39 protein-coding genes and 1 rRNA gene are annotated in these 55,656 nt (G+C 72.2%); 21 read left to right on the forward strand and 19 right to left on the reverse strand.

Annotated features, from left to right (window positions below):
• Positions 1-52 precede the first annotated feature (52 nt).
• Together ftsX and ftsE are read right to left on the reverse strand one after the other, a co-directional pair.
• On the reverse strand, positions 53-970 hold the full coding sequence (ftsX, locus tag ACZ4MU_RS14370; protein WP_358833508.1) for a permease-like cell division protein FtsX: 918 nt from the start codon (positions 968-970) through the stop codon (positions 53-55).
• A gap of 57 nt (positions 971-1,027) precedes the next feature.
• On the reverse strand, positions 1,028-1,717 hold the full coding sequence (ftsE, locus tag ACZ4MU_RS14375) for a cell division ATP-binding protein FtsE (protein ID WP_101388537.1): 690 nt from the start codon (positions 1,715-1,717) through the stop codon (positions 1,028-1,030).
• Between the two features lie 269 nt (positions 1,718-1,986).
• Here ftsE and ACZ4MU_RS14380 point away from each other — a divergent pair, with 269 nt between their 5' ends.
• Positions 1,987-2,178, forward strand: a complete 192-nt coding sequence (locus tag ACZ4MU_RS14380; RefSeq protein ID WP_467875408.1) for a hypothetical protein — start codon at positions 1,987-1,989, stop codon at positions 2,176-2,178.
• 152 nt (positions 2,179-2,330) lie between these two features.
• On the opposite strand, the gene ACZ4MU_RS14385 is transcribed toward ACZ4MU_RS14380, so the two are convergent.
• The 4 genes from ACZ4MU_RS14385 to ACZ4MU_RS14400 form a co-directional block, all read right to left on the reverse strand.
• A complete protein-coding gene (locus ACZ4MU_RS14385) occupies positions 2,331-3,383 on the reverse strand; it encodes a hypothetical protein (protein ID WP_467875411.1) in 1,053 nt (350 codons plus the stop codon).
• 284 nt (positions 3,384-3,667) lie between these two features.
• Complete coding sequence (gene prfB / locus ACZ4MU_RS14390; protein ID WP_467875414.1) at positions 3,668-4,771, reverse strand: peptide chain release factor 2; 1,104 nt, start codon at positions 4,769-4,771, stop codon at positions 3,668-3,670.
• Between the two features lie 69 nt (positions 4,772-4,840).
• Positions 4,841-6,067 carry a serine/threonine-protein kinase gene (locus tag ACZ4MU_RS14395; RefSeq protein WP_358833504.1) on the reverse strand — a complete coding sequence of 409 codons (1,227 nt, stop codon included), beginning with the start codon at positions 6,065-6,067 and terminating at the stop codon, positions 4,841-4,843.
• Positions 6,068-6,349: 282 nt separating this feature from the next.
• Positions 6,350-8,056 carry a serine/threonine-protein kinase gene (locus ACZ4MU_RS14400; RefSeq protein ID WP_467875417.1) on the reverse strand — a complete coding sequence of 569 codons (1,707 nt, stop codon included), beginning with the start codon at positions 8,054-8,056 and terminating at the stop codon, positions 6,350-6,352.
• Between the two features lie 407 nt (positions 8,057-8,463).
• On the opposite strand from ACZ4MU_RS14400, the gene ACZ4MU_RS14405 reads away from it, so the two are divergent.
• The 6 genes from ACZ4MU_RS14405 (at position 8,464) to ACZ4MU_RS14430 (ending at position 20,291) form a co-directional block, all read left to right on the forward strand.
• Positions 8,464-12,030, forward strand: coding sequence for an FHA domain-containing protein (locus tag ACZ4MU_RS14405; protein ID WP_467875419.1), 3,567 nt, complete (start codon positions 8,464-8,466; stop codon positions 12,028-12,030).
• A 453-nt stretch (positions 12,031-12,483) separates the two neighbouring features.
• Entirely contained in the window at positions 12,484-13,836 is a 1,353-nt protein-coding gene (locus ACZ4MU_RS14410) for an ABC transporter substrate-binding protein (RefSeq protein ID WP_467875421.1), read from the forward strand.
• A 7-nt stretch (positions 13,837-13,843) separates the two neighbouring features.
• The gene (locus ACZ4MU_RS14415; protein ID WP_467875424.1) at positions 13,844-15,214 is read left to right on the forward strand and encodes a carbohydrate ABC transporter permease; all 1,371 of its coding nucleotides are present in this window, start codon (positions 13,844-13,846) and stop codon (positions 15,212-15,214) included.
• A gap of 97 nt (positions 15,215-15,311) precedes the next feature.
• Positions 15,312-16,190, forward strand: a complete 879-nt coding sequence (locus ACZ4MU_RS14420; protein WP_467875427.1) for a carbohydrate ABC transporter permease — start codon at positions 15,312-15,314, stop codon at positions 16,188-16,190.
• A 122-nt stretch (positions 16,191-16,312) separates the two neighbouring features.
• Positions 16,313-18,661: a bifunctional glycosyltransferase/CDP-glycerol:glycerophosphate glycerophosphotransferase gene (locus ACZ4MU_RS14425; protein ID WP_467875430.1), complete on the forward strand. Its 2,349-nt coding sequence runs from the start codon at positions 16,313-16,315 to the stop codon at positions 18,659-18,661.
• A gap of 58 nt (positions 18,662-18,719) precedes the next feature.
• The gene (locus tag ACZ4MU_RS14430; RefSeq protein WP_467875433.1) at positions 18,720-20,291 is read left to right on the forward strand and encodes a hypothetical protein; all 1,572 of its coding nucleotides are present in this window, start codon (positions 18,720-18,722) and stop codon (positions 20,289-20,291) included.
• Between the two features lie 96 nt (positions 20,292-20,387).
• Here ACZ4MU_RS14430 and ACZ4MU_RS14435 read toward each other — a convergent pair whose 3' ends face one another.
• Positions 20,388-21,014, reverse strand: a complete 627-nt coding sequence (locus ACZ4MU_RS14435; RefSeq protein WP_467875436.1) for a TetR/AcrR family transcriptional regulator — start codon at positions 21,012-21,014, stop codon at positions 20,388-20,390.
• Positions 21,015-21,232: 218 nt separating this feature from the next.
• Here ACZ4MU_RS14435 and ACZ4MU_RS14440 point away from each other — a divergent pair, with 218 nt between their 5' ends.
• From ACZ4MU_RS14440 to ACZ4MU_RS14460, 5 genes are all read left to right on the forward strand, one after another.
• Positions 21,233-22,174, forward strand: coding sequence for an ABC transporter permease (locus tag ACZ4MU_RS14440; RefSeq protein ID WP_467875438.1), 942 nt, complete (start codon positions 21,233-21,235; stop codon positions 22,172-22,174).
• Positions 22,167-22,955, forward strand: coding sequence for an ABC transporter ATP-binding protein (locus tag ACZ4MU_RS14445; RefSeq protein WP_467875441.1), 789 nt, complete (start codon positions 22,167-22,169; stop codon positions 22,953-22,955). Before ACZ4MU_RS14440 ends, ACZ4MU_RS14445 begins: the two co-directional genes overlap by 8 nt.
• A 70-nt stretch (positions 22,956-23,025) precedes the next feature.
• Positions 23,026-24,282 (forward strand): glycosyltransferase 87 family protein, encoded by a 1,257-nt coding sequence (locus ACZ4MU_RS14450; RefSeq protein ID WP_467875443.1) that lies wholly within the window; start codon positions 23,026-23,028, stop codon positions 24,280-24,282.
• Positions 24,283-24,350: 68 nt separating this feature from the next.
• The gene (locus tag ACZ4MU_RS14455; RefSeq protein WP_467875445.1) at positions 24,351-25,400 is read left to right on the forward strand and encodes a serine/threonine-protein kinase; all 1,050 of its coding nucleotides are present in this window, start codon (positions 24,351-24,353) and stop codon (positions 25,398-25,400) included.
• A 62-nt stretch (positions 25,401-25,462) separates the two neighbouring features.
• The gene (locus ACZ4MU_RS14460) at positions 25,463-27,349 is read left to right on the forward strand and encodes a serine/threonine-protein kinase (protein ID WP_467875448.1); all 1,887 of its coding nucleotides are present in this window, start codon (positions 25,463-25,465) and stop codon (positions 27,347-27,349) included.
• A 164-nt stretch (positions 27,350-27,513) separates the two neighbouring features.
• Here the strand turns inward: ACZ4MU_RS14460 and ACZ4MU_RS14465 are convergent, their stop codons facing one another.
• A complete protein-coding gene (locus ACZ4MU_RS14465) occupies positions 27,514-32,484 on the reverse strand; it encodes an NAD-glutamate dehydrogenase (protein WP_467875451.1) in 4,971 nt (1,656 codons plus the stop codon).
• Positions 32,485-32,987: 503 nt separating this feature from the next.
• On the opposite strand from ACZ4MU_RS14465, the gene ACZ4MU_RS14470 reads away from it, so the two are divergent.
• Entirely contained in the window at positions 32,988-33,554 is a 567-nt protein-coding gene (locus ACZ4MU_RS14470; protein WP_467875454.1) for a DJ-1/PfpI family protein, read from the forward strand.
• A gap of 231 nt (positions 33,555-33,785) precedes the next feature.
• On the opposite strand, the gene ACZ4MU_RS14475 is transcribed toward ACZ4MU_RS14470, so the two are convergent.
• Both ACZ4MU_RS14475 and ACZ4MU_RS14480 read right to left on the reverse strand, forming a co-directional pair.
• Complete coding sequence (locus tag ACZ4MU_RS14475; protein ID WP_467875457.1) at positions 33,786-34,460, reverse strand: HAD family hydrolase; 675 nt, start codon at positions 34,458-34,460, stop codon at positions 33,786-33,788.
• A 93-nt stretch (positions 34,461-34,553) separates the two neighbouring features.
• The gene (locus ACZ4MU_RS14480) at positions 34,554-35,060 is read right to left on the reverse strand and encodes a DUF6912 family protein (RefSeq protein WP_467875460.1); all 507 of its coding nucleotides are present in this window, start codon (positions 35,058-35,060) and stop codon (positions 34,554-34,556) included.
• Between the two features lie 266 nt (positions 35,061-35,326).
• Here ACZ4MU_RS14480 and ACZ4MU_RS14485 point away from each other — a divergent pair, with 266 nt between their 5' ends.
• A complete protein-coding gene (locus ACZ4MU_RS14485) occupies positions 35,327-35,785 on the forward strand; it encodes an Rv3235 family protein (RefSeq protein WP_467875463.1) in 459 nt (152 codons plus the stop codon).
• 37 nt (positions 35,786-35,822) lie between these two features.
• Here ACZ4MU_RS14485 and secA read toward each other — a convergent pair whose 3' ends face one another.
• Positions 35,823-38,639, reverse strand: a complete 2,817-nt coding sequence (gene secA / locus ACZ4MU_RS14490; protein WP_467875465.1) for a preprotein translocase subunit SecA — start codon at positions 38,637-38,639, stop codon at positions 35,823-35,825.
• 195 nt (positions 38,640-38,834) lie between these two features.
• On the opposite strand from secA, the gene ACZ4MU_RS14495 reads away from it, so the two are divergent.
• Positions 38,835-39,509, forward strand: a complete 675-nt coding sequence (locus tag ACZ4MU_RS14495; RefSeq protein WP_467875468.1) for a GNAT family N-acetyltransferase — start codon at positions 38,835-38,837, stop codon at positions 39,507-39,509.
• A gap of 140 nt (positions 39,510-39,649) precedes the next feature.
• Positions 39,650-40,819 carry a winged helix-turn-helix domain-containing protein gene (locus ACZ4MU_RS14500; protein ID WP_467875471.1) on the forward strand — a complete coding sequence of 390 codons (1,170 nt, stop codon included), beginning with the start codon at positions 39,650-39,652 and terminating at the stop codon, positions 40,817-40,819.
• 62 nt (positions 40,820-40,881) lie between these two features.
• Here the strand turns inward: ACZ4MU_RS14500 and ACZ4MU_RS14505 are convergent, their stop codons facing one another.
• From ACZ4MU_RS14505 to mtnA, 7 genes are all read right to left on the reverse strand, one after another.
• On the reverse strand, positions 40,882-41,634 hold the full coding sequence (locus ACZ4MU_RS14505; protein WP_067159746.1) for a response regulator: 753 nt from the start codon (positions 41,632-41,634) through the stop codon (positions 40,882-40,884).
• Positions 41,635-41,857: 223 nt separating this feature from the next.
• On the reverse strand, positions 41,858-42,544 hold the full coding sequence (gene hpf, locus ACZ4MU_RS14510) for a ribosome hibernation-promoting factor, HPF/YfiA family (protein WP_467875475.1): 687 nt from the start codon (positions 42,542-42,544) through the stop codon (positions 41,858-41,860).
• Between the two features lie 314 nt (positions 42,545-42,858).
• Positions 42,859-43,617, reverse strand: coding sequence for a ComF family protein (locus tag ACZ4MU_RS14515; protein WP_467875477.1), 759 nt, complete (start codon positions 43,615-43,617; stop codon positions 42,859-42,861).
• A 279-nt stretch (positions 43,618-43,896) separates the two neighbouring features.
• A complete protein-coding gene (locus ACZ4MU_RS14520) occupies positions 43,897-45,786 on the reverse strand; it encodes an LpqB family beta-propeller domain-containing protein (RefSeq protein ID WP_467875479.1) in 1,890 nt (629 codons plus the stop codon).
• A complete protein-coding gene (mtrB, locus tag ACZ4MU_RS14525) occupies positions 45,776-47,821 on the reverse strand; it encodes an MtrAB system histidine kinase MtrB (RefSeq protein ID WP_467875482.1) in 2,046 nt (681 codons plus the stop codon). Before mtrB ends, ACZ4MU_RS14520 begins: the two co-directional genes overlap by 11 nt.
• Position 47,822: 1 nt before the next feature.
• Positions 47,823-48,512, reverse strand: coding sequence for a two-component system response regulator MtrA (gene mtrA, locus ACZ4MU_RS14530; protein ID WP_188278465.1), 690 nt, complete (start codon positions 48,510-48,512; stop codon positions 47,823-47,825).
• A gap of 4 nt (positions 48,513-48,516) precedes the next feature.
• Entirely contained in the window at positions 48,517-49,665 is a 1,149-nt protein-coding gene (gene mtnA / locus ACZ4MU_RS14535; protein ID WP_467875485.1) for an S-methyl-5-thioribose-1-phosphate isomerase, read from the reverse strand.
• 155 nt (positions 49,666-49,820) lie between these two features.
• On the opposite strand from mtnA, the gene ACZ4MU_RS14540 reads away from it, so the two are divergent.
• The 5 genes from ACZ4MU_RS14540 to ACZ4MU_RS14560 are packed head-to-tail and all read left to right on the forward strand — an operon-like array spanning position 49,821 to position 55,277.
• On the forward strand, positions 49,821-51,059 hold the full coding sequence (locus ACZ4MU_RS14540) for a DUF7847 domain-containing protein (protein WP_467875488.1): 1,239 nt from the start codon (positions 49,821-49,823) through the stop codon (positions 51,057-51,059).
• A 28-nt stretch (positions 51,060-51,087) separates the two neighbouring features.
• Complete coding sequence (locus tag ACZ4MU_RS14545) at positions 51,088-51,780, forward strand: DUF4129 domain-containing protein (RefSeq protein WP_467875491.1); 693 nt, start codon at positions 51,088-51,090, stop codon at positions 51,778-51,780.
• Positions 51,777-52,976, forward strand: a complete 1,200-nt coding sequence (locus ACZ4MU_RS14550; RefSeq protein WP_467875492.1) for a DUF4350 domain-containing protein — start codon at positions 51,777-51,779, stop codon at positions 52,974-52,976. The genes ACZ4MU_RS14545 and ACZ4MU_RS14550 overlap by 4 nt, the downstream gene beginning before the upstream one ends.
• Entirely contained in the window at positions 52,973-53,956 is a 984-nt protein-coding gene (locus tag ACZ4MU_RS14555) for an AAA family ATPase (protein WP_467875495.1), read from the forward strand. The genes ACZ4MU_RS14550 and ACZ4MU_RS14555 overlap by 4 nt, the downstream gene beginning before the upstream one ends.
• Positions 53,957-53,966: 10 nt before the next feature.
• On the forward strand, positions 53,967-55,277 hold the full coding sequence (locus tag ACZ4MU_RS14560) for a DUF58 domain-containing protein (protein ID WP_467875498.1): 1,311 nt from the start codon (positions 53,967-53,969) through the stop codon (positions 55,275-55,277).
• Positions 55,278-55,398: 121 nt separating this feature from the next.
• Here the strand turns inward: ACZ4MU_RS14560 and rrf are convergent.
• A 5S ribosomal RNA gene (gene rrf, locus ACZ4MU_RS14565) occupies positions 55,399-55,515 on the reverse strand.
• Positions 55,516-55,656 lie beyond the last annotated feature (141 nt).

Consider the following 55,656-nt stretch of genomic DNA (forward strand, 5'->3'; position numbering starts at 1 on the left):
GCTGTTGCTCCCACGGCGCCCGGGGCGCATCTCACACTCGGGCGAACCCGCGTCACACCTTCAGGTACTTGCGCAGCGCGAAGAAGGCGGCGAGTGAGGGCATCAGCACACTCGCGGCCAGCACCAGCGGCAGCTTGGCGAGGACCGCGTCCCAGCCGATGAAGTTGATGAGATTCAGCTTGTGCGACAGGTCGAGGCCGTGGTCGATCATGAAGTAGCGGCCGACGATCAGCATCCCGGAGGCGGCGATGCCGCCGAGCACCCCGGCGAAGGCGGCCTCCATGATGAACGGTGCCTGGATGTAGAAGCTCGAAGCACCCACCAGGCGCATGATGCCCGTCTCGCGCCGCCTGCTGAACGCCGAGACCCGGACCGTGTTGACGATCAGCATCAGCGCCACGACCAGCATCACCGCCATGACCAGGACCGCGGCCACGTTCATCCCGCCGAGCAGGCTGAACAGGTTCTCCAGGATGCCCTTCTGGTCCTGGACGGACTGCACGCCGTCACGCCCGGCGAAGGCGGTGGCGACCACCTTGAACTTCTCCGGGTCCTTGAGCTTGACCCGGAACGACTCCTGCATCTGGTCCGGCGTGATGGAGCCGGCCATCGGTGAGTCGCCGAACTGCTCCTTGTAGTGCTTGAACGCCTGGTCCGCGGACTCGTACGTGACGGTCTCGACGATGTCCAGCTTCTTCAGGTCGGCCTCGATGTCCTTCTTCTGCTGGGCGGTGACGGCGCCCTTGGAGCACTTGGCGACGGACTCGGCGTCGGCCTTGTTGCAGAGGAAGATCGAGACGTTGACCTTGTCGTACCAGTAGCCCTTCATGTTGTTGACCTGATCCCGCATCAGCAGCGAACCGCCGAACAGGGCCAGGGACAGGGCCACGGAGACGATGACGGCGAACGTCATGGTCAGGTTGCGGCGGAGACCGACGCCGATCTCCGAGAGTACGAACTGCGCGCGCATGGCGACTGGTTGGGCCTTTCCGTGCTGGTCGTGCTTCCGAGCTCGATGCTCAGCGCATCAGTGCTGGTAGCCGTAGACGCCGCGCGCCTGGTCACGCACGAGTCGGCCCTTTTCGAGCTCGATAACACGCTTGCGCATCTGGTCGACGATGTTCTGGTCGTGGGTCGCCATGATGACGGTCGTCCCGGTCCGGTTGATCCGGTCCAGGAGCTTCATGATGCCCACGGAGGTCTGCGGGTCCAGGTTGCCGGTCGGCTCGTCCGCGATCAGCAGCATCGGCCGGTTGACGAAGGCCCGCGCGATGGCCACGCGCTGCTGTTCACCGCCGGAGAGCTCGCCGGGGCGCCGGTCCTCCTTGCCGCCGAGACCGACCAGGTCGAGCACCTGCGGCACGGCCTTCCTGATCTCCCCGCGCGGCTTGCCGATGACCTCCTGGGCGAAGGCGACGTTCTCGGCCACGGTCTTGTTGGGGAGGAGGCGGAAGTCCTGGAAGACGGTCCCGAGCTGGCGCCGCATGTGCGGCACCTTCCAGTTGGAGAGCCGGGCCAGGTCCTTGCCGAGGACGTGCACCTGCCCCTGGCTGGCGCGCTCCTCGCGCAGGATGAGTCGCAGGAAGGTCGACTTCCCGGAGCCGGAAGAACCGACGAGGAAGACGAACTCGCCCTTCTCGATGTCGAGGGAGACGTCCCGCAGAGCGGGGTGGCTCTGCTTGGGATAGGTCTTGGAGACGTTGTCGAATCGGATCACGGTGCACCACGGTCGCCGGGAATAGGTGTGCGTGACACTACGCGAACCGGCCTGGACCGTGCAGGCACCGTTCGGGGATGTTCCGGGGATGCGCCTTATGTCCCGTTGGTGGCGGGCCACAGGTCCCCTCAAGGGGGCAGAATCCGGCGGGGCGCGCCGAAACGCGCGCGAGCTGGCACAGTGGTAGGGGGAACGGTCGCGTTTCCCTGAGCGTTGTGCGGAGTAGTAGGTGCCTACAGCGGCTCCGCCGCGCGGGAGGAGGAAAGCGCATGACCTACGACCGCTTGGTGTGCGCGAACTGCGCGGCGCCGGTCAGCGAGGGCCGCTGCCCCGTCTGCCGGGCCAACCGCGAGCGGCTCCAGCAGGAGGGCCCCTGGGGCAGCCTGAGCCCGGCCGCCCTGGTGACGCTGCTCGTGGTGCTGGTGGCCGCGCTGGCGCTGCTGGCCCACCAGACCGCGTGACCTCACTTCGCCGGGTGGCAGGGCTGCACAGCTGCACGGCTTGACGTCATCGCGATTCACGGCTCGACGGCTGTACGCGAGTGGGGCCCGGGGTGCGTTGGCGCACCCCGGGCCCCACAGTCGTACGACCTGCCGACTACCGTGCGTGACGGCTAGGCGACGGTACGGCCGCCGACCAGGCGCGGCATGAAGCGGAAGCCGACGCCGCCGGCGATCATCGTCGCGGCACCGAGCAGCAGGAACGTGGTCTCGCCCGCACCGGTCTCGGCGAGCTCCTCCTTGGGCTTGCCCTGCTCGACCGGCTTGGAGCCACCGCTGTCGGGGGTGGTGTTGTCCGGGCAGCTGGCCCCGTCGAGGGAGACGGTGCAGGTGCTGCCGGTGCTGCCACCGGTGCTGCTGGAACCGCCGGTGGCGGAGGAGCCGCCGGTGGAGCCGCCCGTGGCGGACGAGCCGCCGGTGGAGGAGCCGCCGGTCGCGGAGCTGCCGCCGGTGGACGAACCGCCCGTGGTGGACGAACCGCCGGTGGACGAACCGCCCGTGGTGGACGAGCCGCCGGTGGACGAGCTGCCACCGGTCGAGGACGAGCCGCCCGTGGTGCTGGTGCCGCCCGTGGAGGAGCTGCCGCCGGTGGACGAGGAACCGCCCGTGGTGGACGAGCCGCCCGTGGACGAACCACCGGTGGACGAACCGCCCGTCGAGGACGAACCGCCGGTGGAAGAACCGCCCGTGGACGAACCGCCCGTGGAGGAGCTGCCACCGCTCGTCGTGGTGGAGCCGGACGAGCCGCCGATGTCGGCGCCGCCGATGCCGCCGGTGGAGGAGGTGCCGCCCGTGGAGGACGTACCGCCCGTGGAGCTGGTGCCGCCCGTGGACGAGGTGCCACCCGTGGAGCTGGTGCCGCCCGTGGAGGACGTGCCGCCGGTGGACGAGCCGCCCGTGGCGGACGAACCGCCGGCGGTCGAGGAACCACCCGTGTCGGCGCCGCCGATGCCACCCACCGTGCCGGTGGTGCCCTCGGACTCACCCTGGACGCCGAGGCCGACGTCCACACCGCTCTTGTCGACCTCGGCCTTGGCGCTGATGCCGCCGATGTTGACGTCGACACCGGCGGCCTGGGCCGCCCCCGCGGCGGTCAGGGACGCGCCCGCCGCGATCACCGCGCCCGCGGCTATCCGTGCAAAGCGGACCCGCGTCATTTTCGTCATGTGCCTGCTACCCCCAGTAGCTCAATCGTCATGGTGCAGCGTCCGGGGGCCGCGGGACCGGGGGGATCGTTTCTCCGTCGCCCCCGTCACACGCGCCCCGGAAATACGCATGCCGCGCGTCACCCTTCCGCACTTCCAAGAATGACGTCAAGGCCGTTGCGTACGGAATGCCCCAAATAGCGTGACTTGCCCGTCGTACGGAGTTGCGACTGTGACGTAAAAAGGGAACTGCCGCTCAAAGAACGGCAGTTCCCTTGTCGACAAAGCCCCGAAAGGGCAGTCGATTACTTCTCCTGCTGCTTGCGCCAGCGAATTCCGGCTTCGAGGAAGCCGTCGATCTCACCGTCGAGGACGGCCTGCGGATTGCCGACCTCGAACTCGGTGCGCAGGTCCTTGACCATCTGGTACGGGTGCAGGACGTAGGAGCGCATCTGGTTGCCCCAGGAGCTGCCGCCATCCTTGAGGGCGTCCATCTTGGCCTGCTCCTCCTGGCGGCGGCGCTCGAGGAGCTTGGCCTGGAGGACGTTCATGGCGCTGGCCTTGTTCTGGATCTGCGAGCGCTCGTTCTGGCAGGAGACGACGATGCCGGTCGGCAGGTGCGTGATGCGGACCGCGGAGTCGGTCGTGTTGACGCCCTGGCCGCCGGGGCCGGAGGCGCGGTAGACGTCGATGCGCAGCTCGCCCTCGTCGATCTCGACGTGGTCGCTGGACTCGACGACGGGCAGCACCTCGACGCCCGCGAACGAGGTCTGGCGGCGGCCCTGGTTGTCGAAGGGCGAGATCCGCACCAGGCGGTGGGTGCCCTGCTCGACGGAGAGCGTGCCGTAGGCGTACGGCGCCTTCACCACGAAGGTGGTCGACTTGATGCCGGCCTCCTCCGCGTACGACGTCTCGTAGACCTCGGTCGAGTAGCCGTGGCGCTCGGCCCAGCGCAGGTACATGCGCTGGAGGCGCTCGGCGAAGTCCGAGGCGTCGACGCCACCGGCCTCGGCGCGGATGTTGACCAGGGCCTCGCGCTCGGCGTACTCGCCGGACAGAAGCGTCCTGACCTCCATCTCGTCCAGCGCCTTGCGCACCGAGACCAGCTCGGCCTCCGCCTCCGCGAGGGTGTCGGCGTCGTCCATCTCCTCGGCGAGCTCGAAGAGCACCGCGAGGTCGTCGATCCGGCCGCGCAGCGTCTCGGTCTTGCGGACCTCGGCCTGGAGGTGCGAAAGCTTGCTCGTGATCTTCTGGGCGGCCTCCGGGTCGTCCCACAGGGACGGCGCCGCGGCCTGCTCCTCGAGCACGGCAATGTCTGCCCTCAGCTTGTCGAGGTCCAGGACGGCCTCGATCGACCCCATGGTCGAGGAGAGGGACTTCAGCTCTTCGGATACATCGACGACTGCCACGGGTCCAGCGTAACGGCTGTGCGCAAGGACGTTTCCCCCGCGCCGTGCCGCGGGCGTCCGGACCAGGGACTACGGGGCCGGCGCCGAGTGCTTGGAGTCCTGCGGGGGCTTGTCGTCGTCGCCCGACGTGGCGAGCCAGCCGCCGACGGCCACCGCCGCCGTCAGCACCACCGCCGAGGCGCCCAGGATCAGCCGCCGCCGGCGCAGCTGGTCCGCCCGGTGCCGGGCCGAGCCCGGGCGCGGGGTGCCCGCCGGGCGGGGGGCGCGGGCGGTGCCCAGGGGGCCGCCGGCCAGTTCGTCGGGGCCGGGGACGCGCATGCTGGTGTGGGTGTCGCGGTTGGAGTCCAGGGGAGCGCCCGGAACCAGCGGCACCGCGCCCCTGCGGGGCCTGCCGGAGGGGGCGGCGGGCTCCTCGTACACCGGCTCCTCGGGCTCCTCGGCGTCCGGCTCGTCCACGTCCAGCGGCGGCATCCCGGCCACCAGCGGCAGCAGCTCGCGCAGCCGGGCGGAGAGCTCCGAGGCGCGCAGCCGGGAGGCCGGAGCCTTGGCGAGGCACTGGACCATCAGCTGCCACAGCTCGTCCGGGATGCCGGGCAGCGGCACCACGGTCTCGGTGACGTGGCGGCGCAGGACCGCGCCGGGGTGGCCGCCGCCGAAGGGGGTGAAGCCCGCCAGGAGCTCGTAGAGGACGGTCGCCAGGGCGTAGATGTCGACCGCCGCCCTCGGCGGCAGGCCCTCGACGATCTCGGGGGCGAGGTAGTCGGGCGTGCCGATGATGCGGGTGGCCTTGGTGCGGCGCGGGGTGTCGATCAGCTTCGCCACGCCGAAGTCGGTCAGGAGCGCGGGGTGCGCGCCACCCGGGCCGAGCGGGCCCTGCATGTCCAGGAGGATGTTCTCGGGCTTGACGTCTCGGTGCACGATCCCGGCCGCGTGCGCGGCTGCCAGGCCGTCGGCCACGTCCGCGACGATGGCCACCGCCGCCTCGGGCGCGAGCCGGCGCTCGCGGTCGAGCCGGGTGCGTACGTCCGTGCCCCGCACCAGGTCCATGACCAGGGCGAGGTCGTTGCCGTCGACGACCAGGTCGCGCACGCCCACGACGTTCGGATGGTCGAGGCCGAGCAGCGCGGTGCGCTCCTGGACGAAGCGGCCGACCAGCTCCTGGTCTGCGGCGAGGTCCTCGCGCAGCAGCTTGATGGCGACGGGCCCGTCCGGGCCCTCGCCTAGCCACACCGTGCCGGCGCTGCCCCGCCCCAGGATCTGGTGGGCGGTGTACCGGCTGCCGATATTCCGTGCCAAGACTGCTCCCTCAGCGGCTGGCTGTGCACGCCGAGGCTACGCGGCCCGGACGCCAACCTTCACTTCCGAGCGGGAAATCACCCCTGAGAAGTCGACAAATCTACGAAGTCGGTGGTGCGGGGTGCGGAAAGGGCGGGCCGGTACGGGACTCCGTCCCCGGACCGGCCCGCCCTCACGTTTCCGCCGGAGCGGCACTTCTGTCCCGCTCGGCCGCCTGCTGGCTTGCCGGGCTGCTTGCTTGCCCGGCCGCCTGCCGCCTGCCGCCTGCCGCCTGCGCCGCGGCTACTTGGCTTTCGCGCCCAGGTCGCCGATCCAGCCCGACACCTTGGAGACGGCGTCGCCGATCGCCTGCCAGTAGCTCTTGCCCTCGGCCACCCAGTCCTGGAGCGGGGTGAGCTCCCAGATCAGCCAGCCCGCCACGAACAGCAGGACCAGGGTGAACAGACAGCCCTTGAGGCAGCCGAGCCCCGGAATCCGCATCGGGTTGGCGCTGCGGCGGCGCGGCTCACGGGGCTCGCGCGGCGCGGGTGCCTGCGGCTGCTGGGGCGCCTGCGGCGGCGCGTACTGCTGACGCTGCTGGTGCTGGGGCGGCGGCGCGTACTGCTGGTGCTGCGGAGGCTGCTGCGCGTACGGCTGGGGCTGCTGCGGCTGCCGGTACTGCGGGGGCTGCTGCTGCGGTGCGTACTGCTGGGGGCGCTGCTGCTGAGGACGCTGCGGGGGCTGCTGCGCCTGGCGGTGCGGGCGGCGGCGCAGCGGGTCCTGCTCCGGGTCCAGGTACTGCACCTGCGTCTGCTCGTTGCGGTCGCGGGCCGCCTGGAGCTGGGACTGCCAGGGGTGCGGCTCCTCGGGGCGGTCGGGGCCGCCCTGGGCGCCGAACTGGTTCTGCCCCTGCGGCACCGGCGGCAGCACCGCCGTCGGGTCGGCCGCGCCCCGGCCCGGCAGGACGGCGGTCGGGTCCGCGGCGCCGGGCGTGTGCGGCAGGTACGAGGTCGCGGCGTTCGGGTCGTACGAGCCCGCGTTGGTGGGCAGCACCTGGGTCGGGTCGGCCGCGCCGGGCGTGTCCGGGACGGGCGCGGGCGCCGGGTCGGGCGCGAGCAGCGCGCCGACGCCGTCGGCCGCCTCGACCTGGGCCGGGGTGGAGTGCACCCCGATGCCGTCGGCCACCACGCGCAGGGCGCGCGCGAGGTTCTCCGCGCTCGGCCGCTCGTCCGGGTTCTTGCGCAGACAGCGCTCGATGACCGTCCACAGCGGGGCGGGCACGGTGGTGGGGCGGCGCGGCTCCTCGCTCAGATGCCGGTGCAGCACCTCCAGAGCCGTGCCCCCGGCGAACGGCGGACGCCCGGTGACCAGCTCGTACATCAGGATTCCGGCGCCGTAGACATCGACGGCGGAAGTCTGCGGACGGCCCTCGGCGGACTCCGGCGCCACATACGCGGGCGTGCCCACGAACTCGTGCGTACGGGTCAGGCCCGGGGAGTCGGCGAGGCGCGCGATGCCGAAGTCGGTGAGCATCGGGTGCATGGCGCCGTCGCGCTCGTCGAGCAGGACGTTGGCGGGCTTCAGGTCGCGGTGGACCACGCCGTCGGCGTGGCTGGCGGCGAGCGCGTCCGCGATCTGCGCGGTGAGCAGGGACGCGGCGACCGGGGTGAAGGGCCCGTTGTCGCGCAGATAGCGGTGCAGGTCCGGGCCGTCGACCAGGTCCATGACCAGGGCGAGCAGATCACCCTCGACGACCAGGTCGCGGGTGCGCACGATGTTGGGGTGTGTCAGGCGCAGCAGCACCGACCGCTCGCGCAGGAACCGCATCACGACGTCGGCGTCGTGGGCGAGCTCCTCCTTGAGGACCTTGATCGCGACGGTCTCGCCGGGCTGGCCGGCCACGGCCGCCTCGGCGCCCGCCGCCTCACGCTGGCGGGCGCGCCAGACGGTACCCGTGGCACCGCGTCCGAGCGGCTCCTCGAGCAAGTACTTGCTGCCTACCGGCCGCACGTCATGCGCTCCCTGCTGGTCTGGCTGGATCCGGGTCTCCTCGGGTGTCCCCCGGGCCGCCCACTGTAGTGCCGACGGCTGTCACCACGGCTTCGGCGGCGGCCGTGGCGGCACGGACCACACGCTTCCGCTGTTCGAAGGGAAGACGCCGCCGTCGCACGGAAGGTTGCCGAACGGCCGTGCCGGAGCGGGGTGAACGATTCCGCCGAGGTGCGCAACCGGCCACTTTGCGGCCACATTCGCGTCGAGAGCCGATCATTCAAGATCACTTGGAGGTGGGTGGCGGGCGTGTTGTCAGTGGCAGGTGCGAGGATGCCCTCAGCACGACATGTGTGCCTGGTGGGGGGAATCACAAGGGCCGTTCCCTCCCTGCCCGGCACCCCCGCGCAGAAGGGACCGCCGAGGCGATGCAGATCCGGCTGACCGTCCTCGCGCCGCGCAGCGGCCACGCTGCCGCGCGCGCCTGCGACGTGCTCGTGACCGCGCCCGCCGGGACCGCCCTCGCGGCCGTCGCCTCGGGCCTCGCCACGGCCGCGTCCGGCTCCGAGGTGTCGAGCACGGTCGTGCTCTACGCGGGCCGTGAGCGGCTCGACCTCCAGCGCCGCGTCCTGGGCGAACCGCCCCTGGTGGACGGGGCGGTGCTGTCCCTCTCCGCCCCGTCCGACTCGTCGACGTACGCGTACGAGGAGCACGAGGAGGCGGCCCGCGCGCGCCTGTGCGTCGTGGCGGGGCCGGACGCGGGCGGAGTGCATCTGCTCCACGGCGGCCAGATCCGCGTCGGCCGCTCGGCGGACGCCGACGTCCCGCTGGACGACCCGGACGTCTCCCGGCTGCACTGCGCGGTCACGGTCGGCGAGGGCGGCCGGGTCTCGGTGGCCGACCTGGGCTCGACCAACGGCACGCGCGTGGACGGCACCCCGGTCGGCCCGCACCCGGTGCGGCTGCCGGTGGGGGCGCTGCTGCGCCTCGGCGAGTCCGCGCTGCGCCTGAGCACCGGTGCCCCGTCCCCGCGCCCGCTGCCCACGACGCCGGACGGGGAGGGCCACATCCGGGTGACCCCCGCGGCTTCCCCGGCCCCGCTCGGGCCCGGGGAGGCCGCGCCGCTCGCACCCGGCCCCGGTTCCGCCGCCCGGGTGCCGTCCCCGCGCGCGTCGAGCGAGCCGGCCCCCGCCGCACCCGGACCGACGACCCATGGCACGGGGAGCGCACCGGTGCCGGGCGGCCCCGTACCCGCCGACGCGAGGGAGAGCGGCGGACGCCCGCATGCGCGGGGCGGCGGCGAGACGTCCGGGGAGGCGGGGCGGGGCCTTACGGAGGGCGGGTTCGGCACGTACGGCGGCGTGTCGGGGGCGCGGGGGGGTGCCCGGGAGGGCGGCGGTGAGGGCGGCGGTTTCGCGCCCGGGGGTGAGGGTTACGGCCCTGGGCGGGCCGGGGGGGCGTATGGGCTCGGGCCGGGGGGCCAGGGGTACGGCCCCGGGCCGGGGAATCAGAGTTACGGCGCCCGGCCGGGGGGCGAGGCGTACGGGCCCGGGCCCGGGGGTCAGGGCTACGGCCCCGGGCCCGGGGGCGAGGCACACCGGCCTGGGTCGGAAAATCAGGGCTACGGCGCCCGGTCCGGGAGTCGGGGGCATGGCCCCGGGCCGGAGGGGGTGCCGTACCGGGACGGGCGCGGGCCGGAGGGTGAGTCGTACGGGACGGGGCCCGGGCCCGCCGTCAGTCGGCGGGTCGGGACGCCTCCCCGTGGCACGCGGCTGCCCGAGAGCCCCGAGCACGAGCACACGAGCGCGGACGACGGGACGGCCGCGCGGCGGCGCGGCGGGATCGGGGCCTGGGCGCGGCGGCTGACCGGCGGGCGGCCCGAGTCCGTGGACGAACCGGCGCCGGCCGAGACCGCCGCCGTGGCGCCGGGCGCCGCCCCGCCCGCGCCCGAGCGCTGGCCCGACCCGGCCGCGCTGCTGCTGACCGCGCTCGGCCCCGGGCCGAGGCTGTGGGAGCGGCGCCCCGGGCACCCGGAGGAGCTGGCGATCCGGGTCGGGACGGCGGACCGGGGCGAGCTGGTGGCCGTGCCGGTGACCGTCGGGCTGCGGGAGGTGGGCTCGCTGGGGCTCGCCGGGCCCCGCGCCAGGCTGAACGGGCTGGCGCGGGCGGCCGTGGCCCAGCTCGCCGCGCTGCACGCACCGGCCGATCTGGAGATCGTCCTCATCAGTACCGAGCGCGGCCGCAGTCTCCAGACGCGTACGGCGGAGTGGGGCTGGCTGGGCTGGCTCCCGCATGTGCGCCCCGGGCACGGCCAGGACTGCCGACTGCTCCTGGCGTACGACCGCGAGCAGGCCACCGCCCGGACGACCGAGCTGGTCCGGCGCCTGGACGACAGCCCGCTCGGCCCCGGCTGGGCCTCCGCCGACGCGGCGGCCGTGGCCGACGCCACCCGCCGCTACTCGGGTCCGTACACGGTGGTGATCGTCGACGGTGACCCCGGCTCGTCCGTGCTACGCGAGACGACGGCCCGGCTCGCCTGCGCCGGGGGCGCGGCCGGTATCCATCTGCTCTGCCTCGCCGAGACGCCGCCGGCCTCGCCGGTGTCGCCGGTGGAGGCGACGTACGAGTCGGCGTGCGCGGTCTCGCTCCCCTTCCGCGAGTGCGGGGCGGCGGCGCTGCTGAGCGGGGACGTGGCCACGGCGCTGCGGCTGCTGCGCACGGCGGGCGGGCGTCCGGCCGGGCACGGCACGCTGGCGGCGGTCGACGCGGTGTCGGTGGCCTGGGCTGAGCGTTTCGCGCGGGCGCTCGCGCCACTGCGGGCGGGCGACGGTACGGCCGCGCCCGGCCGGCCCCCGGTGGCGCTGCCCCCCTCGTCCCGGCTGCTCGACGAGCTGGGCCTGGCGCGGGCCACCCCGGCGTCGCTGATGGCCCGCTGGGAGTCTGCGCCGGACGGCGCGGCGGTGCTCGGCACCGGTCCGCGCGGCCCGGTCGGGGTCGACCTCGCCTCGGAGGGCCCGCATCTGCTGGTCGAGGGCCCGGCGGGCAGCGGGCGTACGGAGCTGCTGAGGGCGGTCGCCGCGTCGCTGGCGGCGGGGGCGCGGCCGGACCGGCTGGCGCTCGTGCTGGTCGACGGGGCGGGCGGGGAGCGCGGCGAGGGGCTGCGCCCCTGCACCGAACTCCCCCATGTCTCCACGCACTTGGTGGCATCGGACCCGGTCCGGATGCGGGAGTTCGCGCAGGCGCTGGGGGCGGAACTGAAGCGGCGGGCGGAGCTGCTGGGGGACCTGGGGTTCACCGAGTGGCTCGCCCGGCAGGAGTCCGGGCACGAGTCCGCGCACGGGGACGAGGAGGTGGCGGGGCGGGTGGGGAGCCCCCGGCCGCCGGCCCCCGGTGAGCAGCGGGGCGAGGAGGACACGCCGTCCACGAGCACGCTGCGGCTGCGCCCGCTGGGGCGTACGCGTACGGAGGCGGGGCCGCCGCGGCCGGCGCGGCTCTTCGTCCTGGTGGACGACTTCGACGCGCTGCTCGCACCCGCGCTGGGCAGCCCCGGGCGGCCCGCGGCGGGGTCGGTGGTGCGCGCGCTGGAGGCGGTGGCGCGGGACGGGGAGCGGCTGGGGGTCCACCTGGTGGCGACGTCGTCGCGCCCGGAGCGTACGGCGGAGACGGAGCTGGCGCGCAGGGTACGGCAGGTGGTGCGGCTCGACGCGCCCCCGCTCGCCCCGTCGCCGGAGGAGCCGTCGCCGGGGCGGGGGCGGCTGTTCGGGCCGGACGGCTCGGTGACGCCGTTCCAGGGCGGCCGGGTCACGGGCCGGATACCGCGCACGGCGACACTGCGGCCGACGGTGGTGCCGCTGGAGTGGGAGCGGATGGGTGACCCGCCGACCCGGCGCCCGGTGCGGGAGCTGGGGAACGGGCCTACGGATCTGGCGTTGCTGGCGAGTGCGTTGGAGAGGGCGGGGCGGGTGGTGCAGGCCGCAACCCCGGCAACCCTGTAGCCCCCTCGCGCCCGCCCCCGCCTCCCGGCCTGCGCCCACCCCCACTCCGGGCGGAAGGCCCGCCACCCTCGGGGCTGCGCCCCGCCTCCACTCCGGGCTACGCCCAGCCCCCTTCGGGGCTGCGCCCCGGGCTCCTTCTTTTGTCTGCGGACCGTGCTGGGTTGCTCGCGCTGTTCCCCGCGCCCCTGGGCACCTGGGGGCGCGGGGAACTGCGCGCCCGGCCACAGACGGCCCGCAGACGAAGCACCGGCCCAAAAGGGGCGCGGGGAACCGCGCGACCAGCCACACACCACCCCGCAGACAAACCCCGGGCAACCCCCAGCGGAGCCGACCCCACGTCACGACCCCATCACGATCATCCAGTTGACAGCGATCGCGCTATTGCGGGGCCCCCGCACCCGGCGTAGGACTGTCCGGACGGGACGACCTCGGTGAGCGGGAGGCGGCAGACTCATGCGTACAGGCCGGAAGTTGGTCGGAATAGCCATCGTCGGGGTACTCGCCCTCACCGCCACCGCTTGCGGCGACGACAAGAAGGACGACGAGAAGAAACCGGCCCCCGGCAAGTCCGGCACGGCGGCCACCGTCACCCTCCCCCGCCTGGACGGGCAGAAGATCGAAGTGGCCGCGGTATGGACCGGCCCCGAGCAGGCCAACTTCGTCAAAGTGCTGAAGGAGTTCGAGAGCCGCACCGGCGCCACCGTCACCTTCGTCCCCGCCCAGGACCCCATCGTCAACTTCCTCGGCACCAAGATCGCCGGTGGCAGCCCGCCCGACGTGGCCATGCTGCCGCAGGTCGGCGCCATCCAGCAGGCCGTGCAGAAGAAGTGGGTCAAGCCGGCCGGCCCGGACGCCAAGGCCCAGCTCACCAAGAACTACGCCAAGGTCTGGCAGGACCTGGGCGCGGTCGACGGCACCCAGTACGCCGTGTACTTCAAGGCCGCCAACAAGTCCCTGGTCTGGTACAACACCAAGGTCTTCGACACCGCAGGCGCCCAGGTCCCCAAGACCTGGAAGGACTTCCTGGCCACCGCCGACACCATCTCCGCCTCCGGCGTCACCCCGGTCTCCGTCGGCGGCGCCGACGGCTGGACCCTCACCGACTGGTTCGAGAACATCTACCTCTCCCAGGCGGGTCCGGAGAAGTACGACCAGCTGGCCAAGCACCGGCTCAAGTGGACCGACCCGTCCGTCAAGGACGCCCTGACCACCCTGGGCCAGCTCTTCGGCAAGCCCGACCTGATCGCGGGCGGCGCGAACGGCGCGCTGCAGACCGAGTTCCCCGCCTCCGTCACCCAGACCTTCACCGGCGGCGACCAGCCCAAGGCGGGCATGGTCTTCGAGGGCGACTTCGTCGGCGTCAACATCGCGCAGACCAGCGCCAAGATCGGTACGGACGCGAAGGTCTTCCCCTTCCCCGCCGTCGGCGCCAAGGCACCCGTCGTCACCGGCGGGGACGCGGCCGTCGCGCTCAAGGACACCAAGGGCGCCCAGGCCCTGCTCACCTGGCTGGCCTCCGCGGACGCCGCCAAGGTCTGGGCCGCGGCGGGCGGGTACATCTCGCCCAACAAGGCCGTCGACCTCGCCGCGTACCCCAACGACGTCCAGCGGGACATCGCCAAGGCCCTGATCGCGGCCGGGGACGACGTGCGGTTCGACATGTCCGACCAGGCGCCGCAGTCCTTCGGCGGCACACCGGGCAAGGGCGAGTGGAAGGACCTCCAGGACTTCCTCAAGAACCCCAAGGACGTGAGCGGCGCCCAGGCCCGGCTGGAGGCCGACGCGGCCGCGGCGTACAAGAACTGACCCGGTCATGACCACCGCGCCGGTCCCCTCACCCGCCTCCCCCGCCTCGCCACCTCCCCCGTCGGCCCCGCCCGGCCGCAGGACCGCCAAGAGCGTCACCGGGACGCGCGTCTACTTCGCCGCCGCTTTCCTGCTGCCCGCGCTCGTCCTGCTGGGCGCGCTGGTGGTGTATCCGATCGGGTACTCCGTCTACCGCTCGTTCTTCGACCGGTCCGGCGACGGCTTCGCGGGGATCGACAACTACAAGACGCTCTTCACCGACGACACCATCCTGAAGGCGGTGGAGAACAACGCGATCTGGGTGGTCTGCGCCCCGACCATCGCCACCGCCCTCGGACTGATCTTCGCCGTACTGACCGAACGGGTGCGCTGGGGAACGGCGTTCAAGCTGATCGTCTTCATGCCGATGGTGATCTCGATGCTCGCCGCGGGGATCATCTTCCGGCTGGTGTACGAGCAGGACCCGGACCGGGGCGTCGCCAACGCCGTCTGGGTGGGGGTGCACGACACCTTCGCCGAGTCGGCCGGGTTCCCCCGGGCCCGTCCGCTGCCCGCGGCCCCGCTGGGGCCGGGCGGCGACGGTTCCTTCGTCACCAAGGACGCCGTCCGCGCCGGGCGGAGCGCGCTGCTGCCGCTCGTCGGGGTGCCCGCGGAGAAGATGCCGTCGTCCGCGAAGCCGGCCCGGCCCGCCGCGGCCGGCCCCGGCGGGATCACCGGTACCGCCTGGCTCGACTTCACCAAAGGGGGCGGCGGGACCCCCAACACCATCGACTCCAAGGAGCTGGGCCTCAAGGGCCTCAAGATCGAGGCCGTACGGGACGGCCGGGTCGTCGCGACCACCAGCGCCCGCGCGGACGGGACCTTCACGCTGCCCGCCAAGGCCGACGGGGCGAGGCTGCGGCTGCCCCGCAGCAACTTCCGCGAGCCCTACAACGGCGTGAACTGGCTCGGCCCGACCCTCGTCACCCCCGCCATCATCGGCTCGTACATCTGGATGTGGGCCGGGTTCGCGATGGTGCTCATCGCCGCCGGACTCGCCGGGCTGCCGCGCGAACTCCTGGAGGCGGCGCGGGTGGACGGCGCCAACGAGTGGCAGGTGTTCCGGCGGGTGACCGTGCCGCTGCTCGCGCCCGTCCTCGCGGTCGTCCTGGTCACCCTGATGATCAATGTGCTGAAGATCTTCGACCTGATCTTCATCATCGCGCCCGGCTCCAGCCAGGATGACGCCAATGTACTGGCGCTCCAGCTCTACCGCTCCTCGTTCGGAACGGACGCGGACCTCGGCGTCGGCAGCGCGATCGCGGTCCTGCTGCTGGTCCTGGTCATACCGGTGATGCTCTTCAACATCCGCAGAATGCGACGGGAGGCGCGACGATGACGACGGCCCGCGCCACCACCACCCCCTGCCGGGGGTCCGGGGGTCGCCCCCCGGGACAGCACAGCAACATCCGCAGGACGCGGCGGGAGGCCGAACGATGACAGTCGTGGGGGTCGTCAAGGCCAAGCAGTCCCTGCCCGCCCGGATCGCCGCCCGGGCCGGCGGCGGGGCGCTGCGCGTCTTCCTCGTCCTGGTCGGGCTGTTCTGGCTGATGCCGACCGTGGGGCTGCTGCTGTCCTCGCTGCGCGGCTCCTCCGACATCGCCTCCAGCGGCTGGTGGAAGGTCTTCACCGAGCCGTCCCAGCTCACCTTCCGCAACTACTCCAGCCTGCTGGACAACAGCACGATCACCGACTCGCTGCTGTCCACCGTGCTGATCACCGTGCCCGCGACCGTCCTGGTCGTCGTCATCGGCTCGTTCGCCGGATACGCCTTCGCGTGGATGGACTTCCCGGGCCGGGACTGGTGGTTCATGGTCGTGGTGAGCCTGCTCGTCGTACCCGTCCAGGTCGCCCTCGTCCCCGTCGCCAAGCTCTTCGGCAAGATCGGGATCTTCGAGACGACGGTCGGTGTCATCACCTTCCACGTCGCCTTCGGCCTGCCCTTCGCGATCTTCTTGCTGCGGAACTTCTTCGCGGAGATCCCCCGGGAGCTCCTGGAGGCCGCACGGCTCGACGGGGCGGGCGAGGTACGCCTGTTCACCCGGGTCGTCCTGCCGCTGGGCGGCCCGGCGATCGCCTCGCTCGGCATCTTCCAGTTCCTGTGGGTGTGGAACGACATGCTGGTCGCGCTGATCTTCGCGGACTCCAAGCACCCGCCGATCACGGTCGCCCTCCAGCAGCAGGTACGGCAGTTCGGCAACAACATCGACGTCCTGGCGCCCGGCGCCTTCGTCTCCATGGTCATCCCGCTGGCCGTCTTCTTCGCCTTCCAGCGGCAGTTCGTGTCGGGGGTGATGGCGGGCGCCGTCAAGTAGCCGGACGGCGCCCCGGGCCCCGGCGGCGCTCACGGGACGCCCCGCGTCAAGCGTGCGCCACGGCTTCACCCCGGGTGCCCCTCCGGCGTAACCCGTCCGCGCCGTCCGCCGTTCTACGGGCCATGCCCCGGTTCAGCGTGATCGTTCCCGTGTACAAGGTCCAGGCCCATCTCCACGGCTGTCTGGGCTCGGTGCTGAGCCAGTCGTACGACGATCTGGAACTGATCGCGGTGGACGACTGCTCACCGGACGCGTCCGGCGCGATCATCGACGAACACGCCGCCCGTGACCGCCGCGTCACCGCCCTGCACCTGGCCGCCACCACGGGCCCGGGCCCAGCCCGCGACGCCGGGCTCGCCCACGCCACCGGCGACTACGTGGTCTTCCTCGACGCCGACGACACCCTCGCCCCGGGCGCCCTCCAGGCCGTGGCGGACCGGCTCAAGGAGACCGGGGACCCGGACGTCCTGGTCCACGACCACGTGCGGACGTTCTGGTCGGGCGAGCAGGTCCGCGACGAGGCCGCCGGCCGGCTCACCGAGGCCGGTCCCGCCACCTTCCGGCTCGCGGACCGGCCGGGGCTGCTCCAGTCGGCGAGCGCGGTGTGGAACAAGGCGTACCGCCGCGGGTTCATCGAGGAGCAGGGCCTCGGCTTCACCGCCGGCTGCTACGAGGACGTGCCCTGGACGTACTCGGCGCTGCTGGCCGCCGAGACGCTCACCACCCTGGACCGGGTCTGCGTCCACCACCGGGAGGACCGCCCCGGCAGCGTGCTGTCCACGGCCGGCCGCCGCCACTTCGACCTCTTCGAGCAGTACGAGAGGGTGTTCGCGTTCATCGACGCGCGCCCCGAACTCGCCCCGCTGCGCCCCCTGGTCTTCTGGAGGATGGCCGACCACTTCCTGGCCGTGTTCACCGCGCGGGCGCGGTTGTCGCGCGGCGGTCGCGCCGAGTTCTTCCGGCGTGCCCGCGCCCAGTACCGCCGCCACCACGTCCGTGACGGTCACCCGCGCGCCCCGCGCGTTCGGGTGCGGCACGGCCTGCTGCGGCTCGGCGCCCACCGCGTGTTCCGAGGCCTTGAGGCGCTCGGCGCCGCGCGCGCCCGCGCGGGACGGTCACTGAGCGCCCTCGGTCGCGCTCTGCGCTCGGGGGTGCTCCACCTGCACTACCGGATCCAGCGGCGGTTGCCGGTGCGGGACGAGGCGGTGTTCAGCGCGTACGGGAACAGGGGGTACGCCTGCCATCCGGCCGCGATCGAGGCGAAGGTGCGCGAGCTGGTGCCCCGGGTGCGCACCCTCTGGGTGGCGGCGCCCGCGCACCTGCACACCGTGCCGCCCGCGACCGCCCGGGTGGCGCCGGACACCTTCGCGTACTGGACGGCGCTGGCCCGGGCGAAGTACCTGGTCAGCAATGTGGCGTTCGACAACCGGCTGGTCAAGCGGAAGGGCCAGGTGCTGCTCCAGACCCATCACGGCACCCCGCTCAAGACCATGGGACTCGACCTGATGGACCGTCCGGCGGCGGCCCGGCAGACGGACTTCGCCGCTCTGGTCGCCGACAGCGGCAGATGGGACTACGGCCTCTCCGCCAACCTCCACTCCACCCTCACCTGGGAGCGCACCCACCCCTCGCGCTGCACCACCCTCGCATACGGCTCTCCGCGCAACGACGTCTTCCACCGGGCGGACGCGGCCGATGTGGCCCGGCTCCGCGACGGCCTGGGCATCCCCGCCGACGCCACCGCCCTCCTCTACGCGCCGACGCACCGCGACTACACGCGCGGCCGGTACCTTCCCCTCGACCTCGAACGCGTGGCCCGCACGCTGGGCCCCGGGGTCGTCCTGCTCACCCGCGCGCACCCCGCGTACGGCGCGCCGCCGGCCGAGGAGGCGCACCCGCGGATCATCGACGTCAGCGGGCACCCGTCGGTCGAACAGCTGTGCCTGGCCGCCGACGCGCTGATCACCGACTACTCCTCACTGATGTTCGACTACGCCAATCTGGACCGCCCGATCGTCATCCACGCCGACGACCGGGAGGCCTACGAGGCGGCCCGCGGCACCTACTTCGACCTGCGGACCTTCCCGCCGGGCGCGATCGCCCGCACCGAGGACGAGCTGATCGACATCTTCTCCACCGGCCACTGGCGCGGCTCCCGCTCGGCCCAGCTGCGGGCCGCGTTCCGCGCCAGGTTCTGTCCGTACGACGACGGGCACGCGGCGGAGCGCGTGGTGCGCCGGGTCTTCCTCGGCCAGAGCACCGGATGGCCGCCGGTGGTGCCCCTGGAGGACCGCCGCCCCGCGCCCTCGGCGGTGGCGGCCGCGGCCGCCACCCGGCGGGAGCCGGCGGGGCAGGCCTGGGGCACGCCGGAGCGCCCCCTGGACCCGGGCGCGGGTACGGACCTGGACCCGGGCGCGGACCTGGACCCGGACCCGGGGGCGCGTCGACCGAGCGACGCCGGGGGCTGCTGATCGGGTGATCGGCGCGCGATGCCGGTGCGGATCACCACCCCCACGGAACCGATGACCTGTGCGCACCTCTCCTCCCGCCGGCCCCGCCCGGCTTCCGGCACCCCGGCGCGCGGCCGCCCGCCCCGACGACGCGCCGCCCCCGGCCCCCGCCTGGCGCGTCACGCCGTACTTCGTGCTCGGCGGGGTGTTCTGGGTGGTGATGTCGGCGGCGGCCTGGCGGGTGCCGTTCTGCTGCGACCTGGGCACGCACGCCGCCGTGGTGGAGCGTTTGAAGGCCGATCTGCTCGCCCCGGCCCACCCGATGGCGGACCTGCCGGGCGCGGGCAGCCCGTACTTCTCGCCGTACTCCGTGGTCCAGGGCGTGTTCGCGCAGCTCACCGAGGTGCCCGGCCGGGTGGTGGTACGGCTCTTCGGGCCGCTCAACCTGCTGGTCCTGCTCACCGGGCTCGGCCGCTTCACCCGGCTGTTCTCCACGCGCGCGTGGGCGCCGGTGTTCGCCCTGGTCTTCTCGTCGGTGCTGTGGGGCACCGCGGTGACCTGGTGGAGCGGGTTCCTCGGTCTGCTGTCGATGACCGGCAACCTGTCCTATCCGAGCACGTTCGCCATCGGCCTCACCTTCCACGTCTGGGCCCTGGCGGGCCGGCTGACGGAACGCTCTTCCCGGACCGCCCGGTGGCGGGCGGCCCCGCTGGAGTACGCCGCGCTCGGCGTGCTCACCGGCGTGGTCGTCCTCGTCCACCCGATCACCGCGATCGCCGCGGTGATCGGCACGGCCGGGCTCGCCCTCGCGCGGAAGGGGGCGTGGAGCCGCGCGGTGGCCGTCCACTGGGCGCTGGCGGGGGCGGGCGCGTTCGCGGTGGCCGTGACCTGGCCGTACTGCGACATCTTCACACTCGTCGGTGACACCGGCATCGATCCCATGCACAGGGTTCTGTATGAAAATCTGACCGGCCGTTACTGGCTGGCGGCCCTGCTCGGCGGCCCCGCCCTGCTGCTGCGCCTGCGCCGCGACCGGCGCGACCCGCTGGCGCTGATGACGCTGCTGTTCGCGCTGGTCGTCCTGTACGGCTGGGCCAGCGGCCACTACACCTACGGCCGGCTGCTCGCCGTCGCCCCGGTGCCCGCGCAGGTCGCGCTCGCCGTCGAACTGGCCCGGCCGCGCCCCTGGTCGGCGGTCCGCCGCGCGCTGGCCCCGCTCGCGGCGGCCGGGGCGTGCCTGGGGTTCGTCTCGGCCCAGGCGGGTGCGGTGGCGCCGAGCCTGGGCGTACGGGGCGTGGAGCGCCCCCCGCACTGGGGCACGTACGGCTGGGCCGCCCAGCACATCCCGCCCGGCGAGACCGTTCTGGCGGACGGCTACTACGTAGTGCGCTCCCTGCCCGGGTACGGGCCCTTCCTGGTGGCCCCGGTGTGGCCGGACCCGGCGCTCCCGGAGGCCGAACGGCTGCGCCGCAAGGCGGCGGTGACGCGCTATCTGTCCCCCTCGACGCCCCGCCACGCGCGCGCGGCCATCGCCCGGCGCTACGGAGTGCGCTGGCTGCTGCTCACGCCGAAGGAACGCCTCCCCGAGGAGGCGGTGGTGGTCGCGTTCAGCCCGCGCAGCGGCGAGGTGCTGGCCCGGGTCGCGTACTGAGCGCTCCGCCGGGAGGACGGCTGTCCGGCGCGCCACGGCCCCTCACGGGACGCGCCTGCCCGATTCCCGTCGCACGGTCCGCGACCGCGTGCCCCCTCAGCCCGTCGCCTTCAGCGCCGCCACCGCCGACGTGGCCAGATCGTCCAGGTAGCCCTGTGGCAGATCGCCCCGGACCACCACCAGCCGCCAGTACAGCGGTCCGACGATCAGGTCCAGGGCGCGGTCCGGGTCGGCTCCCTCGGGGAGCTCGCCGCGCTCCACGGCCTCGCGCACGACGACCGCCGCGACGCCCTTCTGCCCGTCGAGCAACGCCCCCTTGATGGCGTCGGCGATCTCCGGGTGCCGGACGGACTCGACCAGCAGGTCCGGGATCACCTGGGAGGCGACGGGGTGGCGCAGGGCCATCGACGCCACCGTCAGCAGCGCCCGGATGTCCCCGTGCAGCGAGCCCGTGTGCGGCACCGGGAGACCCTGGGCGGCGAAGGCGGACACCAGGTCGAGGACCAGGCTCAGCTTGGACTTCCAGCGGCGGTAGACGGCCGTCTTGCCCACTCCGGCGCGGCGCGCGATGCCCTCGATCGACATCCGGGCGAACCCGACCGCCGCCAGCTCCTCGAACACGGCCTTGCGGATGGCCTCGGTCACGTCCGAGCGCAGCACGGCGGCGCCGGCCGGGGCGCGGCGCTGGGGGCCGGCGGGGGCCGGGGCGTCCGAGTTGGTCATGTCTTGAGGATAGCGATACGACGAGACGGTTGCGTTGCGACGCCGTCGCGTCCTACGCTCGACGTGACGACGATACGGACCCGTCCCGCCGTCACCGCAGGTTCACCGCCCGGCAACGCCCCGGCCTCCCGAGCACCCCGGCCGGGCGGCGCGCCGCGCCGGAACAGGCGCCCCCGCCACCAACGCCCGCCCGCGAAGCCACGTCGAAAGCGACCGTTGTGAGCCAGACCGCAGCACCGCCGGCCCCGCCCGCACCCGCGCGGGACATCCGGCCCGCCGACCCCGACCAGGGCCTGAGCGCCGCCGAACTGGCCGCCAGGTACGGCCTGACGGTCAGCGGCGCCCGGCCCCCGCTCAAGGAGTACGTCCACCAGCTCTGGGAGCGCCGCCACTTCATCTCGGCGTTCGCCACCGCCAAGCTCACCGCGCAGTACAGCGGGGCGAAGCTGGGCCAGATCTGGCAGCTGATGACGCCGCTGCTCAACGCGACGGTCTACTACTTCATCTTCGGCGTCCTGATGGGCACCAAGCAGGGCGTCCCGGACTACATCCCGTTCCTGGTCACCGGCGTCTTCATCTGGACCTTCACCGCCAACTCGATCATGTCGGGCACGCGCGCGATCACCGGCAACCTGGGCCTGGTGCGCGCCCTGCACTTCCCGCGCGCGTCCCTGCCCGTCGCGCTGGCGCTCCAGCAGTTGCAGCAACTGCTCTTCTCCATCGCCGCGCTCGCCATGATCCTGGTCGCCGTCGGCGTCTACCCGGCGCTCTCCTGGCTGATCGCCGTGCCCGCGCTGGTCCTCCAGGCCATGTTCAACACGGGCCTCTCGCTCGCCATGGCCCGGATCGCCAGCAGGACCCCGGACATCTCGCAGCTGATGCCGTTCGTCCTGCGCACCTGGATGTACGTCTCGGGCGTCATGTGGAGCCTGCCGCAGCTGATGACCCACAGCTCGCTGCCGCACGGCCTGGTGAAGGTGCTCCAGTACAACCCGGCGGCCGTCTACATCGACCTGATGCGCTTCGCGCTGATCCACAGCTTCCAGGCGGAGCAGCTTCCGCCGCACGTGTGGGCGGTCGCGGGCGGCTGGGCGCTCCTCGCCCTCGTCGCCGGGTTCGTCTACTTCTGGAAGGCAGAGGAGACGTACGGCCGTGGCTGACAGCACTCCCGCCGTGACCGGCGCCCCCACCGTGATCGCCGACGAGGTGCACGTCGTCTACAAGGTGAACGGCGGCTCCTCCAAAGGAAGGGGCAGCGCCACCTCGGCGCTCAGCCGGATCGCCTCCCGCCGGGCCACCCCGGGCGTCCGCGAGGTGCACGCCGTCAAGGGCGTCAGCTTCGTCGCCCGCAAGGGTGAGGCGATCGGCCTGATCGGCTCCAACGGCTCGGGAAAGTCCACCCTCCTGAAGGCCGTCGCGGGCCTGCTCCCGACCGCGAGGGGCCGGATCTTCACCCAGGGCCGGCCCTCCCTGCTCGGCGTCAACGCGGCGCTGATGAACGACCTCACCGGAGCGCGCAACGTCACCCTCGGCAGCCTCGCCATGGGCATGTCCCGCCAGGAGGTCCGGGACCGCTACGACGACATCGTCGACTTCTCCGGGATCAACGGCAAGGGCGACTTCATCTCGCTCCCCATGCGCACCTACTCCGCCGGGATGGGCGCCCGGTTGCGGTTCTCCATCGCCGCCGCCAAGTCCCACGACGTCCTGCTGATCGACGAGGCCCTGTCCACCGGCGACGCCCGCTTCCAGCGGCGCAGCCGGGAGCGGATCGAGGAGCTGCGCGCGGAGGCGGGCACGGTCTTCCTGGTGAGCCACAGCAACGGCACCATCAAGCAGACCTGCGACCGGGCGATCTGGCTGGAGTCGGGGGTCCTGCGGATGGACGGCCCGGCCGGCGAGGTGGTCGAGGCGTATGAGGAATACACCGGAAAGAAATAATGCACAACTGGAAAAATTAGGGTCACACCGGTACGAATAATTATTCCAAAACGGTCTAAACTTCTGGGCGATGACGACCCAGCAGCTGCGTGTCCCCGCTCCGTCCACCGCCCCCGGCCCGGGCGCCGCGGACCGCCGCGCCCGGTACGCCGCCCTCGCCGCCACCTGGCTCGCCACGCGCGCGTTGATGCTGTTCCTCCTCGTCGACGACTCCCTCGGCGTCGGCGGGGTCAGCGGCGAGGTGTACGTGCTCTACCGCCAGTGGTACGGGCAGCTGACCTCCGGCCACTTCCCATACGGCGATCCCACCTGGCAGTACCCGCCGGGCGCGGGCGCGGTGATCCTCTCCCCCGCGCTGCTGCCGTTCCTCACCTTCTTCCAGGCGTTCGTCGCACTCACCCTGGCCGCCGACGCGCTGATCACCGTGGCCCTCGTACGGGCCGGGGCCCGCCCGGGCGGCAGCGCGGCGGGCGTCTGGACCTGGGTGGGCGGCCTGCCGCTGCTGCTCCACCTCCCTTACGGCCGCTACGACGTCCTGGTCACCGCCCCGGCCGTGGCCGCCCTGCTCTGCGTACGGCGCAGACCGCGCCTGGGCGGGGCGCTCGCCGGGGTCGGCGCGCTGGTCAAGGTGTGGCCCGCGCTGACCCTGATCGGCACCCCGCGCGGTCGCACCACGCGCGCGTCGTGGACGGCGGCGCTCGGCGCGGCCGCCGCCCTGCTCGCCGTACTCGCCCTCGGCTTCAGCCACACCCTGGACTTCCTGCGCCAGCAGGGCAGCCGGGGCGTGCAGATCGAGTCGCTCGGCGGCACCGCCCTCCAGCTCGCGCACCTCCTCGCGCGCTGGCCGGGCCGGGTCGTCTACCGGTACGGCGCCATGGAGTTCACCGGCCCGTACGTCTCCTCCGTGGCCGGGCTCGCCCTGGCCCTGACCGCGCTCGCCTTCTGCTGGCTGCTGCTGTGGCGCGTCAGGGCGCGCCGCTGGACGGCGGCCACTCCGGCGGACGCGGCCCTGTGCGCGGTGCTGCTCTTCACCGTGACCAGCCGGGTGATCAGTCCGCAGTACCTGGTCTGGCTGCTGGGCCTGGCCGCCGTGTGCCTGGCCTCCCGGCAGACCTGCCAGCGGCCCGTGGCGCTGCTGATGCTGCCCGCCGCCGCCCTGAGCGCCCTCGCCTTCCCGACCCTCTACGACCAGGTCATGGCCGGGACCGCGGTCGGCACCTCGCTGATGGTCCTGCGCAACGGGCTGCTGCTGGGCGCCGCGCTGCTCTCGTGCCGCAGACTGTGGGCCGCGACGAACGCGCCGCCCGTTGTCAGTGGGCCGCGATAGTCTCGTTCCCCATCGGCACGAAGGCCTCGGCAGCACCGCAAGAGGCCCTGGGGGGAAGGGAGATCGCGGTGTCCGACACCCGTTTTCCGCCGCTGCGCGCGGACGACCCGCGCCAGATCTCCGGCTATGTCCTGGAAGCCCGCATAGGCGAGGGCGGCATGGGCACGGTCTACCTCACCCGCACCCGGGGCAGCCAGCCGGTGGCCCTGAAACTGATCCGCGGTCAGTACGCGGAGAACGAGGAGTTCCGCCGCCGCTTCGCCCGCGAGGTCGAGGCCGCCCAGCGGGTGTACGGGGCGCATGTCGCCCCCGTTCTGGACCACTCGGCGCAGGGCCCCCGCCCCTGGCTCGCCACCCGCTACATCCCGGGCGTCCCCCTGGACGACGCCCTTGAGGCACACGGCCCGCTGCCGCCCGAAGCCGTGCTGCACCTGCTCGCCTGCGCGGCCCGCGCCCTGGACTGCGTGCACCACGCCGGGGTGATCCACCGCGATGTGAAGCCCGGCAACCTGCTGCTCGCCGCCGACGGGCCCTGGCTGCTCGACTTCGGCATAGCCAAGGCCGCCGGGGCGGTCCGGCTCACCACCACCGGACGACTGGTGGGCACCCCGAAGTACATGTCGCCCGAGCACGCCCTCGGACGCGAACTCACCCCCGCCGCCGATGTGTTCGCGCTCGGACTGCTCGCCGGACTCGCCGCCACCGGGCAGCATCCGTACGGACGGGGCAGCGCCCTCGCGGTCGCGGCGCGCATCGCGGGCACCGACCGCGAGCCGCCGGACCTCGCGCCGTACCCCGAACCGCTGCGCGGGGTGCTCCGGCTCTGTCTGGCCGCCCGTCCCGAAGAGCGGCCCGGCGCGGCGGAGTTGGCGGCGCTGTGCCGTCGGCTCTCCGGCCGTGGACCGCTGGACTTCGCCGGCTGGCTGCCCGCGCCGCATCTGGCCGCGATCGGCGCGACCGAGGCGGCGGCCCGGCTGCGGATGGCCCTGCCGGACGCGGCCACCGTCCCGGCCGCGCCCCTGGCGGTGCCGCCGACCGCGCCGCTGACCGTCCGCGACGCCCACGCGGCCGAGTTCATCCGGCGCGTGCGCGGGAGCGGGCGTTCCGGAGCTGAGTAGTACCGGCGGCGACCGCCCGCGTAGGCTCTGCGCCCGCAGGAGTTGACGGCACGTCGGGTGCCATGGACGGGGGAGGAACCATCAGCAGATCCGGCGACACACTCAGGCCACTGGGACCCGATGACCCGCGCGAGACCTCCGGTTACCAGCTCCTCGCCCGCATCGGCGAGGGCGGCATGGGCACGGTCTACCTCTCGCACACCCGCGGTGGCCAGCCGGTCGCGCTCAAGGTGATCCGCAGGGAGTACGGCCAGGACGCCGACTTCCGGCGCCGCTTCGAGCAGGAGGTGCAGGCCGCCCGCCGGGTGCAGGGCTACCACATCGTCCCCGTGGTGGACCACGACACCAGCGGCGCCCAGCCCTGGCTCGCCACGCAGTACGTGCCGGGCCTCTCCCTGCACGACGCGCTGACCACGTTCGGCCCGCTGCCGCTGCCCGCCGTCTTCCAGCTCGTCGGCTGCGCCGCCCGGGCGCTGACCGCCGTCCACGCCGCCGGGGTCATCCACCGCGACCTCAAGCCCAGCAACGTCCTGCTGGGCTCCGGCGGCCCGTACGTGATCGACTTCGGCATCGCGCGCGCGGCCGACGCCACCCAGCTCACCGCGAGCGGCGGCATGATCGGCACACCGCAGTACATGTCGCCCGAGCACGCGCTGGGCGAGCCGCTCACCTCCGCCACCGACGTGTTCTCGCTCGGTCTGATCGCGGCCGTCGCGGCCACCGGCCGCCATCCGTACGGAGACGGCGGCGCCATCACCGTGGCGGCGCAGATCGCCAACTCCGCACACCGCCCGCCGGACCTGAGCGGCTACCCTGCGGAGCTGCGCCCGCTGCTGGAGTGCACCCTGACCGCCGATCCGGCGCAGCGCATCACCCCGGCCGACCTCGCCCCGCTCTGCGAGCAGGCGTCGAGGCGCGCCCTGCGCGACTTCGGCGGCTGGCTGCCGGAGGCGATGGCGGCGGAGATCGCGCGCAGCGAGCAGGCGGCCGCGACGCCGCCGAGGCCCGCCCCGGCCCCGCCCCCGCTGCCGCCCACCGCCTCCCCGGCGATGCCCCCGGCCCCGCCGCACACGGCCCCGCAGACCCCGCCCCCGTCCGCCACCTCCGTCCCGGTCCCGCAGACGGGCCCCCAGACCGGTTCCCTGCCGGGGTACGGCACGGCGTACGGCGCTCCGTACGACACGGCGTACGGCCAGGGCTACGGCACGGCGCAGCAGCCCTCCGCCCACCCCCAGGGTCAGCCCCACCACGCCCAGGCCCCTCACCCCCAGGCCCACGCCCCGGCGCCGACCACGCCGCGGAAGAAGCGGCGCCGGGTCCGTGCCGTCCTGATGGCGGCCACCCTGGTCGTGGCGGTCGGCGCGGGCGCCGCCGCCGCGGTGTGGTTCACCCAGAAGGACGACGGCGACGCCGAGGCCAAGGGCGGCGGCCCCTCGTCGTCGCCCTTCGTCAAGAACCCGCCGAAGCAGTCCCCGGTGGTCTCCACCCCCTCGGACGCGCCGAGCGGCGACGTCTCGGTGCCGCCCGCCAACGTCACGTACACGGTGGTCTTCCAGGACAAGCCGATCACCGTGCGTACGCCCGAGTCACTCGCCACCACGCAGATCGACTTCGATGTGCCGGCGGTCGACCCGACGGGCAAGCTCGCCTACGACAACACCGAGTTCGAGGCGCGCGACGACCGGCTGGACTTCAGGCAGGCGCTCGGCAAGGCGAACGGCACCACGCCGGAGGAGTGCCGCGACGGCGCGCTGCAGAACCCGCTGCCCAACTCCGCCTCGGCGCAGGCGCTCAACGACGACCATCTGATCAAGGCGGGCGACACCATGTGCTCGGTGACCACCAAGGGCAATTTGGCCATGTGGAAGATCACCAAGGTGACGCCGTCCACGGACAAGGACATCCCGACGTTCGAGGGCACGGTCACGCTCTGGAAGGCGACGCGCTAGGGACGGACGGCTCCGGGGACCGCCGCGCGGCGGCTGTGCCAGGGGCACGGGGAACCGCGCGACAAGCGTCCGCCCGCCCGTGGACGAACGCGATGCGCGGCGTCCCGCACGCGTGAGGGGGCGGCCACCGGTGCCCTACCGGTGGCCGCCCCCTCACGCGTGACTCAGCTGTGCGTGCGCAGCAGCGTCCGCATCGTCCGCATCGCGACCGACAGGTTCGCCAGGTCGAAGGCGTCCGAGCCCTGGATCTCCTCCAGGGTGGTGCGGGCGCGGCCGAGGATCGCCGCGTTCTTCTCCTCCCAGGCCTTGAAGCGCTGCTCGGGCGACGCGGCTCCGTCGGCGGCCGCGAGCACGTCCTGGGTCAGCCCCGCGTGCGCCGCGTACAGGTCCTCACGGATGGAGGCGCGGGCCATGGACTGCCAGCGGTCGGCCCGCGGGAGCTCGATGATCCGGTCCATCAGCTGGGTGATCCGCAGCCGGTCCGCGAGGTCGTAGTACACCTCGGCGACCGCCAGCGGGGCCTTGCCGGTACGGCCCGAGATGGCCACCACGTCGAGCGAGGGGAACGCGGAGGAGAACCCGGCGACCCGGCGCGCGAGCTCGTCCGGCACCCCGGCCTCGGTCAGCTCGTCCAGGATCGACTGGTACCACTCCAGGTCGGCGCCCTTGAGCAGGTTCGCCAGCTCTCCCCAGACCTTCCCGACCCCGTCGGTGAAGTCCGTGATGGTCTCGGCGATCTGGAGCGGCTGCGGCCGGTTGTTGAGCAGCCAGCGCGTGCCGCGCTCGACGAGCCGGCGCGAGTGGAGCCGGATACGGGTCTGGACGTCGGCGTCGACCTTGTTGTCCAGCGCCTCCACCGCGTCCCACACCGCGCTCAGGCCGAAGATCTCACGGGCCGCGGTCTGCGCCCGGACGATCTCCTCCATGGACGCGCCGGTCTCCTCCCGCAGCCGGTGCAGGAAGGTCGAACCGCCGGTGTTCACCGTGTCGTTGACCAGGACCGTGGTGACGATCTCGCGGCGCAGCGCGTGGCCGTCGATGGCCTCGGCGAACTTCTCGCGCAGTTGCTTCGGGAAGTACGCGTGGAGCAGCTTCTGCAGGTACGGGTCGTCCGGCAGGTCCGTGTGGATCAGCTCGTCGGCCACCGTGATCTTCGTGTAGGCGAGCAGCACGGCGAGCTCGGGCTGACTGAGCCCGCGCCCGTTGTTCAGCAGCTCGCGGATCTGGCGGTCGGTCGGCAGGAACTCCAGCGCCCGGTCCAGGTGGCCGTCGCGCCCGAGGCGGCGCATGAACCGCTGGTGGGCGTGGAGCAGCGACGGGGACTGGGCGACCGCGTTGGCCAGGGCGGTGTTCTGCGCGTAGTTGTTGCGCAGCACCAGGTGGCCGACCTCGTCGGTCATCTGGGCGAGGATCTTGTTGCGCTGCTTGACGGTCATGTCGCCGTCCGTGACCAGACCGTTGAGCAGGATCTTGATGTTCACCTCGTGGTCGGAGGTGTCCACCCCCGCGCTGTTGTCGATCGCGTCGGTGTTGACCTTGCCGCCGTTGCGGTCGAACTCGATCCGGCCGAGCTGGGTCAGACCGAGGTTGCCGCCCTCACCGACGACCTTGACCCGCAGGTCCTCGCCGTTGACCCGGATCGCGTCGTTGGCCTTGTCACCGACGTCCGCGTTGGACTCGGCGGAGGACTTCACATACGTACCGATGCCGCCGTTCCACAGCAGGTCCACCGGCGCCTTGAGGATCGCCTGCATCAGCTCGGCGGGCGTCAGCTTGGTGACACCGCCCTCGATGCCCAGGGCCGCGCGCATCTGCGCGTTGACCGGGATCGACTTCGCCGTACGCGGGTGGATGCCGCCACCGACGGACAGCAGTTCCTTGTTGTAGTCCGCCCAGGAGCTGCGCGGCAGGTCGAACAGGCGGCGGCGCTCGGCGTAGGAGGCGGCGGCGTCCGGGCTGGGGTCGATGAAGATGTGGCGGTGGTCGAATGCGGCTACCAGGCGGATGTGCTCCGAGAGCAGCATGCCGTTGCCGAACACGTCACCGGACATGTCACCGACGCCGACGACCGTGAAGTCCTCGCTCTGGGTGTCGTGGCCCAGCTCGCGGAAGTGCCGCTTGACCGACTCCCAGGCACCGCGCGCGGTGATGCCCATGCCCTTGTGGTCGTATCCGGCGGAGCCGCCGGAGGCGAACGCGTCACCGAGCCAGAAGTCGTAGCTGATCGCCACGTCGTTGGCGATGTCCGAGAAGGTCGCGGTGCCCTTGTCGGCGGCGACCACCAGGTAGGTGTCGTCCTCGTCGTGGCGCACCACGTCGGCGGGCGGCACGACCTCGCCCGCCACCAGGTTGTCGGTGATGTCGAGCAGCGCCGAGATGAACGTCCTGTACGAGGCGATGCCCTCGGCCAGCCACGCGTCGCGGTCCACGGACGGGTCCGGGAGCTGCTTGGCGACGAATCCGCCCTTGGCGCCGACCGGCACGATGACGGTGTTCTTCACCATCTGCGCCTTGACCAGGCCCAGGATCTCCGTACGGAAGTCCTCGCGCCGGTCGGACCAGCGCAGGCCACCGCGCGCGACCTTGCCGAAGCGCAGGTGGACGCCCTCGACGCGCGGCGAGTACACCCAGATCTCGAACGCCGGGCGGGGCGCGGGGAGGTCCGGGATCGCCTGCGGGTCGAACTTCATCGAGACGTACGCGTGGGGGTTGCCCTCGGCGTTCTTCTGGAAGTAGTTCGTGCGCAGCGTCGCCTTGATGACGGTGAGGAAGGAGCGCAGGATGCGGTCCTCGTCGAGCGAGGCGACCTGGTCGAGCGCCCCGTCCAGCTCTTCGAGCAGTCCGTCGATGAGCTCGGTGCCCGCGCTCTGGCGGCCCGGCGACATCCGCGCCTCGAAGAGCGAGACCAGCAGCCGGGTGGTGTGGACGTTGTCGCGGAGGGTGTCCTCCATGTAGTCCTGGCTGAAGGTCGAACCGGCCTGGCGCAGGTACTTGGCGTAGGCGCGCAGCACCATCGCCTGGCGCCAGTTGAGCCCGGCGCGCAGCACCAGCGAGTTGAAGCCGTCGTTCTCGGCGGCGCCGGTCCAGGTGGCGGCGAAGGCCTCCTGGAAGCGCTCGCGGGCGTCGTCCGCCAGGTAGTCACCGGCGCCGACGACCTTCTTGGGCAGGCGCAGACCGAAGTCGTAGATCCACGCGTGCGTGCGGTCGGCGCATCGCAGCTCGTAGGGGCGCTCGTCGGTGACCTCCACGCCCAGGCGCTGGAGGACCGGCAGCACCGCGGAGAGCGAGACCTGCTCACCGATGCGGTAGATCTTGAACCGGCGCTCGCCGGGGGCGGCGCCCACCGGCTCGTACAGCGAGAGCGCGAAGTCCTTGCGGCCGTGGGTGAGCTGCTCCAGGTGGACCAGGTCGGCGACGGCCGCGCGCGGCGAGTGGTCCGCCTTGTAGCCCTCGGGGAAGGCGTGGCCGTAGCGGCGCAGCAGCTCGGCGGCGCGCTCCTCGCCGCACTCGGCGTTCAGCGCGTCGGAGAAGCCGTCGGCCCAGGAGCGGGCGGCCTCCACCAGGCGGGCCTCGATGCGCTCGGTGTCGGCGTCGGTGAGGTCGGGCAGCTCGGTGCCGGCGGGCACCCGCACCACGAAGTGGAGCCGGGACAGGATCGACTCGGTGTTCCAGGCGGTGAAGTCGACGCTGATGCCGCCGAGCTCCTCCTTGAGGATGTCGATGAGCCGCAGCCGCACGCCCGTGGTGTAGCGGTCGCGGGGCAGGTAGATCAGCGCCGAGTAGTAGCGCCCGTACTCGTCCTGGCGCAGGTAGAGGCGGAGCCGGCGCCGCTCCTGGAGGTAGAGCACCGAGGTGACGATGGAGCGCAGCTGGTCGGCCGGGGTCTGGAACAGCTCGTCGCGCGGGTAGGTCTCCAGGATCTGGAGCAGGTCGCGGCCGTCGTGGCTGTTCGGCGAGAATCCGGCGCCGCGCAGCACCTCGGCGACCTTGCGGCGCACGACGGGGACGCGGCGGACCGACTCGGTGTACGCGGCCGAGGAGAACAGGCCGAGGAAGCGGCGCTCGCCGACCACGTTGCCGTTGTCGTCGAACTTCTTCACGCCGACGTAGTCGAGGTAGGAGGGCCGGTGCACGGTGGCCCGGCTGTTGGCCTTGGTGAGCACCAGGAGCTTGTGCTCACGGGCCTTGGCGCGCGCGTCGGCGGGCAGCCGCTCGAAGGACGGGCTGACCGGGTGGGCGTCGTCGCCCGCGTGCTGCGGGTCGGAGCGCAGGATGCCGAGGCCGGTGCCGGGCACGGCCGCCAGCGAGTCGTCCTCGCGCAGCTCGTACTCGCGAAAGCCCAGGAAGGTGAAGTGGTCGTCGGAGAGCCAGCGCAGCAGCTCCCGGGCCTCGTCCACCTCCTCGTCGCGCAGATCGCCCGCCTTGGGCTCCTTGGGGAGCTCGTCGGCGATGCGCAGCGCGGCGTCGCGCATCTTCTCCCAGTCCTCGACGGCCTCCCGGACGTCGGAGAGCACCCGCTGAAGGTCGGCGGTGATCTGCTTCAGGTCGGCGCGGTCGGTCTCGCGGTCGATCTCGACGTGGATCCAGGACTCGGTGAGCGCGTCGTGCGGCAGACCGGAGGTCTGGGCGCCGGTGTCCAGGACCTCGATGAGCTTGCCGGTGACGTCGCGGCGGACCACCACCTGCGGGTGGATCACGACGTGGATGCCGCGGTTCTGACGGGAGAGCTCGTTGGTGACGGAGTCCACCAGGAAGGGCATGTCGTCGGTCACGACCTCCACGACCGAGTGGCTGCAGGTCCAGCCGTTCTCCTCGACCGTCGGGGTGTGCACCCGCACGCTCGCGGTGCCCTGGGGGCGATTTTCGGCCAACCTGTAGTGCGACAGGGCTGCGCCGAAGACGTCGACCGGGTCGCGGTCGGTCAGGTCCTCGGGAGCGGTGTGCAGGTAGTAGCGCTGGAGGTACCCGAGGACGGCGTCCCGGGCAGGACCTTCCTCCCCCGCGGCCCCGGTGGTGGCTGCCCGGTCCTGGGGGGCGCCCCCCAGACCGCCGGGGCCCCCCACCGGGCTGTTCTCAGCTACCCGGGCGGCCCGTGCGAGCAGCTCGGCCTTGGCTTCGTCCAGCTTGGTCTGCATGTCCTCTGGCTCCTGTCGCGCGCCATTGCGTGACGTAGGTAGAAGCGGCGCAACGCCACGACGCGGGGTGTCCGGTCGAAGTCGACGTTATGCCGCGATGAGAGATGCCCGGGTCGTTATTGGCCATTTTCGGCGAAGGGCCCGGGATACGGGAATCAGCGAGGGCCCGGGCACTGTGGCACTCCGGGCGCAGGGCAGGGGCGGCAGTGCCCCTGCGGGATATCGCGCTGATCACGGGTCAAGGCTATCGCCCCGCCCCCCCGAACCGTCATGAGCCGTATGTGTACAAAACCAGGACCCGAAGTTTGACACTCTGGACAGCGACGCGCCCCCCCCTGATGCCCTCTTGGCAAACCGGCCGGACCGGGGCACGTTTGCCCCGTACGCGCGGTACGCCTCACATCCGCGCGCACGGCACCCCGCAAAGCCCGAGGAACCGCGGGACGAAGCGCCCCGCGCACCCTGTACGGGCCAGGCACGCACGGTCGACTCCGGGAGCACCGATGGCAGCCAAGATCCTGATCGTGACCGGCGACGCGGCGGAGTCGCTGGAGGTCCTCTACCCCTACCAGCGGCTGCGCGAGGAGGGCTACGACGTCCACATCGCCGCCCCCGCCCGCAAGAAGCTCCAGTTCGTCGTCCACGACTTCGAGCCCGGCTTCGACACCTACACCGAGAAGCCGGGCTACACCTGGCCCGCCGACCTGGCCTTCTCGGAAGTCGATCCGGGCCAGTACGCCGCCTTGGTGATCCCGGGCGGCCGGGCGCCCGAGTACCTGCGCAACGACCCCGAGCTGCGCAAACTCCTCAAGACCTTCTTCGACGCGGACAAGCCGGTCGCCCAAATCTGTCATGGCCCCCTCCTGACCGCGGCGATCGGCAGCCTCAGCGGCCGCCGGGTCACCGCGTACCCCGCCCTCGAACTCGACATGCAGGCCGCCGGTGCCGACTTCCGCGACGCGGAAACGGTCGTGGACGGCACCCTGGTCTCCGCCCGCGCCTGGCCGGACCACTCCACCTGGATGCGGGAGTTCCTCACGGTGCTACGGGCGAAGGCACCGGTGACGTAGGGACGCGGGACGACCGGCCCGGGGACCACCCGGGCCGGCGCCGAGGCCCCACTCGTGCAGCACCGCACCCCCGGGGACCGTGCCCGAGCCCTGTTCCCCGGCTGCGAGGACCCCCCGGGGGCGCGGGGAACTGCGCGAACAACCCCCACCAACCCGCAGACGAAGACTCAAGGCACCCTTGGGGCACCCCGTACGGCGGCATCCCCGGGCGCCCCGCACCAAAGGGCACCCTCAACCCGCCAACGCCTCCGCGACCTCCACCGCATCCGCCAGCGAATCCACCACCGGCACACCCGCCAGCGCGAGGCTGGCCCGGCTGTGCGACCCCCCGGTGTACAGCACCGCCCGCGCGCCCACATGGGCAGCCGCCACGGCGTCGTCCACCGCGTCCCCGATCACCACGATCCGGTCCGGGGATATGCCCTCGCCCACCTCGCGCAGCCGGGTCAGATGCCGCACCATGTGCTCGGCCTTGCTGCCGTGCGAGGGGCCGGTGCGCCCGTCCACGCGCACGAAGTGCTCGGTGATGCCGTGCCGCCGCACGATCGGCACCAGGTGCTCGTGCGGCGCCATCGACAGCAGGGACTGGCTGAGCCCGGCCGCCCGCCGCGCCGCGAGCAGCTCGGCCGCTCCCGCCGTGAGCGCGCAGGCGTCCGCCCGCAGCCAGTAGTGCTTGTGGAACGCGTCGTCCATCACGAGCCACTCGGCCTCGGTCGGCAGCCGTCCCATCAGCCGTTCGTAGAAGCGGGGTATCGGCACGCAGTACAGCTCGCGGTAGCGCTCCAGCGTGATCGGCGCGAGGCCGAGCTCGGCGAAGGCGGCGTTGGTCGCCTCGATGACCGTCGCGATGTCGTCGAGCAGTGTGCCGTTCCAGTCCCAGACCAGATGCGTCGTGCGCTTCCCCATGCCAGAACGGTACCCACCCCCACTGACAACGGATCCGCCCGAGCCTCAGATCTGCCCAAGAGCGCAGGTCAGCGGGCCGTCAGCAATCAGCTGTCAGCCGATCAGGCCGGGAATCTCCTGCACCCCGAACCACAGCAGCTCATGGTCCTCGGCGCCGTCGACCGTGAACTGGGCGTCGTCATCGCCCTGGTCCGCCGCGCCCAGCGCGTCGGCCGCCGCGGTGACGTCACCGACCGCGTCGTCCGCGTCCACGTGCACCGCCGCCGCCTTGGCCAGCGGCACCGGCCCCGCGATCCGCACCTCGCCCAGCGCGCTCGCCTCCAGGCCGCGGTCCGGGTCGGCCGAGGCGGCGCCGTCGGGCACGTCCACGGCGACCACGACACGGCGCCTGGGGGCGCGGGGGTCCACGGCGAGCAGCCGCAGCGACGCCGCCGCGGCCCGGCTCAGCGCCGCGTACTCCAGCTCCTCGATGTCGTCCGAGACGTACCACTCGCGCAACCCCGGCGTGACGGCGTAGGCGGTCAGCGGGCCGGGCCCGAGCTCCCCCGCCGTGTGCGCCGTCGCGAGACCGGGGAGCGTCAGGGGGAGGTACACGCGCATGGCAGGCCGCTCTTTTCTGATCGGAAGACGCCCTCAGGATACGTGCGGGAGTCCCCCTTCGGGTTGCCCGCACGGCGTCGGCGGCCCCGCCGTGCCCGCGTCCGATCCTCCGTCGCCCCGGGCCCCGCCGGGCCCCGGATCACCCGGATAGGTGAATCTCCCGAGCCCCGCCACGCCCCTCCCGCCGCCCTTGCGACCGGCGCCGCCACCCCCGTACAAGATCCCCAACAGAAAGCTACTGGCCGGTATCAAAGGGGGCGACGGGCATGAACAGGACCGACAGGACGAGGACGGCCGCGCGGACCGACAGCACCCGCCCCGCGGGGCGCGGCGACCGGGTGGGACCGGGCAGGACCGGCGCCGTCTCCGCCTACGCACGGCGCCAGCGGCTGCCGCGCTACTGGTTCGCCGAGCGCCTGCTCGCCGTCCTCAGCGGTCACCGCCCGGTCCACTGGATGCTGGGGCACACCGTCGGGGAGGCGTACGAGCAGCTGGTGCTCCTGGCCCTGGCCAGCCCGCTGCGGGCCTCCTGCCGACCGGTGGTGCGCCACTGCGACGAGTACGTACCCCAGCCGGGCGTCATCGAGGCGTTCGCGCGCATCGGCGCGGGCGACCACGTACGCGCCATGGCCTTCCGTCTGGAGCAGGGCGCCGACCTGCGCTGGCGGTGCGCGGCAGTAGAAGTGGGGCCGGGCACCCGTACGGTGCCCGGCCCCACCCGGTGACACCGCGCGCCTCGCGGGCGCGCGGTGCCCCTGCTTCCTACTTCTTGCGGCGACGGCCGCCCGTGCTCTTCTGGGCCTTGCGGCGCTCCGCGCGGGTCATACCGTCGGCCTCGGAGCGGGCCGGCTCCTCGCCGTTGTCGAAGTCGCCCTCGACGACACCGCCCTCGCCGTCCACCGTCGGCGCGGAGAAGTGCAGCCGGTCCGGGCGCTGCGGGGCGTCCAGGCCCTTGGCCCGGATCTCCGGACGCGCCCCGGCGGTCTCCTTCTCCAGCGACGGCCGGTCGGACGGCGCCGCGTCCTCGACCGGCACCTCCTCGACCTGCTGCTCGACCTGGACCTCCAGGTTGAACAGGTAGCCGACGGACTCCTCCTTGATGCCGTCCATCATGGCGTTGAACATGTCGAAGCCCTCACGCTGGTACTCGACCAGCGGGTCCTTCTGCGCCATGGCACGCAGGCCGATGCCCTCCTGCAGGTAGTCCATCTCGTAGAGGTGCTCGCGCCACTTGCGGTCGAGCACCGAGAGGACCACGCGCCGCTCCAGCTCACGCATGATCTCGGAGCCGAGCTGCTCCTCGCGCGCCGCGTACTGCTCGTGGATGTCGTCCTTGATGGACTCGGCGATGAACTCGGCGGTGATGCCCGCGCGGTCGCCCGCCGCCTCCTCCAGCTCCTCCACGGTGACCTTCACCGGGTAGAGCTGCTTGAACGCGCCCCACAGCCGGTCCAGGTCCCACTCCTCGGCGAAGCCCTCGACGGTCTCCGCCTGGATGTAGGCGTCGATGGTGTCGTCCATGAAGTGCTGCACCTGCTCGTGCAGGTCCTCGCCCTCCAGGACGCGGCGGCGCTCTCCGTAGATGACCTCGCGCTGGCGGTTGAGCACCTCGTCGTACTTCAGGACGTTCTTGCGCGTCTCGAAGTTCTGCTGCTCGACCTGCGACTGGGCCGACGCGATCGCGCGCGTCACCATCTTGTTCTCGATCGGCACGTCGTCCGGGACGTTGGCCATCGACATGACGCGCTCCACCATCTGCGCCTTGAACAGGCGCATCAGGTCGTCGCCCAGCGACAGGTAGAAGCGGGACTCGCCCGGGTCGCCCTGACGGCCGGAACGGCCGCGCAGCTGGTTGTCGATACGGCGGGACTCATGGCGCTCGGTGCCCAGCACGTAGAGACCGCCGAGTTCCTTGACCTCTTCGAACTCCGCCTTGACGGCCTGTTCGGCCTTCTCCAGGGCGGCGGGCAGGGCCTGCGCCCACTCCTCGACGTGCTCCACCGGGTCCAGACCGCGCTGGCGCAGCTCCGCCTCGGCGAGGTCGTCCGGGTTGCCGCCGAGCTTGATGTCGGTGCCTCGTCCGGCCATGTTCGTGGCGACGGTGACGGCGCCCTTGCGGCCGGCCTGGGCGACGATCGTCGCCTCCCGGTCGTGCTGCTTGGCGTTCAGCACCTCGTGCTGGATGCCGCGCTTGGAGAGCTGCTGCGAGAGGTACTCGGACTTCTCGACCGAGGTGGTGCCGACCAGGATCGGCTGGCCCTTCTCGTGCTTCTCGGCGATGTCGTCGACCACCGCGTCGAACTTGGCGACCTCGGTGCGGTAGATCAGGTCCGACTGGTCCTTGCGGACCATGGGCCTGTTCGTCGGGATCGGCACGACGCCCAGCTTGTAGATCTGGTGGAACTCGGCGGCCTCGGTCATCGCCGTACCGGTCATGCCGGAGAGCTTGTCGTAGAGGCGGAAGAAGTTCTGCAGGGTGATCGTGGCGAGGGTCTGGTTCTCGTCCTTGATGTCCACCCCTTCCTTCGCCTCGATCGCCTGGTGCATGCCCTCGTTGTAGCGGCGGCCGGCGAGGATACGGCCGGTGTGCTCGTCGACGATCATGACTTCGCCGTCGATGACGACGTAGTCCTTGTCCTTCTTGAACAGTTCCTTCGCCTTGATGGCGTTGTTCAGATAACCGACGAGCGGGGTGTTCACCGACTCGTACAGGTTGTCGATGCCCAGCCAGTCCTCGACCTTGGCGACGCCCGGCTCGTGGATGGCGACGGTGCGCTTCTTCTCGTCGACCTCGTAGTCGCCGGTCTCCTCGATGCCCTTGAGCGGGTTGCCCGCCTCGCCCTTGGTGAGGCGCGTGACCAGCTTGGCGAAGTCGCCGTACCACTTGGTGGCCTGGTCGGCCGGGCCGGAGATGATCAGCGGCGTACGCGCCTCGTCGACCAGGATGGAGTCGACCTCGTCGACGATCGCGAAGTTGTGACCGCGCTGGACGAGCTCCTCCTGGGACCACGCCATGTTGTCGCGCAGATAGTCGAAGCCGAACTCGTTGTTCGTTCCGTACGTGATGTCGCAGGCGTACTGCGCGCGGCGCTCGGCGGGCGACATGTTGGCCAGGATGCAGCCGACCTCGAGGCCGAGGAACTTGTGCACCCGGCCCATCATCTCGGAGTCGCGCTCGGCCAGGTAGTCGTTGACCGTGATCAGGTGCACGCCCTTGCCGGAGAGCGCGTTGAGGTAGGCGGGGAGCGTGCCGACGAGGGTCTTGCCCTCACCGGTCTTCATCTCGGCCACATAGCCGAGGTGCAGGGCCGCTCCACCCATCATCTGGACGTCGTAGTGACGCTGGCCGAGGACGCGCTTGGCGGCCTCGCGGACGGTGGCGAAGGCTTCCGGGAGCAGGTCGTCCAGGCTCTCCCCGTTCGCGTACCGCTCCTTGTACTCGTCGGTGAGGGCACGGAGCTCGGCGTCGGAGAGGTTCACGAAGTCCTCTTCGATGGAGTTGACCTGGTCCGCGATGCGGTGCAGCTTGCGCAGGATCTTGCCTTCGCCTGCACGCATGAGCTTTGAAAGGACGGACACGGGGGTTGGTCTCCTTGCCGGTCGGGCCTGGCGCGGTCGAGTACGGTTGATTACTTCTGGGCAACGGCCATCGTATGCGAGGACCCGCCCGCGCCGGGAGGTCTGCCATGACGACAACGGACCGGGCGCCCGGAAGGTGCCGGGAAACACGAAAAGCCCTGGCGCCCCCTGCGGTCCCGCGCGGAGAATCAGCCGATGGACCCAGTCACTCTCAGCACCGCACGCCTCCTGCTGCGGCCGGTCGGCCCCCAGGACGCGGACGACACCTACGCGGCCTGTCAGGACCCCGACATCCAGCGATGGACGACCGTCCCCTCCCCCTATCTGCGCGAGCACGCGGAGTCCTTCACCACGACCTTCGCCCCCAACGGCTGGCGGGACGACTCCGACTACACGTTCGCGGTACGTCTGCGGGTCGCCGCCGGGACTGATGAGGCCGAAGGACGTGGTGGGGCGACGGAGATTTCAGGGCCTCCGGAGGCTCCCCATGCTTCAAATGCTCCGCAAGCTCCGGAGGCGGAGGGGCCGCTGGTGGCGATGGTCGGCGTCATGCGGCGTGGCGAGAACGTCGCCGAGCTGGGGTTCTGGGCGGCCAAGGAGCACCGGGGGCGCGGCTATATGACCGAGGCGGCCCTCGCCGCCGCCCGCTGGGCCTTCGAGTCGGCGGGCGTCGAACGCCTGGAGTGGCGGGCGGAGGTCGGCAACACGGCCTCGCGCGCGGTGGCCGAGAAGGCGGGCTTCACCATGGAGGGCACCCTGCGCGCGGGTCTCGTCCACGGCGGCACTCGCCGCGACACCTGGGTGGGCGGCCTCCTTCCCGGCGACCTCGGCCTGCCCACCACGCGCGCGTACCTGCCCGCCCGGGCGTGAGGCGGGTGACGGCGACGCCCCGGCGCGCAGGGCCCCCAAAAGTGAAGGACTCCCCAGCGGTAAGGGTCCGGCATGAGGGGTTCCCGGGCCTGACGGGCTCCCCCGGTGGGTTGTCAGTGCCGCCGTCTATCGTGCGAAGCATGACCAGCCTGCCGCGTCCCGCCGTCCAGCTCTCCGCCGACGAGGCCCGTCGCATCGCCCTGCGCGCCCAGGGCTTCATGGGCGCGCCCGACCGCAAGGGCGGGGTGCGGGGCGTGCTGCGCCACCTGGGCGCGGTCCAGCTCGACACGATCTCGGTCCTCGCCCGGTCGCACGAGCTGATTCCGTACGCCCGCCTGGGCGCGGTGGGCCGCAAGACGGTGGACGCGGCGTACTGGACGGGCTCCCACGCGTTCGAGTACTGGTCGCACGCCGCCTGCATCCTCCCCGTGGAGGAGTGGCCGCACTTCGCCTTCCGCCGCCGCGCCTACCGCACCCGCCCGCACTGGCACCACGACCTGCCGGCCGAGGCGTACCAGCAGGTGATCAAGCAGCTGCGGGCCGAAGGCCCCCTGACCGCGACGGACTTGGGCGGCGCCAAGAACAAGGGCGAGTGGTGGGACTGGTCGGAGTCCAAGGTCGCCGTCGAACGCGCGCTGATGTACGGCGAGGTGGTGTGCGTCGAACGGCGCGGCTGGAAGCGGGTGTACGACCTGGCCGAGCGCGCCATTCCGGACGTCCACCTCCACGACGAGCTGGACGACGCCGAGTGCCTGCGCCGGCTCGTCGCGCTGGCGGGCCGCTCCCTGGGCGTGGGCACGCGCGCGGACATCGCGGACTACCACCGCCTCAAGGGCGAGCAGGTGGACGCGGTCATCGCCGACTCCGGTCTGGTGCCCGTCACCGTCCAGGGCTGGGACAAGGCCGCCTGGGCGGATCCGGAGGCGCTGGCCACCGAGCCGCGCGGACGTCACCGTACGACGCTGCTGTCCCCCTTCGACTCGCTGATCTGGGACCGCGCGCGCACCGAGCGGATCTTCGGCTTCACCCACCGGCTGGAGGCCTACACCCCCAAGCCGAAGCGGGTGTACGGATACTTCGCGATGCCCCTGCTGGCGGGCGGCAGGCTCCTCGGCCGCGTCGACCCCGCCCGCGAGGGCCGCACCCTCGTGGCCAAACAGGTCTCCCTGGAGACGCCCAAGGCCATCGCCCCGATGGCGCAGGCGCTGCTGGAGGCGGCACGGTGGGTGGGCTGCGACGCCGTACGGATCGAGCGCGCGGACACTCCGGGGCTGGCCCGTGAGCTGACGGCGGCGATAGCGGCGATCTGAGAGGCGCGATGGGGCGGGGCGCGGTCGGGCTGGACAGGGTCGGGCAGGCGCGGTGGGGCGGGTTAGCGGATCTCCAGGATCTTCTCGCGCATCGCGTACACCACCGCCTCCATCCGGGAGTGCAGCTGCAGCTTCTCCAGGATGTTGCGGACGTGGTTCTTCACGGTGTTCTCGGAGATGAACAACTCCTTGGCGATGTCCCGGTTGTTCATCCCCGTCGCCACGAGCTTGAGCACTTCGAGCTCGCGGTCGGTGAGTCTCGGCGCGGGCACCAGCCGGCGCTCGTCGGTGCGCTGGATCATCGACTTGAACTCGGTGAGCAGCTTCGACGCCATCGACGGGCTGATCTGGGACTGGCCGTCCGCGACCGCGCGGATGGCGGTCGCCACCTCGTCGGTGGAGATCTCCTTGAGGAGGTAGCCCGTCGCCCCCGCCTTGATCGCGTCGTAGAGGTCGGCCTCCTCGTCGCTGATCGTCAGCATGATGATCTTCGCGCTGGGAGCGACCTCCTTGATGGAGGTGCAGGCCTCGATCCCTCCGCGCCGCGGCATCCGCACGTCCATCAGCACGATGTCGGGCAGCAGGTCCGCCGCCTTGTCCACGGCCTCCGCCCCGTCGCCCGCCTCGCCGACGACCTGGATGTCCTCCTCTGCGGCCAGCACGATCTCCAGGCCCCGGCGGAACAGCGCGTGGTCGTCGACGACCAGGACCCGGATGGGCTCCTTGCGCGACCCCGCCGCTTCCATGCCGGTGGGAGCCCCGTCAGAACCGTCCGGGGCCGATCCGTCGTGCACCGGCCCGAAGCTGTCTGCCATCGTTCCTCCCCCTGAAGGCCATGGCCCGAGTTGGTGTGGCTGCCAACCGCGCTCCGGGGAGAAGCGGTTGGCGTGCGACGCCATGATTTCATGCCCGGCCGACAGAGCGGTGCTCCAGCCGTCGCACAGTGGTGCCCCTGGGGGCGCACAGGGCGCTCCAGGGGCACTACCGCTCTCTGGTACGGCGCGCCGCACGGGTCCGTTCAGCGCGCCGCCCACCTGGTCATCCGCCGAGCGCTCCGCCGGCGCCGCTCGCGTCCTCACCGGCCAGCGGGTCCGTCTCCAGGTGGATCACGCCGTAGTCGTAGGCGTGCCGCCGGTAGACGACGCTGGGATTCTTCGTCTCGGAGTCGACGAAGAGGTAGAAATCGTGCCCGACCAGTTCCATCTCGTAGAGCGCCTGGTCGAGCGTCATCGGGGCGGCGACATGGTTCTTCTCGCGGACCACCAGCGGTCCTTCGCCCTGGACCTCGACCGATCCCATCCTGGTGACGGGAACGCGCTCCTCCTGCGATCCCACCGGCTCGCCGTTCGCGTTCAGCTGGGCCACGCCCGGGACCACGTCGGCCACCTCGGCGGCCGGGATCCGACCGTTGCCCCTACGGGTGTAGCGCTTGTCGTGCTGCTTGCGCAGCCGCGCCTCCAGCTTGCTGTGGGCAAGGTCGAGGGCCGCGTACGGATCGGCTGCCGCCGCCTCCGCCCGGATCACCGGGCCACGCGAGTGCAGTGTGATCTCCACTCGGTCGGAACGGTCGGCCTGCCGCGGGTTGTGTTCCTTGGACACCTCGACGTCGAGGCTGATTACCTTGCCGTCGAGCTTCTGGATCTTCTCCAGCTTCAGCTTCTCGGCCACGTGCTTGCGGAACCGCTCGGGTACCTCGGTCTTGCGGCCCTTGACGACGATGTCCACGCAGAACTCCGTTCCCGGATCACTCCGCCTCAACCGCGGAGCATCTCCCTCTTGCACCAGACTCCGGTGAGCACCGGAGTCCCGGACTGGGCGACTTTCACCTCCTCCTCCCCTGCGGGGATGATCGCCACCCCACCGACTTCAGGGTCAGGGAAGTACCCAGAAGCGAGGCCGTGCATTCCGTGAGGCCGGCTGTCGCCATTCCTCACAACCGAACATAGCTCGCTCGGACGGATGTCGGCACCCGCTACCAGCACGTACCTCCGTTCAGGTGTTTCATGCCTCTTACTGCCTGCAACGATGCGGGTTCCCCGTCAGTTCCGGTTTATTTCGAAAGATGCGGGGGTCGATGCGACGACCGCCGCCGTCGCCCTCCGTTGCGCGAATCCCGCAATTCCGTGCGCCGGGACACCGCCCACCGCGCCGCCCGTTCCACCGGCCGCGCACGCCACCGCCCGGGCCGCCTCCACCAGCGAGGCACCCGTGGTCATGAGGTCGTCCACCAGGACCACCCGGCCGCCCTCCAGCAGCCGGTCACCACCCACCGCCACTTCCAGCGCCCCGCTCAGATTCGCCAGCCGCTGCCGGGCGCTCAGCCCCGACTGGTCCGCCACCGCACGCCGCTGACGCAGCACCGCCGCCACGCGCGCGTCCGTTCCCGTACGCCGTAGCTCCCCCGCCGCCGCCAGGGCGATCCGCCGCGCCGCGTCATGTCCGCGCGCCCGCACCGCACGCCGCGCCGACGGCACCGGCACGAGCAGCAGCGGCCCGTCCCGGGGCGCTGCCGCGGCCGCGCCCACCGCGCCCGCGAGCGCCTTGCCGAGGACCCCGGCCAGGCCCAGGGCGCCCCGTTCCTTGTGTGCGAGGAGCACCGCCCGTACGGCGTCCTCGTAGACCGCCGCCGCGTACACCACCGGCAGTCCTGCGGGCTCGGGGGCAGGTCGGACCCGCCGCGCCCGCACACCGAGCAGCGCCGCCGCGCACCGCTCACACAGCGCCGTACGGGGACTGCCGCAGCCGCCGCAGGCAACCGGCAGCACCAGCCCGGAGACCTCCTGCCACCATCCCCGCATGGCATCCACTCTGCCAACAGCGAGGCTGCCCGGCCACCCCTGTGGAAAACCGAGGGGGTGAGCCGGCCACCGGATCCGGCGAATCGGCGGGCACCCGTTCGCCACCGGCGGGGGCGGCCGGGCACCCGCCACCTACGGACCGGCCGATCGAACCGTAGAGCCCGTAGAGCGACAGCGGGCCGGCCGGGCGGCGGGGCCGCGGTCGGCCGGGCGGGCGGTCGGGTGACAGCCGCGGGGCGGGGCGGCCGGTCGGGTGACAGCCGCGGGGCGGCGCGGCCGTCAGCCCGGGTAGACCGGCGAGGACCCCGCCTTGACCGCCGTCTTCCAGTTGGCGCCCGGAGGCAGCCGAACGATGCCGTCCTCCTTGGAGTGCGCCACCAGCGGCAGCCGCTCGTCGTCCGCGGCGGCGATCTCGGTCACCCGGTTGGCGCCCGGCAGATTGCCCGCAGCCGACAGCGAGCCGTCCGTCTGCATGTAGCGCAGCTGCTGCTGAAGGCCGCCGGTCTCCTTGCCGACCACGACAAGACGGCTGCGGCCCGCCCAGGACACGGCCGTCACATCCTCCATCTGCGGGGCTCCGGGGCGCAGTTCCACCACGGAGACCTGAGGGTGCTCCGGGTCGCCGATCCGCTCCACGCGGCCGATCCGCAGCGTCGTGCGCCCGCCCTCGTTCACCAGGAGCGCGATCCGTACGCTGTCCGCCGACATCCGCACCTGCTCGATGTGCGCCCCGTTCAGACCGGCGACATCGACCTCCTGCGGCTGCCCCTGGCCGTGGTCGAGGTGGAGCAGCCGGGGGTGGGCCGGGTCACGGTCGGCCACCCACAGATCGTCACGGCCGTCCCAGCTCGGCGCCGAGAGGCCGTCCTTCGGATCCTTGCTCTGACTGGTCACCGCCGTCTTCACCAGCTCACCGTCGGAGACGATCGGCGCCACGTACAGCGAGCGGCCGTCGTTCGTCACGCCCGCGGCGCGCCTCTCGTCCCGCTCCACCGCGACCGAACGCAGCCGCTGCTCGGCCCGCCCGAAGGGTCCGGGGACCAGCTCGGTGACCACGTCCCCGTCCGCGCTGTCGGCACTGTCGGCGCCGTCCGCGCCGTCGCGCTCACCCGCCCGCATCCGCGCGAGCCGTCCCTGCGTGTCCACGAAGTACTGGCCGGGCTTGGGCGAGATCCGCTCCGGGGCGTACTGCTCGGCCTGGTCGCCGCCGAGCACGCACAACTGCGAGCCGTTCGCCCGGTCCAGCTCCACCTGGCTGACCCGGGTCGCCGTCAGATCCCGCAGGGTGAACAGCAGTTGGGCCGCCATCTTGCGGCACTGCCCGCCGCCGACGTTGGACGCCCGCTCACTGAGTGGCACCTTGAGCGCGTTGCGGTCGTCGAACGCGAGCGCCTTGGTGCCGTCCTTCAGTGCCGTACCGCTCGGGAAGCGTGAACCCACCACCGGCCGCAGCCAGTTGGTCGGCCCCTCCAGCACGGCCATGACCGTCTGGGTGACCAGGTTCATCTGCGTCTCGGGGTCGTTGCGCTGGCGCACGTACACCGGATCGGCGACCAGCCGGTCCTGACCGGAGGCGAAGTAGTACTTGTTGACGGAGCGGTAGATGCGCTGGAAGTCCGACTGGCCGAGCAGCAGCCCCTCGGGCAGCGTGTCGATGCGCCACTCCTTGCCGCTCGCCGTGTTCTGCCGTACGAGATGGATCGTCTCGTTGTACGTCGGCTTCGCTCCGGCCGGCTGGTAGGCGTGCTGTTTGTCCACCACGGCGACCGGCCTGCCGGTCACGGTGAACGTGAAGCTGGAGCTGTCGCCCTTGTCGCTGGTCCGGCTCGGCTGCGGGTTCGGCCCGTCGGCCAGCACCGTGGTCGCCTGATCCGGCTTCCAGGTCCGCGCGGCCTGCGGCGTCAGATACTTGCGCGCCGTCGCGAACTGCGGGTCGTCACTGGTCATCGCCTCCAGGAACCCGTCGACTATCTCGTCGGCGGCCGCCCCCTCGCGCGGCGGCACCGCGTACACCTGCACCTGCGAGTCGGCGCGCTGCGAGGCCTGCACCGCGTGCACATCCCCGCTGTCGGGCATCGACGCGCACCCCGCCATCAGCACACCGCCGCAGCCCAGCAGCGCGGCCGACCGCAACCGACGGCCGCGGCCCCTCCCCCGATCAGCGCCCACGAGACGATTCCTCCTGGTCGGCGGCTGCCTGGGCAGCCGCTCTGTCAGCAGCCTGCGATGGTACGGACTCGCCCTCCCCGCGCGCGTCGGTGACCCGCGGCACCACCCTGGCCCCGCCGCCACCGGGCAGCGCGGTCGGATCGGCGGCCGGCCCGGACGTACGCGGCGGGGCCGGCGGCCGGGGCGGCACCGGCAGCGAGGACCGGGTGGCGGCGGGCTGGACCGGCACGCTCGCCAGCCGCAGCCCGTTGCCCTGCTCGGGCGCCGCGCCCAGCCGGGCCCGCTCCCGCGCGGCCCGGGAATCCTCCGGCTCCAGCGGTATCGGAGATCCGCGCAACGGCTCGTCGGCCGTACGCGGCAGCGTCAGCCGGAACTGGGAGCCGCCGCCGGGCTCACCCCAGGCCTGGAGCCAGCCGCCGTGCAGCCGCGCGTCCTCGACGGCGATCGACAGACCCAAACCGGTGCCCCCGGTCGTCCTGGCGCGGGCGGGGTCGGCGCGCCAGAAGCGGTTGAACACCCGGGTCGCCTCGCCGGGCTTGAGGCCCACTCCGTAGTCGCGCACCGCGATGGCTACCGCGCCCCCGGCCGAGCCCATGCGCACCACCACGTCCCGGCCCTCGCCGTGCTCCACGGCGTTGACCACCAGGTTGCGCAGCACCCGCTCGACCCGCCGGGCGTCGGCCTCGGCGATGACCGGCTGCTCGTCACCGACCACCCGTATCCGGGTGCCCTTGCGCTCGGCGAGCGGCTCGGCGCCCTCGATGACCCGGCGCACGACCTCGCGCAGGTCTATCGGCTCGGCCTCCAGAGCAGCCGCGCCCGCGTCGAACCGGCTGATCTCCAGAAGGTCCGCCAGCAGCGACTCGAACCGGTCCAGCTGTCCGGCCAGCAGCTCCGCCGACCGCGCCGTCACCGGATCGAAGTCGACCCGCGCCTCGTGGATGACGTCCGCCGCCATCCGTACGGTCGTCAGCGGCGTCCGCAGTTCGTGCGAGACGTCCGAGACGAACCGCCGCTGCATCCGCGACAGCTCCTCCAGCTGCTGGATCTTGAGCTGGAGGTTCTGCGCCATCTTGTTGAAGGCCTCGCCGAGCCGCGCGATGTCGTCCTCGCCGGTGACCTTCATCCGTTCCTGGAGCTTGGCCGCGGAGAGCCGCTCGGCGATCTGCGCCGCCATCCGGACCGGGGTGACGACCTGGCGCACCACCAGCCAGGCGATCGCCCCGAGCAGCACCACCAGGAAGAGGCCGGCGGTGGCGAGAGTGCCCTTGACCAGGCTCAGCGTCTTCTCCTCCTGCGCCAGCGGGAAGAGGTAGTACAGCTGGTAGGCCTGGCCGTCGACGTCCTTCAGCTTGGTCCCGATGACCAGGCCCGGCTTGGGCTCCTGGCCGTCGAGGTACTTGATCGAGGCGTACGTCTTGTACGCCCCCGTGCCCTGGTCGACGTCGTCCCGCAGGCTCTGCGGGACGCTCGCGGCCGGGTCCACGCCGCCCGACGCGCGCGGGCCGCGGTTGCTGGAGCCCGAGTCCTCTGAGTCGGCGCTCAGCGCGACCACGTAGAACGCGCCCTGGCCGCCACTGGCGAGCTGGGTCACCAGCTCGCTGCGCCAGGTCACCGAGCTGCCGGCCTGTCCGTCGGAGCCGTCGTCCTGCCCGCCCGGCGCCGCCGGGGCGCTGGCCTTGTCCTTGGCCACGGCGAAGCCGCCCGCGGACTGGCTCTCGGACGCCTTCTCCTTGGTGACGAGGAGCCCGTTGCGCACCTGACCGATGACAACGAACCCGAGCAGCAGCACCACACCCAGCGACATCAGCAGGGTGGAGGCGACCACCCGCAGCTGGATGTTGCGCCGCCACAGCCGCACCGCGGGCAGCAGCGGACGCCTCACCCAGCGCGCGAACAACCGCAGCACGGGGCTGCCGGGCGTGCCCTCCTGGAGGATCCGCCCGCCCCATGACGTCTTTCGTCCCCCGTCAGCAGCCCGCCCCCCACGGACCCCGGGCTTCCCGGGCTTCGGAGCAGCGCCGCCGCGGGACATGTCAGCTCGGTCCAGCCTTGTAACCGACACCACGGACGGTCACCACGATCTCCGGACGCTCGGGGTCCTTCTCGACCTTCGAGCGGAGCCGCTGCACATGCACGTTCACCAGCCGCGTGTCCGCCGCGTGCCGGTACCCCCACACCTGCTCCAGGAGCACCTCACGGGTGAACACCTGCCACGGCTTGCGCGCCAGCGCGACCAGCAGGTCGAACTCCAGCGGGGTCAGGGCGATGGACTGCCCGTCCCGCTTCACGGAGTGACCCGCCACGTCGATCACCAGATCGCCGATCGCCAGCTGCTCCGGCGCCGGCTCCTCCGACCTCCTCAGGCGCGCCCGGATACGGGCGACCAGCTCCTTCGGCTTGAACGGCTTCACGATGTAGTCGTCGGCCCCGGACTCCAGGCCGACCACCACATCCACCGTGTCGCTCTTGGCGGTGAGCATCACGATCGGCACGCCGGACTCGGCCCTGATCAGCCTGCAGACCTCGATGCCGTCCCGTCCGGGCAGCATGAGGTCCAGCAGTACCAGGTCCGGCTTGGCCTCACGGAATGCCGCCAGTGCCTTGTCGCCGTCCGCTACGAACGACGGCTCAAAACCTTCTCCACGCAGCACAATGCCGAGCATCTCGGCCAGCGCGGTGTCGTCGTCGACGACAAGGACGCGTCCCTTCATAAACGTCATCATCCCATTAGCTAATCGTTACCTGGCGTGACCTGGCACACAGCTCTCTCAGACCGCCCCCGGTGACGGGCGAGAGAACACCTTCTTCGGTGACGATCGCCGTCACCAGCTCGGGGGGCGTCACATCGAACGCCGGGTTGTACGCCTGCGTCCCCAACGGCGCCACGGGCAGCCCTCCGCCCGCCCCCCACCCGGCCACAGGAGCCTGCGGTCCGGTGAGCTCCGTCACCTCCTGCCCGGGCCGCTGCTCGACCTCGATCGACGCCCCGTCGGGGGTTTCCAGATCCACCGTCGTGACCGGTGCCACCACGATGAACGGCACATGGTGGTACTTGGCGAGCACGGCGAGCGGATAGCTCCCCACCTTGTTCGCCACCGATCCGTCGGCGGCTATCCGGTCCGCCCCCACCAGAACGGCGTCCACCTCCCCCGCCGCGAACAGCGAGCCCGCGGCATTGTCGGTGAGCAGGCTGTACGCCATTCCGCTGCGCGCCGCTTCGTACGCGGTCAGTCTGGCCCCTTGGAGCAGCGGCCGCGTCTCGTCGACCCACAGCCGCCGCAGCCGGCCCGCCCGGTGCGCGGCCAGCGCCACCGCGAAGGCGGTGCCCTCGCCGCCGGAGACCAGCCGTCCGGTGTTGCAGTGCGTGAGCACCCGGTGGCTGCCGCCGGGCAGCAGCTCGTCGAGCAGAGCCAGGCCGTGGGCAGCCATCCTGACACTCGCCTCCGCGTCCGCCCGATGCAGGGCCCTCGCAGCGGCCAGAGCCGCCGTCCCCGCCTCCTGCGGACCGGCGCCCTTGTCCAGCGCCGCCTGATACGCCCCGAGCGCCAGCCGCACCCCGTATCCGAGGTTCACCGCGGTGGGCCGCGCCGCCGCCAGCAGAGCCGCGGCCTCCTGGACGTCGTAGCCGCGCACCCCCGCCAGCGCCACCCCGTACGCCCCCGCGATACCCAGCAGCGGCGCCCCACGGACGGCCAGCGTCTGGATGGCCCGCACCAGCCCCGGCACATCCGTACAGACCAGCTCCACCTCCTCGGCCGGCAGCCGGGTCTGGTCGAGGAGCACCAGCACCGGCCCCTCCGGCGGCTCGTCCCAACGCAGCTGTTCCAGTCCCGACGGCTCGGAGCCCACGGTGGATCGCACCTCGTGATCAGCCATCCGCCCAGTCTGCCCGGTGAGCCACCGACAATTGAAGGTGCCAACGAGATACGGGGGCCGGTCCGCGGCTCGGAACCGCATGGCACGATGGCTGCCGACCCCGACGTGCCGGCTCGCCGAGCTGGTCCCACGACCAATCCACGAGGTGGACGACCGTGAACGACTCTCCGGGCTGGGCTTCGCCCGGATCGGCCCCCTCCGACGGCGAGGACACCGGTACGTCCGGGCAGTCCGAGCCCTCCGACCGGGCCCGCGCGTCCTCGCAGTGGTCCCGGAACCAGCCTCCGGCGGGCCAGTGGTCGCCTCCGGCCCCCACACCGGGCCCGGGCACGCCCCCACCCCCGCCGGGCCGTCCTGGGCCCCAGCAGGGCGGCTGGGGGCCGCCTCCGCCTCCCGGCGGACAGTGGAACTCCGGCTGGGGTCCCGCGCCCGCCGCCAAGCCCGGCGTGATCCCGCTGCGCCCGCTGGGCGTCGGCGAGATCCTCGACGGCGCGGTGTCGACGATGCGCGCCCACTGGCGCACCGTCCTCGGGGTGACCCTCACGGTCGCCGTGATCACCCAGATCGCGGACATCCTCATCCAGCGCTACCTGCTGCCGGACCCGCCGGAGATCGACGCGAACGCCACCGGCACCGAGGCGCTCGACCAGGCCATGGACTCGCTGCGGTCGAGCATGCTCAGGATGCTGCCCGCCGGGGTCCTGGCACTGGTCGGCACGCTCTTCGTGACGGCGGTCCTGACCATCGTCATCAGCCGCTCCGTGCTGGGACGCCCGGTGACGCTGCGGGAGGCCTGGACGGAGGCCCGGCCGAGGCTGCTGCCGCTGCTGGGCCTGCTGGTGCTGCTTCCCCTGATGGCGGGCGCGATCGTGGGCATCGGAATCCTGCCCGGCGTGCTCATCGGGTCCGACGCCGGTGCGGCCCTGGCCGGACTCGGCGGTCTGGCCGCCTTCGTGGTCGTGATCTGGCTGCTGGTCCGGTTCAGCCTCGCCGCGCCCGCGCTGATGCTGGAGCGCCAGAGCCTGGTGAAGTCCCTGCGCCGGTCCGCCAAGCTGGTGCGCGGCGCCTGGTGGCGCATCCTCGGCATCACCCTGCTGACGGTTCTCCTGACCTCCATCGTCTCGATGATCATCGCTATCCCGTTCACCGTAACCGGGATGATCGTGGACGACGGCGGTTCCAGCAGCCTCTTCTCCGGGAACGCCTCCGACTTCGGCTGGCCGTTCCTGATCATCACCGGGATCGGCGCCGTGATCGCCGCGGCGATCACCTACCCGATCTCCGCCGGGGTGGCCGCGCTGCTCTACATCGACCAGCGCATCCGCCGCGAAGCCCTCGACCTCGACCTCGCGCGCGCCGCCAACCTGCCGGGCTACGAGACTCCCGGGAGCTGATGCGGTGTCCGCGACGGGGGGCGCTACCATGGGGCGGCTGCTGGTCCGAGCGGTCGGCGAACCACCGGTGGACACGCCGCGCGTGCCCGCCCGCGAGGCGGCACGGCGCGAACTGTCCAAGCCGATGTACCACGAGAACGACCCGAATCTGCTGGAGCGCGCCCTCGACCGCTTCTGGGACTGGGTCGGCGGCCTGTTCAGCGCCGCCTCGGGCGCCACCCCGGGCGGCGCGCTCGGGCTGGTGGCCATCGCCGTGTTCGTCCTGGCCCTGATCGCCGCCCTGTGGTGGCGTCTGGGCACGCCGCAGCGCACGGTCTCCACCCTCGGCGCGGTCTTCGACGACCGCCCGCGCAGCGCGGCGGAGCACCGCGCCACGGCCGAGGCCCACGCCGCCGCCGGCCGCTGGACCGAGGCCGTCCAGGAACGGATGCGTGCCCTTGTCCGCTCCCTGGAGGAGCGCGCCCTGCTCGACCCGCGCCCCGGCCGCACCGCCGACGAGGCCGCGGCCGAGGCGGGCCGTCCGCTGCCCGGCCACGCCGACCGGCTCCGCGCCGCCGCCCGCGCCTTCGACGACGTCACATACGGCGGCCGTACGGCGAGCCAGGCCGTGTACGCCCGTCTGCGCGACCTCGACACCGACCTGGAACGTACGAAGCCGGATCTCAACGCCCTCGACCAACGCCCCACGACGGAAGCGGCTTCCCGGGGAGCGGCCGAATGACCAGCACGCAGTCCCCGGCGGCCTCGTCCCCGTCCACATCCACCGACGCGACGGCCCGTCAGCTCTGGACACGTGGCCGTGGGTTGGTGCTCGCCGCCGTGATCCTCCTGGTCGCGGGGATCGTCCTCGCCGCCACCCGCTCCGGCGACCACCACGGCCGTCTCGACCCCCGCTCGGCGGACCGCTACGGCAGCCGCGCCGTCGCCGAACTCCTCAAGGACCAGGGTGTCTCCACCCGCGTGGTCACCACTCTCGACGACGCCACCCGGGCCGCGGGACCGGACACCACACTCCTGGTCACCGCCCCCGATCTGCTCACCACCTCCCAGCAGCACCGGCTCCATGACGCGGCCGCCAAGTCGGGCGGCCGAACCCTGCTGCTCGCCGCCGGCGCACCCTCCCTTCCCGTCCTGGCCCCCGGCGTACGGGAAGAGGGCTCTTCCTCGGTCGGCAACCGCGAGCCGAACTGCCCCCTGCCCCTGGCCAACCGCGCCGGAAGCGCCGACACCGGTGGCTTCCGCTACACCTCCGGGAACCAGGCCGATGACGCCTGCTACCCGGCGGGCGGCCTGCCCACCCTGCTCCGGATACAGACCCCTGCCCAGGGCGACACCGTCCTGCTCGGCGCCCCCGACATCCTCTACAACCACCGTCTCGACAAGCAGGGCAACGCCTCGCTCGCCCTCCAACTCCTCGGCTCCCGCCCCCATCTGGTCTGGTACCTCCCCTCGCTCGGTGATGACTCGGCCACCGACGGCGGTGACCGCAGCTTCTTCGATCTCGTCCCCTCCGGCTGGCTCTGGGCCACCCTTCAGCTCACGCTCGCGGCCGCCCTCGCCGCCATCTGGCGGGCCCGCCGCCTCGGCCCGCTGGTGACCGAGCAACTCCCGGTAGCCGTCCGCGCTTCCGAGGCGACTGAGGGCCGAGCCCGCCTCTATCGCAAGGCCAACGCCCGCGACCGCGCGTCCGACGCCCTGCGTTCGGCCACCCGCGCCCGACTTGCCCCCCTCCTGGGCGTGCCCGCCGCCTCGGCACACGCGCCCGAACTCCTCCTCCCCGCCGTCTCCGCCCGGATCCCGGCGCCCGGACAGGACCTGCACGTCCTGCTCTTCGGCCCGCCCCCGGCCGACGACGCCGCACTGGTCCGCCTCGCGGACGAACTCGACGCCCTCGAAAGAGAGGTACGCACCTCATGAGCGACCGAACCCCGGCGACCCCCGCGACCCCGGACAACGCCCGCGCCTCCCTGGAGGCCCTGCGCGCCGAGATCGCCAAGGCCGTCGTCGGCCAGGACTCCGCCGTGACGGGCCTGGTCGTGGCCCTGCTCTGCCGTGGCCATGTCCTGCTGGAAGGAGTGCCGGGCGTCGCCAAGACACTCCTGGTGCGCTCGCTCGCCGCCTCACTCGAACTCGACACCAAGCGCGTCCAGTTCACCCCCGATCTGATGCCCAGCGATGTCACCGGTTCGCTGATCTACGACGCCCGCACCGCCGAGTTCTCCTTCCAGGCCGGCCCCGTGTTCACGAATCTGCTGCTCGCGGACGAGATCAACCGAACACCCCCCAAAACGCAGTCCTCCCTCCTCGAAGCCATGGAGGAGCGCCAGGTCACGGTCGACGGCACACCGCGCCCGCTTCCCGAGCCGTTCCTGGTCGCCGCGACCCAGAACCCTGTCGAGTACGAGGGCACGTATCCCCTGCCGGAAGCCCAGCTGGACCGCTTCCTGCTGAAGTTGACGGTGCCCCTGCCCTCCCGCGCGGACGAGATCAGCGTCCTGGCACGTCACGCCGAAGGCTTCGACCCTCGTGACCTCAAGGCAGCGGGAGTCCGCCCGGTCGCGGGAGCAGCCGATCTCGAAGCCGCCCGCGCCGCCGTCGCCAAGACCTCCGTCTCGGCGGAGATCACCGGCTATGTCGTCGATATCTGTCGTGCCACGCGTGAATCCCCCTCACTCAGCCTCGGTGTCTCTCCCCGAGGCGCCACCGCCTTGCTCTCCACCGCCCGCGCCTGGGCCTGGCTCACGGGCCGGGACTATGTCATCCCCGACGACGTGAAGGCCTTGGCCCTCCCCACACTGCGCCACCGCATCCAGTTGCGTCCCGAGGCGGAGATGGAGGGCGTCACCGCCGACTCCGTCATCACCTCGGTCCTCGCCCACGTCCCCGTCCCCCGCTGAGACGGCGGCCGTGGCTCTCACCGGGCGCGCCGCGCTGCTCGCTGCTCTCGGATCCGTACCCGTCGGCGTATGGGCCCCGAGCTGGGCGGGAATGCTCGCGGTCAACGCCCCCCTCACACTCGCAATGATGTGCGACTACGCCCTCGCCGCGCCAGTGCGAAAGCTTCAATTCACCCGAAACGGTGATACATCAGTTCGACTGGGTGACGCCGCCGAGGTCGTCCTCACCGTCACCAACCCTTCGACCCGCTCGCTGCGGGCCCAGCTCCGCGACGCCTGGCCGCCCAGCAGTTGGGCCTCCGCCGCCGAACAGGACGCCTCCCGCCACACCGTGACAGTCCCAGCGGGCGAACGCCGCCGGGTCACCACAGCTCTGCGCCCGACCCGCCGTGGCGACCGCCGCTCCCAGCAGATCACCGTCCGCTCCTACGGGCCGCTCGGCCTCGTCTCCCGCCAGGGCAGTCACCACGTCCCCTGGACCGTACGTGTGCTCCCGCCGTTCACCAGCCGCAAGCACCTGCCTTCGCGGCTCGCCCGACTACGGGAACTGGACGGACGTACCAGTGTGCTGACGAGGGGCGAAGGAACCGAGTTCGACAGCCTGCGCCCATACGTTCCTGGCGACGACACCCGCTCCATCGACTGGCGTGCCACCGCCCGGCAGAACGCCGTTGCCCTACGCACCTGGCGACCGGAGCGCGACCGCCACATCCTCGTCGTCCTGGACACGGGCCGCACGTCGGCCGGACGCGTGGGTGACATCCCCCGCCTGGACGCCGCCATGGACGCCTCCCTACTCCTGGCTGCCCTGGCCTCACGCGCCGGCGACCGCGTTGATCTCCTCGCGTACGACCGCCGCGTACGAGCCCAGGTACGAGGCCGTTCCGCCAGCGAACTCCTGCCGGCTCTCGTCAATACGATGGCATCACTCGAGCCGGAACTCGTGGAAACGGATGCACGAGGGCTGAGTGCCGGCGCCCTCGCACATGCCCCTCGACGTTCCTTGATCGTGTTGTTCACCAGCCTGGACGCGGCGCCGGTCGAGGAGGGCCTACTGCCCGTCCTCCCTCAGCTCACCAAGCGCCACACGGTCCTGGTGGCGGCGATCGCCGACCCCCGTATCAAGGCGATGGCGAAGGCACGCGGCACTGTGGATGCCGTTTACGAGGCAGCCGCAGCCAGCCGTACGCACGAAGAACGTCGCCGCACGGCCGAGCAGTTGAGGCGGCATGGAGTCACCGTCGTGGACGCCGCCCCGGACGAACTCGCGCCCGCGGTGGCGGATGCCTATCTGGCACTCAAGGCCGCAGGTCGTCTCTGAGGGGAAATGGGAATGTGGTTGGGCGAGGGGTGGAGAGCGCCTCTGCCAGCCCAACGGGTCCTGAACGCAAAAATGCCTCAACCCCCGGCCCAAAAGGGCACGGGGGTTGAGGCTAAAGATTGTTCGGCGGCGTCCTACTCTCCCACAGGGTCCCCCCTGCAGTACCATCGGCGCTGAAAGGCTTAGCTTCCGGGTTCGGAATGTAACCGGGCGTTTCCCTAACGCTATGACCACCGAAACACTATGAAAATTTGAACGCTGGCATTGACACAGCTGTTCGTTATTTCAGAACTAACACAGTGGACGCGAGCAACTGAGGACAAGCCCTCGGCCTATTAGTACCAGTCAGCTCCACCCCTTACGAGGCTTCCACATCTGG

The organism is Streptomyces sp. NPDC026377 (assembly GCF_055567715.1).

Coding starts and splice junctions, on each gene's coding strand:
- ftsX (WP_358833508.1), bottom strand. CDS start 970: ATGCGCGCGCAGTTCGTACTCTCGGAGATCGGCGTCGGTCTCCGCCGC.
- ACZ4MU_RS14380 (WP_467875408.1), top strand. CDS start 1,987: ATGACCTACGACCGCTTGGTGTGCGCGAACTGCGCGGCGCCGGTCAGC.
- ACZ4MU_RS14385 (WP_467875411.1), bottom strand. CDS start 3,383: ATGACGAAAATGACGCGGGTCCGCTTTGCACGGATAGCCGCGGGCGCG.
- ACZ4MU_RS14405 (WP_467875419.1), top strand. CDS start 8,464: ATGCAGATCCGGCTGACCGTCCTCGCGCCGCGCAGCGGCCACGCTGCC.
- ACZ4MU_RS14410 (WP_467875421.1), top strand. CDS start 12,484: ATGCGTACAGGCCGGAAGTTGGTCGGAATAGCCATCGTCGGGGTACTC.
- ACZ4MU_RS14415 (WP_467875424.1), top strand. CDS start 13,844: ATGACCACCGCGCCGGTCCCCTCACCCGCCTCCCCCGCCTCGCCACCT.
- ACZ4MU_RS14420 (WP_467875427.1), top strand. CDS start 15,312: ATGACAGTCGTGGGGGTCGTCAAGGCCAAGCAGTCCCTGCCCGCCCGG.
- ACZ4MU_RS14425 (WP_467875430.1), top strand. CDS start 16,313: ATGCCCCGGTTCAGCGTGATCGTTCCCGTGTACAAGGTCCAGGCCCAT.
- ACZ4MU_RS14435 (WP_467875436.1), bottom strand. CDS start 21,014: ATGACCAACTCGGACGCCCCGGCCCCCGCCGGCCCCCAGCGCCGCGCC.
- ACZ4MU_RS14450 (WP_467875443.1), top strand. CDS start 23,026: ATGACGACCCAGCAGCTGCGTGTCCCCGCTCCGTCCACCGCCCCCGGC.
- ACZ4MU_RS14460 (WP_467875448.1), top strand. CDS start 25,463: ATGGACGGGGGAGGAACCATCAGCAGATCCGGCGACACACTCAGGCCA.
- ACZ4MU_RS14465 (WP_467875451.1), bottom strand. CDS start 32,484: ATGCAGACCAAGCTGGACGAAGCCAAGGCCGAGCTGCTCGCACGGGCC.
- ACZ4MU_RS14470 (WP_467875454.1), top strand. CDS start 32,988: ATGGCAGCCAAGATCCTGATCGTGACCGGCGACGCGGCGGAGTCGCTG.
- ACZ4MU_RS14475 (WP_467875457.1), bottom strand. CDS start 34,460: ATGGGGAAGCGCACGACGCATCTGGTCTGGGACTGGAACGGCACACTG.
- ACZ4MU_RS14480 (WP_467875460.1), bottom strand. CDS start 35,060: ATGCGCGTGTACCTCCCCCTGACGCTCCCCGGTCTCGCGACGGCGCAC.
- ACZ4MU_RS14485 (WP_467875463.1), top strand. CDS start 35,327: ATGAACAGGACCGACAGGACGAGGACGGCCGCGCGGACCGACAGCACC.
- ACZ4MU_RS14495 (WP_467875468.1), top strand. CDS start 38,835: ATGGACCCAGTCACTCTCAGCACCGCACGCCTCCTGCTGCGGCCGGTC.
- ACZ4MU_RS14500 (WP_467875471.1), top strand. CDS start 39,650: ATGACCAGCCTGCCGCGTCCCGCCGTCCAGCTCTCCGCCGACGAGGCC.
- ACZ4MU_RS14505 (WP_067159746.1), bottom strand. CDS start 41,634: ATGGCAGACAGCTTCGGGCCGGTGCACGACGGATCGGCCCCGGACGGT.
- ACZ4MU_RS14515 (WP_467875477.1), bottom strand. CDS start 43,617: ATGCGGGGATGGTGGCAGGAGGTCTCCGGGCTGGTGCTGCCGGTTGCC.
- mtrB (WP_467875482.1), bottom strand. CDS start 47,821: ATGTCCCGCGGCGGCGCTGCTCCGAAGCCCGGGAAGCCCGGGGTCCGT.
- mtrA (WP_188278465.1), bottom strand. CDS start 48,512: ATGATGACGTTTATGAAGGGACGCGTCCTTGTCGTCGACGACGACACC.
- mtnA (WP_467875485.1), bottom strand. CDS start 49,665: ATGGCTGATCACGAGGTGCGATCCACCGTGGGCTCCGAGCCGTCGGGA.
- ACZ4MU_RS14545 (WP_467875491.1), top strand. CDS start 51,088: ATGGGGCGGCTGCTGGTCCGAGCGGTCGGCGAACCACCGGTGGACACG.
- ACZ4MU_RS14550 (WP_467875492.1), top strand. CDS start 51,777: ATGACCAGCACGCAGTCCCCGGCGGCCTCGTCCCCGTCCACATCCACC.
- ACZ4MU_RS14555 (WP_467875495.1), top strand. CDS start 52,973: ATGAGCGACCGAACCCCGGCGACCCCCGCGACCCCGGACAACGCCCGC.